This is a genomic window from Sphingomonas sp. P3_C5 (assembly GCF_056402635.1).
Genome location: NZ_JBFUHA010000002.1, coordinates 166,890 through 223,463 on the forward strand (window position 1 = coordinate 166,890; position 56,574 = coordinate 223,463).

54 protein-coding genes (2 of these 54 running past the window's edge) are annotated in these 56,574 nt (G+C 64.0%); 23 read left to right on the forward strand and 31 right to left on the reverse strand.

What is annotated here, in order from left to right; genetic code table 11:
* The 16 genes from trpA to AC1DVS_RS07030 form a co-directional block, all read right to left on the reverse strand.
* Positions 1-554, reverse strand: partial view of a tryptophan synthase subunit alpha gene (gene trpA / locus AC1DVS_RS06955; protein WP_478021561.1) — the 5' portion only. Its footprint begins 259 nt before the window's first position; 554 of the gene's 813 nt are visible here — the first part of the coding sequence; its start codon is at positions 552-554; its stop codon lies beyond the left edge, outside the window.
* Positions 551-745 (reverse strand): hypothetical protein, encoded by a 195-nt coding sequence (locus AC1DVS_RS06960; protein ID WP_478021563.1) that lies wholly within the window; start codon positions 743-745, stop codon positions 551-553. The genes trpA and AC1DVS_RS06960 overlap by 4 nt, the downstream gene beginning before the upstream one ends.
* Positions 742-1,971, reverse strand: a complete 1,230-nt coding sequence (gene trpB, locus AC1DVS_RS06965) for a tryptophan synthase subunit beta (RefSeq protein ID WP_478021564.1) — start codon at positions 1,969-1,971, stop codon at positions 742-744. The genes AC1DVS_RS06960 and trpB overlap by 4 nt, the downstream gene beginning before the upstream one ends.
* 48 nt (positions 1,972-2,019) lie before the next feature.
* Complete coding sequence (locus tag AC1DVS_RS06970) at positions 2,020-2,658, reverse strand: phosphoribosylanthranilate isomerase (RefSeq protein ID WP_478021566.1); 639 nt, start codon at positions 2,656-2,658, stop codon at positions 2,020-2,022.
* 16 nt (positions 2,659-2,674) lie between these two features.
* Positions 2,675-3,172 (reverse strand): GNAT family N-acetyltransferase, encoded by a 498-nt coding sequence (locus AC1DVS_RS06975; protein ID WP_478021567.1) that lies wholly within the window; start codon positions 3,170-3,172, stop codon positions 2,675-2,677.
* Positions 3,173-3,194: 22 nt separating this feature from the next.
* The gene (gene pyrF / locus AC1DVS_RS06980; protein ID WP_478021568.1) at positions 3,195-3,869 is read right to left on the reverse strand and encodes an orotidine-5'-phosphate decarboxylase; all 675 of its coding nucleotides are present in this window, start codon (positions 3,867-3,869) and stop codon (positions 3,195-3,197) included.
* Positions 3,866-4,249: a hypothetical protein gene (locus AC1DVS_RS06985; protein ID WP_478021570.1), complete on the reverse strand. Its 384-nt coding sequence runs from the start codon at positions 4,247-4,249 to the stop codon at positions 3,866-3,868. The genes pyrF and AC1DVS_RS06985 overlap by 4 nt, the downstream gene beginning before the upstream one ends.
* 83 nt (positions 4,250-4,332) lie before the next feature.
* Complete coding sequence (locus AC1DVS_RS06990; protein WP_478021571.1) at positions 4,333-6,627, reverse strand: patatin-like protein; 2,295 nt, start codon at positions 6,625-6,627, stop codon at positions 4,333-4,335.
* 37 nt (positions 6,628-6,664) lie between these two features.
* Entirely contained in the window at positions 6,665-7,360 is a 696-nt protein-coding gene (locus tag AC1DVS_RS06995; protein ID WP_478021572.1) for an endonuclease/exonuclease/phosphatase family protein, read from the reverse strand.
* A 117-nt stretch (positions 7,361-7,477) separates the two neighbouring features.
* A complete protein-coding gene (locus AC1DVS_RS07000; RefSeq protein WP_478021574.1) occupies positions 7,478-8,968 on the reverse strand; it encodes a tryptophan halogenase family protein in 1,491 nt (496 codons plus the stop codon).
* A gap of 19 nt (positions 8,969-8,987) precedes the next feature.
* On the reverse strand, positions 8,988-10,019 hold the full coding sequence (locus AC1DVS_RS07005; protein ID WP_478021576.1) for a cupin-like domain-containing protein: 1,032 nt from the start codon (positions 10,017-10,019) through the stop codon (positions 8,988-8,990).
* A 10-nt stretch (positions 10,020-10,029) separates the two neighbouring features.
* Positions 10,030-10,782: a SapC family protein gene (locus tag AC1DVS_RS07010; RefSeq protein ID WP_478021578.1), complete on the reverse strand. Its 753-nt coding sequence runs from the start codon at positions 10,780-10,782 to the stop codon at positions 10,030-10,032.
* A gap of 213 nt (positions 10,783-10,995) precedes the next feature.
* On the reverse strand, positions 10,996-14,127 hold the full coding sequence (locus tag AC1DVS_RS07015) for a TonB-dependent receptor (RefSeq protein ID WP_478021580.1): 3,132 nt from the start codon (positions 14,125-14,127) through the stop codon (positions 10,996-10,998).
* Between the two features lie 300 nt (positions 14,128-14,427).
* A complete protein-coding gene (locus AC1DVS_RS07020) occupies positions 14,428-15,105 on the reverse strand; it encodes a DJ-1/PfpI family protein (RefSeq protein ID WP_478021582.1) in 678 nt (225 codons plus the stop codon).
* Between the two features lie 115 nt (positions 15,106-15,220).
* A complete protein-coding gene (locus tag AC1DVS_RS07025) occupies positions 15,221-15,493 on the reverse strand; it encodes a hypothetical protein (protein WP_478021584.1) in 273 nt (90 codons plus the stop codon).
* A gap of 149 nt (positions 15,494-15,642) precedes the next feature.
* On the reverse strand, positions 15,643-16,116 hold the full coding sequence (locus tag AC1DVS_RS07030; protein WP_478021585.1) for a low molecular weight protein-tyrosine-phosphatase: 474 nt from the start codon (positions 16,114-16,116) through the stop codon (positions 15,643-15,645).
* Between the two features lie 193 nt (positions 16,117-16,309).
* Between AC1DVS_RS07030 and AC1DVS_RS07035 the strand changes: the two genes are divergently transcribed.
* Positions 16,310-16,711, forward strand: coding sequence for a hypothetical protein (locus AC1DVS_RS07035; protein ID WP_478021586.1), 402 nt, complete (start codon positions 16,310-16,312; stop codon positions 16,709-16,711).
* A 70-nt stretch (positions 16,712-16,781) separates the two neighbouring features.
* Here AC1DVS_RS07035 and astD read toward each other — a convergent pair whose 3' ends face one another.
* Positions 16,782-18,203, reverse strand: coding sequence for a succinylglutamate-semialdehyde dehydrogenase (astD, locus tag AC1DVS_RS07040; protein WP_478021588.1), 1,422 nt, complete (start codon positions 18,201-18,203; stop codon positions 16,782-16,784).
* A 50-nt stretch (positions 18,204-18,253) separates the two neighbouring features.
* Entirely contained in the window at positions 18,254-19,621 is a 1,368-nt protein-coding gene (locus AC1DVS_RS07045) for a protein adenylyltransferase SelO (protein ID WP_478021589.1), read from the reverse strand.
* Positions 19,622-19,658: 37 nt separating this feature from the next.
* Here AC1DVS_RS07045 and AC1DVS_RS07050 point away from each other — a divergent pair, with 37 nt between their 5' ends.
* The 4 genes from AC1DVS_RS07050 to AC1DVS_RS07065 all read left to right on the forward strand — a co-directional run bounded on the left by AC1DVS_RS07050 (position 19,659) and on the right by AC1DVS_RS07065 (position 24,421).
* Positions 19,659-20,534 (forward strand): alpha/beta fold hydrolase, encoded by an 876-nt coding sequence (locus AC1DVS_RS07050; RefSeq protein WP_478021590.1) that lies wholly within the window; start codon positions 19,659-19,661, stop codon positions 20,532-20,534.
* Positions 20,535-20,576: 42 nt separating this feature from the next.
* Positions 20,577-21,692 (forward strand): glycoside hydrolase family 130 protein, encoded by a 1,116-nt coding sequence (locus tag AC1DVS_RS07055; RefSeq protein ID WP_478021592.1) that lies wholly within the window; start codon positions 20,577-20,579, stop codon positions 21,690-21,692.
* A gap of 120 nt (positions 21,693-21,812) precedes the next feature.
* On the forward strand, positions 21,813-22,952 hold the full coding sequence (locus tag AC1DVS_RS07060) for a glycosyltransferase (RefSeq protein WP_478021593.1): 1,140 nt from the start codon (positions 21,813-21,815) through the stop codon (positions 22,950-22,952).
* 65 nt (positions 22,953-23,017) lie between these two features.
* A complete protein-coding gene (locus tag AC1DVS_RS07065; RefSeq protein ID WP_478021595.1) occupies positions 23,018-24,421 on the forward strand; it encodes an NAD(P)H-dependent flavin oxidoreductase in 1,404 nt (467 codons plus the stop codon).
* 136 nt (positions 24,422-24,557) lie between these two features.
* Here the strand turns inward: AC1DVS_RS07065 and ggt are convergent, their stop codons facing one another.
* Positions 24,558-26,240, reverse strand: a complete 1,683-nt coding sequence (ggt, locus tag AC1DVS_RS07070; protein WP_478021597.1) for a gamma-glutamyltransferase — start codon at positions 26,238-26,240, stop codon at positions 24,558-24,560.
* Between the two features lie 218 nt (positions 26,241-26,458).
* Here ggt and AC1DVS_RS07075 point away from each other — a divergent pair, with 218 nt between their 5' ends.
* Complete coding sequence (locus tag AC1DVS_RS07075; protein ID WP_478021598.1) at positions 26,459-27,166, forward strand: glutamine amidotransferase; 708 nt, start codon at positions 26,459-26,461, stop codon at positions 27,164-27,166.
* Positions 27,167-27,415: 249 nt separating this feature from the next.
* Positions 27,416-27,760 carry a hypothetical protein gene (locus tag AC1DVS_RS07080; RefSeq protein WP_478021600.1) on the forward strand — a complete coding sequence of 115 codons (345 nt, stop codon included), beginning with the start codon at positions 27,416-27,418 and terminating at the stop codon, positions 27,758-27,760.
* 39 nt (positions 27,761-27,799) lie between these two features.
* Here the strand turns inward: AC1DVS_RS07080 and AC1DVS_RS07085 are convergent, their stop codons facing one another.
* A complete protein-coding gene (locus AC1DVS_RS07085) occupies positions 27,800-28,798 on the reverse strand; it encodes a 2-hydroxyacid dehydrogenase (protein ID WP_478021602.1) in 999 nt (332 codons plus the stop codon).
* Positions 28,799-28,894: 96 nt separating this feature from the next.
* Here AC1DVS_RS07085 and AC1DVS_RS07090 point away from each other — a divergent pair, with 96 nt between their 5' ends.
* Together AC1DVS_RS07090 and AC1DVS_RS07095 are read left to right on the forward strand one after the other, a co-directional pair.
* Positions 28,895-29,386, forward strand: coding sequence for an SH3 domain-containing protein (locus AC1DVS_RS07090; RefSeq protein WP_478021603.1), 492 nt, complete (start codon positions 28,895-28,897; stop codon positions 29,384-29,386).
* 1 nt (position 29,387) lies between these two features.
* Entirely contained in the window at positions 29,388-29,843 is a 456-nt protein-coding gene (locus AC1DVS_RS07095) for a GNAT family N-acetyltransferase (protein WP_478021604.1), read from the forward strand.
* Here AC1DVS_RS07095 and AC1DVS_RS07100 read toward each other — a convergent pair.
* Positions 29,825-30,322, reverse strand: a complete 498-nt coding sequence (locus AC1DVS_RS07100; RefSeq protein WP_478021606.1) for a hypothetical protein — start codon at positions 30,320-30,322, stop codon at positions 29,825-29,827. The genes AC1DVS_RS07095 and AC1DVS_RS07100 overlap by 19 nt on opposite strands.
* A 77-nt stretch (positions 30,323-30,399) precedes the next feature.
* A complete protein-coding gene (locus AC1DVS_RS07105; protein WP_478021608.1) occupies positions 30,400-31,587 on the reverse strand; it encodes an acetyl-CoA C-acyltransferase in 1,188 nt (395 codons plus the stop codon).
* Positions 31,588-31,729: 142 nt separating this feature from the next.
* On the opposite strand from AC1DVS_RS07105, the gene AC1DVS_RS07110 reads away from it, so the two are divergent.
* The gene (locus AC1DVS_RS07110; protein WP_478021609.1) at positions 31,730-33,505 is read left to right on the forward strand and encodes a hypothetical protein; all 1,776 of its coding nucleotides are present in this window, start codon (positions 31,730-31,732) and stop codon (positions 33,503-33,505) included.
* Positions 33,506-33,512: 7 nt separating this feature from the next.
* Here the strand turns inward: AC1DVS_RS07110 and AC1DVS_RS07115 are convergent, their stop codons facing one another.
* The 3 genes from AC1DVS_RS07115 to AC1DVS_RS07125 all read right to left on the reverse strand — a co-directional run bounded on the left by AC1DVS_RS07115 (position 33,513) and on the right by AC1DVS_RS07125 (position 40,825).
* Positions 33,513-39,038: an AAA domain-containing protein gene (locus AC1DVS_RS07115; protein ID WP_478021610.1), complete on the reverse strand. Its 5,526-nt coding sequence runs from the start codon at positions 39,036-39,038 to the stop codon at positions 33,513-33,515.
* 1 nt (position 39,039) lies between these two features.
* Complete coding sequence (locus AC1DVS_RS07120; RefSeq protein WP_478021612.1) at positions 39,040-40,290, reverse strand: M48 family metalloprotease; 1,251 nt, start codon at positions 40,288-40,290, stop codon at positions 39,040-39,042.
* A gap of 115 nt (positions 40,291-40,405) precedes the next feature.
* The gene (locus tag AC1DVS_RS07125) at positions 40,406-40,825 is read right to left on the reverse strand and encodes an acyl-CoA thioesterase (protein ID WP_478021613.1); all 420 of its coding nucleotides are present in this window, start codon (positions 40,823-40,825) and stop codon (positions 40,406-40,408) included.
* A 116-nt stretch (positions 40,826-40,941) separates the two neighbouring features.
* On the opposite strand from AC1DVS_RS07125, the gene AC1DVS_RS07130 reads away from it, so the two are divergent.
* The 10 genes from AC1DVS_RS07130 (at position 40,942) to AC1DVS_RS07175 (ending at position 48,565) form a co-directional block, all read left to right on the forward strand.
* Entirely contained in the window at positions 40,942-41,196 is a 255-nt protein-coding gene (locus AC1DVS_RS07130; RefSeq protein ID WP_478021614.1) for a hypothetical protein, read from the forward strand.
* Positions 41,189-41,944 (forward strand): prepilin peptidase, encoded by a 756-nt coding sequence (locus AC1DVS_RS07135; protein WP_478021616.1) that lies wholly within the window; start codon positions 41,189-41,191, stop codon positions 41,942-41,944. The genes AC1DVS_RS07130 and AC1DVS_RS07135 overlap by 8 nt, the downstream gene beginning before the upstream one ends.
* Positions 41,914-42,378: a hypothetical protein gene (locus AC1DVS_RS07140; protein WP_478021617.1), complete on the forward strand. Its 465-nt coding sequence runs from the start codon at positions 41,914-41,916 to the stop codon at positions 42,376-42,378. Before AC1DVS_RS07135 ends, AC1DVS_RS07140 begins: the two co-directional genes overlap by 31 nt.
* 21 nt (positions 42,379-42,399) lie before the next feature.
* Positions 42,400-43,824 (forward strand): coniferyl aldehyde dehydrogenase, encoded by a 1,425-nt coding sequence (locus AC1DVS_RS07145; RefSeq protein ID WP_478021618.1) that lies wholly within the window; start codon positions 42,400-42,402, stop codon positions 43,822-43,824.
* A gap of 115 nt (positions 43,825-43,939) precedes the next feature.
* Positions 43,940-44,341, forward strand: coding sequence for a hypothetical protein (locus AC1DVS_RS07150; RefSeq protein WP_478021620.1), 402 nt, complete (start codon positions 43,940-43,942; stop codon positions 44,339-44,341).
* Positions 44,342-44,486: 145 nt separating this feature from the next.
* Positions 44,487-44,615: a hypothetical protein gene (locus AC1DVS_RS07155; protein ID WP_478021622.1), complete on the forward strand. Its 129-nt coding sequence runs from the start codon at positions 44,487-44,489 to the stop codon at positions 44,613-44,615.
* The gene (locus tag AC1DVS_RS07160; RefSeq protein WP_478021624.1) at positions 44,612-45,280 is read left to right on the forward strand and encodes an NAD(P)H-dependent oxidoreductase; all 669 of its coding nucleotides are present in this window, start codon (positions 44,612-44,614) and stop codon (positions 45,278-45,280) included. The genes AC1DVS_RS07155 and AC1DVS_RS07160 overlap by 4 nt, the downstream gene beginning before the upstream one ends.
* A gap of 61 nt (positions 45,281-45,341) precedes the next feature.
* Entirely contained in the window at positions 45,342-46,130 is a 789-nt protein-coding gene (locus AC1DVS_RS07165) for a universal stress protein (RefSeq protein ID WP_478021626.1), read from the forward strand.
* A 103-nt stretch (positions 46,131-46,233) separates the two neighbouring features.
* Entirely contained in the window at positions 46,234-46,821 is a 588-nt protein-coding gene (locus AC1DVS_RS07170; protein ID WP_478021628.1) for a 2OG-Fe(II) oxygenase, read from the forward strand.
* A gap of 55 nt (positions 46,822-46,876) precedes the next feature.
* Positions 46,877-48,565, forward strand: coding sequence for a GH39 family glycosyl hydrolase (locus tag AC1DVS_RS07175; RefSeq protein ID WP_478021630.1), 1,689 nt, complete (start codon positions 46,877-46,879; stop codon positions 48,563-48,565).
* Between the two features lie 681 nt (positions 48,566-49,246).
* On the opposite strand, the gene AC1DVS_RS07180 is transcribed toward AC1DVS_RS07175, so the two are convergent.
* The 3 genes from AC1DVS_RS07180 to AC1DVS_RS07190 are packed head-to-tail and all read right to left on the reverse strand — an operon-like array spanning position 49,247 to position 51,671.
* The gene (locus AC1DVS_RS07180; protein ID WP_478021632.1) at positions 49,247-50,587 is read right to left on the reverse strand and encodes a TadE/TadG family type IV pilus assembly protein; all 1,341 of its coding nucleotides are present in this window, start codon (positions 50,585-50,587) and stop codon (positions 49,247-49,249) included.
* Positions 50,588-50,604: 17 nt separating this feature from the next.
* Positions 50,605-51,129, reverse strand: a complete 525-nt coding sequence (locus AC1DVS_RS07185) for a TadE/TadG family type IV pilus assembly protein (RefSeq protein ID WP_478021634.1) — start codon at positions 51,127-51,129, stop codon at positions 50,605-50,607.
* Entirely contained in the window at positions 51,126-51,671 is a 546-nt protein-coding gene (locus tag AC1DVS_RS07190) for a TadE/TadG family type IV pilus assembly protein (protein ID WP_478021636.1), read from the reverse strand. Before AC1DVS_RS07190 ends, AC1DVS_RS07185 begins: the two co-directional genes overlap by 4 nt.
* Before the next feature lie 115 nt (positions 51,672-51,786).
* Between AC1DVS_RS07190 and AC1DVS_RS07195 the strand changes: the two genes are divergently transcribed.
* The 3 genes from AC1DVS_RS07195 (at position 51,787) to AC1DVS_RS07205 (ending at position 54,343) form a co-directional block, all read left to right on the forward strand.
* On the forward strand, positions 51,787-52,461 hold the full coding sequence (locus tag AC1DVS_RS07195) for a squalene/phytoene synthase family protein (protein ID WP_478021638.1): 675 nt from the start codon (positions 51,787-51,789) through the stop codon (positions 52,459-52,461).
* Between the two features lie 60 nt (positions 52,462-52,521).
* Positions 52,522-52,983 carry an EF-hand domain-containing protein gene (locus AC1DVS_RS07200; RefSeq protein WP_478021640.1) on the forward strand — a complete coding sequence of 154 codons (462 nt, stop codon included), beginning with the start codon at positions 52,522-52,524 and terminating at the stop codon, positions 52,981-52,983.
* Positions 52,984-53,338: 355 nt separating this feature from the next.
* Positions 53,339-54,343 carry a heme-binding protein gene (locus AC1DVS_RS07205; protein WP_478021642.1) on the forward strand — a complete coding sequence of 335 codons (1,005 nt, stop codon included), beginning with the start codon at positions 53,339-53,341 and terminating at the stop codon, positions 54,341-54,343.
* A 44-nt stretch (positions 54,344-54,387) separates the two neighbouring features.
* Here the strand turns inward: AC1DVS_RS07205 and trmFO are convergent, their stop codons facing one another.
* The 3 genes from trmFO to AC1DVS_RS07220 all read right to left on the reverse strand — a co-directional run.
* Positions 54,388-55,704, reverse strand: a complete 1,317-nt coding sequence (gene trmFO, locus AC1DVS_RS07210) for a methylenetetrahydrofolate--tRNA-(uracil(54)-C(5))-methyltransferase (FADH(2)-oxidizing) TrmFO (protein ID WP_478021644.1) — start codon at positions 55,702-55,704, stop codon at positions 54,388-54,390.
* Between the two features lie 65 nt (positions 55,705-55,769).
* Positions 55,770-56,234 carry a hypothetical protein gene (locus tag AC1DVS_RS07215; RefSeq protein ID WP_478021645.1) on the reverse strand — a complete coding sequence of 155 codons (465 nt, stop codon included), beginning with the start codon at positions 56,232-56,234 and terminating at the stop codon, positions 55,770-55,772.
* Between the two features lie 4 nt (positions 56,235-56,238).
* On the reverse strand, positions 56,239-56,574 hold the 3' portion of the coding sequence (locus AC1DVS_RS07220) for a hypothetical protein (protein ID WP_478021646.1). It continues 72 nt past the right edge of the window; the window shows 336 of its 408 coding nt (coding positions 73-408); its start codon lies off the right edge, out of view — the gene reads right to left on this strand; it ends in the stop codon at positions 56,239-56,241.

Genomic DNA, 56,574 nt, shown 5'->3' on the forward strand with positions numbered 1-56,574 from the left:
AGCCCGGTTATGCCGGCGACCGAGACATAATAAAGGAACCCGCTCGCGCCATCGAGCACTGTGGGCAGGCGTACTGCGTCTGTGGTGGGGGTGGCGAGGCGGATCAGGTCGATGCCAGCTTCGCGCAGTTCCGGTCCGAGCGCATCGTCTTCCTCAGGCGGGATATCGACGCAGATCACACCGTCGACGCCGGCTTCGATGGCGGCGTTAGCGAACCAGCCGGCACCGCGGCGGAGCATCGGGTTGGCATAGCCCATGAGAACGATCGGCACGCCTGGGTGACGGGTGCGAAAGGCCTTTGCGATGCCGAGGATGTCGGCGGTCGTGGTGCCCGCGCCGAGGCTGCGCAGGTTCGCAGCCTGGATCGCGGGACCGTCGGCCATCGGATCAGTGAAGGGCATGCCGAGCTCGATCACGTCGGCGCCGCCCTCGACGAGCGCGTCGAGGATCGATGCGGTGGCGCCGGGCGTGGGATCGCCAGCGGTGACGAAGGTTACCAGCGCGGCGCGCTGTTGGGCGCGAGCGCGATCGAAGGCGGCTGAGAGTCGGGTCATCGTGCGGAGCGCCGTTGGCTGGTGAGCTGGGAAAGGGCACCGACCAGGGCGCCGGTTTCGAGAGCTTCGAGACCACGAGGCAGCGGCAGACGCCAATCGGAAAAAACCAGGCCATATTGGGCCAGTTCGCGGACAAGTAGCGCCACGACAGCGCCCAACACGGTTCCGGTCAGCAGGTTGCGGAGGTTCATATCTCCACCCCCAGCGCGGCGGCGACGGTGAAGATGTCCTTGTCTCCCCGTCCGCACAGATTGCAGAGAATGATCTGCTCGCGGTCCATCTCGCGCGCCACACGGGCTACGGCAGCGATGGCATGCGATGGTTCTAGCGCCGGGATGATCCCCTCGGTGCGGCACAGCAGTTGGAACGCGTCGAGTGCTTCGGTGTCGGTCGCGCTGGTATATTGGACGCGGCCGATCGAGTGCAGCCAGCTATGCTCGGGTCCGATGCCCGGATAGTCGAGACCGGCCGAGATCGAATGCGCTTCGGCGATCTGGCCGTCCTCGTCCTGCAGCAGATAGGTCTTGTTGCCGTGGAGTATACCGGGCGATCCGCCGGCGAGGCTCGCGGCATGCTGCTTGTCGAGGCCGTGGCCGGCCGCTTCCACGCCGAGCATCGCGACATCTTCGTCGTCAAGGAACGGATGGAACAGACCGATCGCGTTCGATCCGCCGCCGATCGCCGCGACCAGCAGATCGGGCAGGCGGTTGATGCGGGCGAGCATTTGCGCGCGCGCTTCCTTGCCGATCACGCTCTGGAAATCGCGGACCAGCTCAGGGTACGGGTGCGGTCCAGCCGCAGTGCCGATGATGTAGAAAGTGTCGTGGACGTTCGCGACCCAGTCGCGCAGGCCCTCGTTCATCGCGTCCTTGAGCGTCATCGCGCCCGAGGTGACGGCGCGGACCTCGGCACCGAGCAGCTTCATGCGGAACACATTGGGCTGCTGCCGCTCGATATCGCGCGCGCCCATATAGATGACGCAGGGCAGGCCGAAGCGGGCGCAGACCGTTGCGGTGGCGACGCCGTGCTGGCCTGCGCCGGTCTCGGCGATGATCCGCGTCTTGCCCATCCGCATCGCGAGCAGGATCTGGCCGATGCAATTGTTGATCTTGTGCGCGCCGGTGTGATTCAGCTCGTCGCGCTTGAACCAGACCTCGGCACCTTTGCCCTCAGGAGCGTTCTCGCGGAGCGCCTCGGTCAGTCGCTCGGCATAATAAAGCGGGCTCGGCCGTCCGACATAATGTTCGAGCAGATCCTCGAACTGGGCGGTGAAGGCCGGGTCGACCTTCGCCGCGCGATAGGCGACATCCAGTTCGAGCACGAGGGGCATCAGCGTTTCGGCGACATAGCGGCCGCCGAACTCGCCGAAATGCCCGCGATCGTCGGGCTGGGCGCGGAAGGAATTTGGTAGGTTCATGGCGGGTGCGCTTTAGCACCTCACCCGGGCGTGTCGAGTTGCGTAAAGTCAGAGGCTTTTGACGGTGTCGAGAAACGCCGCGATCTTGCCCGCATCCTTGATGCCGGGCGCTGACTCCACGCCCGATGAAACATCGACCATCGTCGCCCCGGTCGTCGCGACCGCCTCAGCCACATTGAACGGATCGAGTCCGCCCGACAGTGCCCAGGGAAGCGGGTGGCGCACGCCCTGCAACAGGCTCCAGTCGAACCGGACACCCATGCCGCCGGGGATCGCGGCACCGGGCGGTGTCTTCGCATCATAGAGGATGCGGTCGGCGGCGCCTGCGTAACCAGGAACAACGTCGAGATCGGCGCGAGTCTTGACCGCGACGGCAGCCCAGATTTCGAGCCCGGTACGCGCCCTGATCGCGGCGACGCGACCTGGGCTGGTATTGTGGAGCTGGAGGGCCTGCAACTGCCCTGTGCCGATCGAGGCCTCGAGAAGGGCATCGTCAGGATCGACGAATACCCCCACCCGGGTCACATGGCCGGGCACGCGCGCCGCAAGCTGGGCGGCGCGTTCGCGGCTCAAATTACGGGGCGAGGGCGGGAAGAAGACGAAACCGACATGGCTCGCCCCGCCCCTGATTGCGGTGTCGAGGGTCTCAGGCGTCGAAAGGCCGCAAATCTTGGCCGTCACTGGCATCGCGCTGCCATAGGCGTCAGCGAAGGGGTTTGACCAGCACCGTCATGTATAGCGGGGGCGTAACCGCGATCGGAAAATCCCGACGTTCCGGTGTGCGCACATAGCCGCGGCGCTCATAATAAGCGATCAACTCGACCCGACTGTCGATGACTGTCATTTCCATCGCCGACGCGCCGAAGGTATCGCGCGCAAGACTTTCCGCCGCTTCGAGCAGGCGTTTGCCGAGGCCGCCGGTCTGCAGCAAAGGCTCGACGCAGAGCAGGCCGAGATAGCAGAGCCCGTCGCCGCGATTGGTTACCTGGACGCAACCGAGGGGCGAATCGTCATTCAATGCAATCAGCAGCCGTGCATCGGGGTCCGCGAGGATCGCTTCGAGCGTGGCGATGTCGGTTCGCGCGCCCTCGAGAAGATCGCCCTCATGAGTCCAGCCGGCCCGTGCCGCTTCGCCGCGATAGGCGCGTTCGATCACCGCGTGCAGGCGCGGCAGATCGCTGGGCGTGGCAAGGCGGATCATGGGTTGCGACATCGGAATAAGGTTAGAGCGTCGCCTCGATCTCGCGCGCGGCCGCATCGGGATTCTCGGCCTGGGTGATTGGCCTACCCACCACGAGGATCGACGCGCCGGCATCGATCGCCTGGCGCGGCGTGACGACACGTTTCTGGTCGCCGGTGGCGCCATTTGCCGGCCTTACGCCGGGTACGACAAAGAAGCCCTTGGGCCAGAGTGCCTTGGCCGCCTTCACCTCGGCGCCCGAGCAGACGACGCCATCTACCCCGGCCGACATCGCCAGCTCGGTCAGGCGAAGCACCTGGTCATGCGTGTTGTCGGGGCAGCCGATCGAAGCGAGATCGGTGCTGTCGAGGCTGGTCAGCGTCGTCACGGCGACAACCTTGGTCCCGGTGGGTGCCGCAGCCTTGGCATCCTCCAGCATCGCGCGGCCGCCAGCGGCATGGACCGTCAGGATCGCAGGCTCCAGCGGGCGGAGCGCCATGATCGCCTTGGCGACCGTATTGGGGATGTCGTGGAATTTCAGGTCGAGGAAGATCGGCAGGCCGATCTCGGCCATCTCGCGTACGCCTGCGCGTCCATTGGCCATGAAGAATTCCAGGCCGAGCTTTATGCCGCCGACGTGGTGATGGACCCGGTTCGCGATCGCCTTGGCGCGCTCCAGATCGGGCGTGTCGAGCGCGACGAAGATGCGGTTCGTCATGCGTGGCCCGGGGCTGGGGGTGAAGGCGGCGCGAGCGGGAGGGCTGGGGCCGGTTCGACAGGAGTCGGCTCAAGCGGCGGCTCGACACCAGGATCGCCAACGACCACCGGCGCAGGCGCGGGCGACAGCGCACCGCGCAGATCCGTCACTGTGCGCTCGGAGGTCGCGAGGCGATTGCGCAGCCGCCAGCGCACGGCGTTGTAGTAGATCATGGTCGGAACCAGCCCGAGCAGGAAGGTGACGAACAGGAGCAACGGCAGATTCACCTCTGCGATCAGGCCGCCCCATAATTTGATCGGCACCGTCGTCCAGTTGCCGACCGTGAAGACCGCGGCGACGAACGCGAGCAGGCACCAGAACAGGATTTTCAGAAACTGCATCGTGCCTCCGTTGCGACCTTGCAGGGGAAACTACGCCCGGCGCGCCGGTTTGGCCAGTACCCCGTCGCCGCGCGGGATGCGCGTCAGCCGATCTCGCGCCGGAGCGACTTGATCAATGCCGGAATCGCAGTGAGCTTGGGCTCCTCTTCGTCGAGGATCGCGAGAAAGGCGGCGTGCTTGATCGCGGCGACCCTGCCGGGCTTCAGATGCGTATTGCCGGTAAGCGACGAAAGCACGATGTCGATCATCCGCTCGGCGCCGTGGAGCCTGCCCCAGAGATAGTCATTCTCGCGGTAAGCGCGGCTGAAAAAGGCGCCGAAGCTGTTGAACTGGATTCCCTTCAGCGTTGCCTCGGCGCCGCCCGCGCGGATCGAGGTGGCATCGTCCGGTGCGATACGATCGACCTTGATCGGATCGAATTCGTCGAGGCCCTCGCCCTGGAGCAACGGCAGGGTGGCGACGTCGAAATAGGGAAAGCCGAGATAGGTAAGGAGGATCGGGCGCTTCACATCGCGGGCCAGGCCGGTGAATGCCTCCGCAAGCCGCTTTTCGGTTGCAGTGTCGAGCTGCTTCAGATCGAGCGACACCGCGAGCTTGTCGAGCAAGGGCCCAGCATCGCCGCGCAGCAGCCGCACGTCCTTGCGCAAATGCGCGTGCCGGTCAGTGCGCTTGCATTCGAGATAGTCGGCGAGGCTTGCATAGATCGCGTCGCGGATCGGCTCGAGCTCGGATTCGTCATGGTCCATTTCGAGCTCGGTCACGCGGCGGGCCAGCATGCGCAGCCGGCGGATACGGAAGCCGAGATCATAGGAACGCAGGAAGCCGATGGTCGTCTCGCTGGCGCCATCCGAAAAGCTCGGGCGCAGTTCGTCGAAACCGCGCGCACTGACCGCGTCGGCGATATGGCCGCGGATATTCTCCCAGCGTTGCGGCCCAGGCTCGCCGCCGGCGGCGTAGAGCAGAGAGGTGATCGCTTCGATCACGCCGGTGATCTTGAGATGGCCGTAAGCCGCATAGCCATAGCCGGCGCTCTTGGCGGCGGCGCTTTGCGCGCGGGCGCGCCATGTGGCGAGCCGCCCCACCGTCGGCGAATCGAGGAACAGGGTATAGCCGAACAGCGTCTCAACCTGGGCTTCGACCTCTGCCCGGATACTTGAGACGATCGTCCGCATACGCTCGATCCGCCGTGAGCGTTCGGCGATCTCCTCGAGATTGTCGCGGATCGGCTGCTGGCGCGGCAGCTCCGAGATCGAGCCGAGGATCGTCTGGAAAAAGCCGGGCGCCGCAGTTTTGCCGAGCCCGAAATGGATCTTCGTGCCGGGGGTGGGGTCGATATAGACGAAGCGCCGATCGATTTCGCGCCGCGCGGGCCGTTCGCGCAGCGCCTCGATCGCCGGGCGGAAGGGAGCGTTTGCCAGCACCGAACCGTCGATCAGTACTGCGTGATCGGCGGCCTTGGCGGCGAACTGGCGCGGCAGGATGCGTTTCAGGAAATCGTCGCGACCGGGCCATGTTGCCTTTCGCGACTTCACCACAGCGTCGAGTTCGCCGACCATGAAGGGCGGGAAGGCACCGGGAAAGCTAGAGGTCGCGCGGGCGGCGAAGACCAGCTCGGCCGGATCAGCGAGCGTATCGGTCACGGCGCCGTGATCCGTGAAGGGCACGATCAGCCTGTGCTCAGTCTCGACGACTTCGGGCGGCGAATTGAGCATCAGGCGTTCGGGGTGACCGCGAAAATCGGTGACGGTGACGAACAGGTCGAGCGGCTGGCCGGGGGGCAGCAACCGGACGCCGCGGGGCGCGGCGGCCATCGCATCGAGCGCGTCGAAGATCAGGCCGGAAAAAAGCGCCCCGCCAAAGGGCGGCTCGAACCAGCGCGAGCGGACGAAATGGGAGAGCTTGGAGCGAACCTCGTCGCGTGCGCTGGCCTCGACGAGTTCGTCGATCGAGGCGGCGCTACGCCGCGCCGCCATCCAGGCGATCGGCGCAGCCCAGGCTTTCGACCAGCGGCCCGATGGCGCAGCGACGGGATCGATCAGCGCCTCGACATCAGCTGAATCGAGCCAGAGCTTCGTCAGTGGTTCGAGCGACTGGCCGGTGGTGATTGCCTGGGCGAGGAACACGCCATTGATGCCGCCCGCGCTTGCCCCGGCGATGATGTCAACCAGCACGCGCATGCGCAGGCCTGTCTCTTCCTGGATCTCCTGGAGGAGGGCGCGATAGACGCCCTGGCTGCCGCCCGCCGGCGTTTCGTCGCGGTGAAAGGCCTGGCTCGCCCGCGCGATCCGCCAGATCTCCTTGGTGATGCCGTGCATGTATACGGCGAGGCTGATCCCGCCATAGCAGACCAAAGCGAGACGGATCTCCTTTTCGCGCATTATGCTCCCTCAGCCCGCATCGAGTGGGAAGCTACGCTCACAGAACTTCCAGCGTCGCCCAGATCGGCAGATGATCCGAGGCCTTGCGCGCGGCGGCGCTGTGATGGACGCCGCATTCGGCAATGCGGAGGCCGGATGAAACCATGATCCGATCGAGCTTTGCCACCGGACGGCGGACATGGAAGCTCGGGCCGGTATCGGCAAAGCTGTAGGCGCGGCCGAAATCGCGCAGGCACCCGCCGTGCGCGCTCCATTCGTTGAGATCGCCCATCAGCACGGTCGGCCGGGAAATGCTGCACGAATCGACATGGGCAAGGATGGCATGCGCCTGGCGGCGGCGCCACAGGCCCGACAGATCGAGATGCATGCCGACCACCCGGATCGGCACGCCGCCGCTTCGCACATCGGCCATCACCGCGCCGCGCGGCTCGAGCGTCGGCAAATGGATCGCCTCGCAATCCATCACCGAGGATTCCTTGCGGATCAGCAGCACATTGCCGTGCCACCCCATGCTCCCCGCGCGCAGCCCGAAGGGGATCGCCTTCCACGGGCTATGCTCTTCGAGAAAATGGAGCGGGATGACGCACTCCTTCGTGCCGAAGCGGCGATCCGCCTCCTGCAAGGCGATCACATCGGCATCGATCTCGCGCAATACCTCGAGGATCCGGGCCGGATCGCGGCGGCGGTCGAGGCCGATCCCCTTGTGGATATTATAACTGGCGACCTTGATCATTCAGGTCGGCAAACGCCGCAGGGGCATTCGGATATCCCTCATCCAGCCGGTTGGCTTCGAAAGAGGCGATAGCCGAGTAACGAGAGAAGGGCGAGGCCCCGCAATCACGATGTCGCTTCAGGCGGCCGGCGCGGCGCAATAATGGTCGAGGAATTCCTGATGGCTCGGCATCTTCGCGACGGTGCCGGCGATGCCGGTCTTCAGATCGGTCAGTGCCTGACGCAACTGGCCCGGCGGCATCATGCGCGCAATCTGATGATAGCCGCGCGGCTGAAGGCCTTGCCCAAGCAGGACCTGCACCCAGGAATCGATCCGGAACAGCTCGTCTGGTGCCTGATAAGCCTGGGCGTTGTCGCGGAACAGCGCCATGCGCTTCGCCAGCGAGTCGGGGATCTCCATGTCGCGGCATCGCGCCCAGAAGGCGGAATCGTCGCGCTGGGTGAGGTGATAGTGGAGGATGATGAAGTCTCGCACGCCCTCCAGCTCCTTGCGCGACATGGCGTTGAAGCGTTCGATCATCGGCTCGTCGAAACCGTTGAACGGGAAGGACTGCATCAGCCGCGTCACTGCGACCATGATCAGATGGATGCTGGTGGATTCGAGCGGCTCGATGAAGCCGCTGGCCAATCCGAGCGCCAGGCAATTCTTGTTCCACACCTTGCGCCGCGCGCCGGTCTTGTAGCGGATCAGCCTTGGGTCGAACAAAGGCTCGCCTTCGATCTCGCGCAGCAGCAACGCGCGCGCGTCCTCGTCGGACATGAAGTCGCTGCAGAACACCAGGCCATTGCCGACGCGGTGCTGGAGCGGGATGCGCCACCGCCAGCCGGCTTCGTGCGCGATCGCCTTGGTATAGGGAACCGCTGGGCCAGTGGAGGTGGTCTGCACTGCATAAGCGCTGTTGGTCGGCAGCCATTGGCTCCAGTCGTCATAGCCGGTCTCGAGTGTCTGCTCGATCAACAGGCCGCGAAAGCCTGTGCAGTCGATGAACAGATCGCCCTCGATCCGTTGCCCGGAATCGAGAACCAAAGCCTGGATGAAGCCGGTCTCGGGGTCCTGCTCGACCTTGGTGATCTTCCCTTCGACCCGCTTCACCCCATCGGGCTCGCTCATGTCGCGCAGGAAGCGCGCATAGGCCGTAGCGTCGAGATGATAGGCATAGTTGATCGGCGCGTTCTCGCCGGTCGCGAACTTGTTGGCCTCTGCCGCCTGCAGTTCGAAGCAATAATCGCCAAGCGGGCCGGCAAAGCCTTCGGCCCTCGCCTGCAGCCAGAAATGATGGAAATCGGCCATCCAGGTCGATTTGCCGATCGTGCCGAACGAGTGGACATAACGGTCGCCGATCGCACCCCAGTTCTCGAAGGCGATGCCGAGTTTGAAGCTCGACTGAGTCGCCCGCATGAACTCCCGCTCATCGATGCCGAGCAGCGAGTGAAAGGTGCGCACCGTGGGGATGGTGGATTCGCCGACGCCGATGGTCCCGATCTCGTCGGATTCGATCAGGGTGATGTCGAGCAGCTTGCCAAGCTGCTTCACCAGCGCAGCCGCCGCGATCCAGCCCGCGGTGCCGCCGCCGGCGATGACGACCTTCTTTACGATCTGCGGGTCCAAGCCGGCTCTCCTGTGTCGATCAGCGGTTGAGACGATTGAGCAAATTGGCACGCAGGCGGCGCGCCTTCATCTCATCGAGCGGGGCCAGATTGCCGCGCGCGGCTTCGGGCAGATGGGCACCGGCAGTGTCGGCCGGGCCAAAGATGTAATAGTCGAACAGTTCGCGCCAGGCGCGCTTCTCGGGCTCGGGGCGATCACGCAGGCTCAGCAGCGCATGAAGCAGTGTGTTCTGCGGCGTGTCCATGAAAGCGGGGGAAGTGTTCCACCAATAGTTGATCATGGCGTTGAAGCTGTCGAGCGCCTCCACATGGTGCCACCAAAGAGCCGGGTAGAAGAGGATATCGCCCGGCTCCAGTTCAGCGACCTCGCCTGCTTCGCAGGCCTCGGCGAAGCGCGGGTAGCGATCGAGATCAGGTGCGCTGAAATCGACCATGCTGACCACTTGGCCACCAGGGGTCGGCTCAAGCGGGCCGGGGTAGAGATTGCGCACCTGTTCCGGCGGAAACAGGGTGAAGCGGCGGCGCCCCACCATGCAACAGGCGATGTTGTGCGACATGTCGTAATGCGCCGAAGCGGTCGTGCGATTGCCGATCCAGATGCTGACGATCGGCGGATTGGCCTCGAACATCGGGTTGTTCAGGACGAGGTCGTTTTCGGCGCGCAGGCCGGGCAAATAGATGTCGAGGTCAGTGGAGCCGATATAGAAGGAGGGCGCCCCCGGATCATCGAGATGCGCTTCGATGCGGCCCAGAATCGCGGCCAGGGCCTCCCGGGACGTGTCGAAATTCATCGCGCTGACATCGTCGTTATAGAAGAACCGGCCCTTGATCTCGGGCTTGCCGGTATAGGCCGTCACCTGCCTGCCGCTGTCGAACGACAGGAGATAGGCCATCGCCTCTGCTGCGGATGAGCCGCCTGCTCGCACCAGCGGCCATTCGGCCGCGACACCCTTCAGGATGGCCGGCTGTTGCGACTCCATCAGCGCGTCGAACGGTATCTGATCGGGTGCAACTCCGGATATGACACGTGTCTTGCGTGTGATGGCGGCCATTCTCAGCTTCCTATGCCGCGCCGGCGGGCACGCCTTCATCGGCACGCCGCTTCGCATTTTTGAGGTCGATCAGGCGCCTGACATTACTCATCGAGGAAGCGACCAGGAACGCGACCCCGAGGAAGCCCGCCCGGTTCAATGTCTCCAGGCGAGCGCCGTCCAACGCCGCGAGCTTCGCGCGGCCGATGGTGAAAAAGTCGGACAGCAGATATTTTCGGGCCTCGTCGAGCTCAACCTCGATCGAGACGGGTTCGATCAGGCCAGCTTCTTCGAACGCGGCGAACATCGGCGCGGTTGCATCAATGCCGGCATAGATGGCGCGCAAAACGCCCATGATATGTTCGAGATAGGGCGCGTTGCCGCCATGCGGCAGGAACAGGGGCAGGCCTTCGGTCTTGCTGACGCGCGGATGATCGAGATCGATATGGACCGTCGGTTCCCGGCGCGCCTCGCCATCCGTCTCGCGTTCCTGAAGGCCGATCAGGAAGGGGCCGCGCTGCAGCACCGCCGGCACATAACGGCCCCGCCAGCCCTGCTCGTCGAGAAACAGATTCTCGTCCCGGTCGAGCCCGAGAAGAGCGACCGCTTGCAACGCACCATTGGGATCACGCCGGAAGAAGATCGGATACTCGCGCTGGATGTCGTCGAACTCGGTGGGGAAGACAAGCACCTGATTGACGCTGTCGCCGAACTCAGCCGCGTGGCGTACGATCACCCGCAGATCAGCGTGATCGACGTTATTCAGCAGCACCTTGTTGGTCATGTGCGGTTTTCCAGCCCGAATATTTCTTTTTTTTCCGCCGTGGGTGGCGGCCTCTCCACTCGCCGGACGCAAGCGCCTTGCGATCATGATGGAGCAAAGCCGCGACGTGCTCAACCCGATCTGGGATATGCCGACATCGATGTAGCGGTGGCGGAAAAAAGGCCGCTGCGAACAGCGGCCTTTCCCCCTTTATCACGGATCGAATGTCCAGGCTTAGAACTTGTAGCGTGCTCCAAGCATGAAGCGGCGCTGCTGCTCCTGTGCGAAGAACAGCTGGACCGGGGTACGGCCATATTGGCGGATACCCTTTTCGGTGATGTTGATGGCTTCGAACGACACCGCGATGTGCGGCGTGATATCGTAGGCCAGGTTCAGGTCGAACTGACCATGTGGCTCGGTGTAGAGCGGGCTCTTGAAGCTGTCGTTGTTCAGCCTCGCAAGGAACTTCGCCCGCCAGTTATAGGCGAGGCGCGCCGAAATCCCGTGCTTGTCGTAGATCAGCGTGACGTTCGCCGTATCGCTCAGCCCGGCCAGCGCGAACTGGTCGATGCTGGGATTGGCACCATTGTCGAACTTGGCGTTCGAGCGGACGTAGGTGTAGGCCGCCGCGACGCCGAGACCGGTATTGCCGAGGAAGTAGGAACCGGCGACTTCGAAGCCCCACACTTCGACCTCGCGATTGTTGATCGGCCTGCTGAGCGCGAACTGATAGTCCGGGTCGGCTGCGTTTCCGGTGATATTGTACGCCGTGAGGATCGTGTCGACATAGGACTGCTCGAGCGAGCGGGTCGCCGTATTATAGTGCGCTGCGAACTGGGCTGTAGCCGCAGCGGTCGAGCCGGTCTGGTCGATCAGCGCCGTCATCGTGAACAGATTCACGTCGGTGATGTCAGCCCCAAGCCCGGTCAACGCGGTCTTGGCGTTCCCGGAGCGAGATCCAGCCGCGCCCGAACTCGGATCCTTCAGCCCGAACAGCGGCGTAGTGCTGATGCCCGTGCCGACGAAATTCTTGACGCGCTTGTCGAAGACACCAAACGACAGATAGCTGCCGGGCTTGATGTAATATTCAAGCGACGCATCGATATTGTCGGACACCAGTGGGATCAGCGACGGGTTCCCCGAGTTCGCTGACGGGATGCCCCCGATTGCAATCGGTCGGCTGGGCCCGCCCACGGTCGTGGCGGAGAACAGGTTGCTATAGTCAGTGCGGGCGATCGTCCGGCCGAACGAAAGGCGGCCGACCAGCCTGTCAGTGAATTCAAGCCGGAAATCCATCGACGGCATCACGTTGCTGTATTCCGACCTCTGAGTGAGCGATTGCAGCACGCTCGAGGCAAGCACCGTGAAATCATTGTCCGCGTCCCAGCGGATCGAAAGCGGGACCGGCTGGATTGACGTCGATGTCGACTTGGTATGCTCCCACCGGAGGCCGGCAACGAGGCTCGCGTTCATGTTGGCAAGCTTGCCGGACCAGGTGAGCTGCCCATAAGCGGCCCAGATATTCTCCTGGACCCGATTGTCCTGGCTGTTGACGCTCGGTGCCGCGAAGTGCGTGGTCAGCGTGCTGTAGAGCTTCGCCGCATCCTCGGTGCGGAACGCCTTCAGCGCGTTCCCGGTAGCCTGCAGATTGAGGTCGTGGAATTTGCAGGGAAGGCAGAATTCGAACACCTGGCCGGGCGCGAGCGACTGGACGTCGCCCGGATTGGCGACACCCCAGTCACCCAGAGGCTGATAGGTCGAAACCTGAGTTGAGCGCACCTTGGAGGTGCGATAGTCGCCACCGAAATCGAAGCGGCTGCCGCCGCCGAGATCCCAGCCGGCATCGAGGCGAATTTCCTTGAGGCGCTGGGTCTGGGTGGACGTGTAGGTGCGGCCGACCTGGGTACCGAGATCGCCGACGTCAAGCGTGCCGTTGCGGTTGCCCTGCCGGGTGCTTCCGGCCACTGCTGCGGTGTCCTGGAAATCGAAGATCTGCACCGGCACGCCGCTGCTGTAATCGACCGAGTGATCGTGGACACCATAGCCGGCCATCGCGACCAGCGTCGACGTGGCACCGTTCGGATTGTCAGGCAGCGTGTCGGCAAGGCTGATATGGCCATCGAGCTTGACATGGAAAGTGTCGCTGACGTCCCATGCGAGGTTCAGGCCGTAATCCTGGAGCGTTGCCTTGGTGGCACGATACTGATTTTCCGATCCAGGGCCGTCCTTGGTCGGGCTCAGCACCTCGTGCAGGTAGGTCGCGCTATTGATGACCGAGTTGCCGTCGAATTTGACGACATCGAACGGCCGGTTGAACCAGTTGCCCGAGTCGCTGCGCCGCTCGCTCTGCCGGTTCCGCGCATACAAGGCGTCCGCGGTAATGGTGAACGAGTCGCTCGGCTTGAACTGAACGACCGCCTGGCCATTGATGCGCTCGCGGCTATCCTCGGAAAAGTCCGAACGGCTGTCGTTCGGCACCGCAACCAATGTGTTGGGGTTGGTCGGCGCCCCGGTGATCTGGGTCGTCGGTGTCGTGTAGCCGAGGAAGGTCGAGTAGGGGATGATGTTCCAGTCATTGCCGCCCGTGCTGGCCACCGAGAAGTTGCGCTTCTGGTAGCCGCCGAACAGCGTCACGCCGAAGGTTTCGGAATCATCCGCCCAGCTGAGCAGGCCGGTCACTTCCGGGGTCACATGGCTGCCGCAGCTGATGCAGTCGCTGCTGCTCGAATCATATACCGCCTTGGCGCCGATGCTGCCCGAAAGGCCGCTATGGCCGCTGTCCAGCGGCCGCCGTGTGACGACGTTGATCGTCGCACCGATTCCGCCCGACGGCACCGCCGCGCGAGCCGTTTTGTACACTTCGAGCGTGCGCACGGACTCTGATGCGAGATTGTCGAAGTTGAAGGAGCGGCTGGTGCCGGTCGCACCGTCGGCACCGCCATCGCCGCCGACCACGCCGATGTCGGTCGCCGCGAGCGTGCGGCCGTTCAGCGTGACGAGGTTGTAGCCTGGGCCAAAGCCGCGAACGGTGACCTGCGAGCCTTCACCGTTGACGCGGTTGATCGACACGCCGGTGACGCGCTGAAGCGACTCGGCGAGGTTGGTGTCAGGGAACTTGCCGATGTCTTCGGACGAGATCGCATCGACAACACCGGTGGAGTTGCGCTTGATATCGATCGAGCGCTCAAGGCTGGCGCGAATGCCGGTGACGACAATATCCGGGCCGGCGGTCTCGTCCTGGCTTGCCGCTGCTGCCGGAGTGGCTGCTGCCTGCGCCAGCGCCGCGCCGGGCAGCATCATGCATACCGCGACCGCGATCGCGGACGTTGAGCGGGCGAGCGTCGACGAACGTGAAAAGCTTTTCATAAGTCCCCTCTCCTGGGCCAGTGCGTATGACCGCGACTGATCACCTTTTTGATTTTTGCCGAGCAGGTTTGGTCCGGCTCGATGTTATCGGTATCAAAAAGTCCGACGTTGTCAACGCGGCTTCATGAACTTTCTGACATAACTATCACCACCTTGGATCGAATAACCTGGAACGTGACAAAAAGGGCACGCTCTGCGCCCGCCTTGGTGTTGCGGAGCGGTCTGTCGGCGATGCGAAGCGGCTCTATAGGACCACGAAACGGCATGTCGCGGCCCTGCGAGCAGCTTTCCGCGCGCCCGTTATGGGGCGTCCTTGCAGGGAGGTGTGACCATGCCCGCGTCGTCAAGCGGACACGAGTCGCTGGGCGGGATGATGCCGCTGACCGGGGGGCAGGGGAAATATTGAGTGGAGAGCTGGACCGCCTTGGCGGCGTCGGTTCCCTGCAGGATTTCGATCAGCTTCAGCGTTTCGTCGAGCCCGGAGGAAATGCCGCCGCCGGTCAGCCGGTCGCGATCGAGATGATAGCGGGGATGGCCCTCGACGACCTTCACCTTTTGATAGCGCTTGAGGCAGGGGATGAACGCCCAGTGGGTCGTCGCCTCATAGCCGTCGAGCAGGCCGGCGGCCGCCAGCAACATCGCGCCCTCGCATACTGAGGCAACCAGCGGCGTCTCCGCTGCCTTGGCGCGAAGGAAGCGGAGGAACTTCTTGTCCTTCATCAGCAGGTTCAGCGCGGCGGGATCGCCGCCGGGCACCCACAGCACGTCATAGCGGCTGGCCTTGGCGAAGCTTTTGGTCACCTCGAAGCGGAAGCCATTGCGAAAGCAGTACATGCCCTTCTTCGCCGCGACCAACTCGACGTCGATGCCGGCCCAGCTAAGCATCTCATAAGGGCCGGTGACATCCAGCATGTCGACCGCCTCGTAAACGGGCATGCCGACGAGCAGCTTGCGCGCTGTTGTGGCTTTGGCCTTCATCCCGGACTCTCCCCGACCGTCCATTTCCAATCCGGCTTTCATACCGGATCGGCAAAATGCCCACAGGGGCACTTGCAACCAGAACGGCTATTCCGAAGCGAGCCGGCCCAGGAGGTTATTCCAGGTCGTTTTCGCTGATGACGATCAGGGCCTGGTCGCTGTTGCGCGCGAGCGCGGCAAGGCCAGCCTCGGCAATCGTGTCGCTGAACCGGTTGAACATGTCGACCGCATCATCCTCGGGTGCGTCGCCGCTGAGAGCCTCGAGAACCGCATATTGAACGGCGAACTCATATTCGTCGCCATCGACCTCGCCGGTAAATTCGACGAGTTGCTCATCAACATTGTCGAGGATGGTGGAGAGATCGATGTCCATTCGGTCTGCGGGCATTGCTGGCTTCCTGCTGTGATTCGGCGTGATCCTAGCGCGGTAACGCCCGATATCCAGCAGGGCTACCGATCTGTGATCGGCGGCCGAATTCGTAGAACGCGCCCTTGGGTCTATCGTTCATGAATCCTGGCGGGCAATGAGCGCAGGGCTCACGCTTTCAACTCCGCGACCAGCGCACGTGCCGCCGCGCTGACATCGGACCAGGTCGTCTCGAATCCCTCCTCGCCGCCATAATAGGGATCCTTCACGGCCTGCCCCTGGCGGCCCGGAACCACGTCCATGAGCAGACCGACTTTGGCCGTCGCATCGGCGGGAGCAATCGCCCGGAGGTTGCGCAGATTGTCGGCGTCCAGCGCAAAGATATGGGTAAAGCGCCGGAAGTCCTGGGGCTCGACCTGCCGCGCCTGATAATGCCCGATCTCCATGCCGTGGCGGCGCGCGGTTGCCTCGGCGCGCCGGTCAGGCGGGTGGCCGATATGCCAGTCGCCGGTCCCGGCGGAATCGATCTCGATCGCGAAGCCGGCCTTTTCAGCCTCGGCGCGCAGGGCCGCCTCGGCAAGCGGTGAACGGCAGATATTGCCCAGGCATACGAACAGGATCGCGGGTTTGGTCTGGTCAGGCATGACCGGCGCATAGCTGGTTGAGGATCGCCCGGCTATTCCGGCGCACAACCATCCTCATGCATCATCCAGTGGGAGCCGACGGGTTCGCCTGAGCGGATTACGGGGCCTCCGCCGTGGGTGCCGCAGACGCGTTATCACCGCCCGGGCTTTTCGCTCGATTCAAACTTATCCGGGGTCATGTCAGTTCTCTCCGATGATGAAGAACCGCATAAAAGCCGATTTCACGCCGCTGTTGAATCAAGCCACCCTGTTCGGTGAAGGCCGCTCCCTGTTAATTCCAACAGGCCTCCCTGTTATCTCCAACACGTCTCCCTGTTATCGAATAACAGGGAGAATGGCATTCAAGCCACTGATCAGAAAGGAGAATATATCCAACAAATTGGGCAAAAACGGCCCGAAAAGTTTTTTCTTCCCTGTTCTTTCCCTGTTCCGTGGCGATAACAGGGAGAAACTGCCATTTTCTGCGTCGTCGAAATCGTTCGAAACTCGGGTCTCGCTTCTGGGGGAGCGAAGAGTTGGTTCGCGCGAAGGCGCAAAGAGGGCCTCCGTGCGGATACATCCTGCGCAGCCAAGGGTGTCGAGCGATGCGCGATGAAGAAGAATATCCCTCTCGCGTAACCACTTCGTGCCTTTGCGCGAACATCAAATCGGCAGCCGCGCAGCCGTCAATCGACCTTATATTCCGTCAGCCCGACGCCGATCGAAGCTCTGGCCTGTTCGGACTCGGACGAGACCACCGGATAGGCGCAATAATCCGCCGCATAATAGGCGCTTGGCCGATGATTGCCCGACCAGCCGATGCCGCCGAACGGCGCGCCCGACGACGCGCCGTTGGTCGGCTTGTTCCAGTTGATGATGCCGGCACGCGCATTGGCCCAGAACTGGTCGTAGAGCGCCGGGTCCTGGCTCAGCAGCGAGGCCGAAAGCCCGTAGCGCGTATTGTTCGCCTCGGCGATGGCATCCTCGAACGTCTTGGCGCGTATCACCTGCAGGATCGGGCCGAACAATTCGATATCGGGCCGCTCGGCCACGTCCGTTGTATCGATCAGGGCCGGCTTCAGGAACGGCAGATTCTCGAACGGCCGTTCGAGATGCCGGATCACATGGCCGCCGCGTGTCATCAGTTCGACAAAGCTCTCCGTCAGCATGTCGGCGGATTGATTGTCGATTACCGGCCCCATGAAAGGCTGCGGCTTCGCATGCGGCTCGTCGACGATGATCCGGGCGACCAGTTTGTTCACTTCGGCGATCAGCGGATCGTAAATCCGCTCGTCGACGATCAGCCGGCGCGCGGCGGTGCAGCGCTGCCCTGCGCTGGTAAAGGCGGATTGCACGATGATCGTCGCGGTAGCCTGGAGGTCGGGCGAATCCCACACGACGATCGGGTTGTTGCCGCCCATTTCGAGCGCAAGGATCTTCTCCGGCCGATTGGCGAAAGCGCGATTGAGCGCCACGCCGGTATGCGCCGATCCGGTGAACAGCAGCCCGTCGATCCCGTCATGCGCGGCGAGCGCCTTGCCCTCGGCCGGGCCGCCGATCAGCACGCGGATGCAGCCTTCGTGCACGCCGGCGGCATGAAAGCAGTCGACCAGGAATTTGCCCACCGCCGGGGTCTTTTCCGACGGCTTGAACACCACCGCATTGCCGGCGAGCAGCGCGGGGACGATGTGCCCGTTCGGCAAATGCGCCGGGAAATTATAGGGCCCGAGCACCGCAAGCACGCCGTGCGGCTTGTGCCGGACCGCCATGCTCGATCCCATCGGTGAATCGAGCTTCCGCTGCGAGGTGCGCTCGGCATAAGCGTTGACCGAGATATTGACCTTGGCGATCACTGAATCGACTTCGGTCCGCGCTTCCCAGAGCGGTTTGCCGGTCTCGCGCGCGATCAGGTCGGCAAAGTCATCGGTGCGCGCGCGCACCACATTGGTGAAACGACGCAATGCCTCGATGCGATAGGTCAGCGAGCGCGATGCCCAATCGGCCCAGCTGGCGCGGGCCATCGCGACCTCCGCATCGACATCGCCGATCGGGTGCCGCCAGAGGATCGCGCCGGTTGCGGGTTCAGTCGAAATGATCTCGGACGACATCGATGGGCTCTTGCCTTAGTTTTTTGAAGAATTCCACTGGGACGCGGAAATCAGGAGATTAATGCCGTACCCATTTCGCGAATCTTCGCGATCTTGGCCTCGAATGGGGACCAGTCGTCCCGCTGGTCGATCGCCGACCAGATCGCTTCGACCTCGTCGATCAGCATCGAACAGGGTTCGCCCTGCCAATAAACATGGTCACGCGTCGCCCGCGGCTGATAGCCGGCGAGGATCGCCCGCGCCTCGTCGAAACCGGCGCCATAGGTTTCCGGCAGCACACCGCCGAAACCGTCGAAGAAGAAGCGGTCGATCGACGCTTCCTCAGTCCGCAACCCGCCCTCGATCGCCTGCACCAGCTTGCGGTCGCTTTGGGCGTCGAGTGGCTGCACCCCGAGCCGCCACAGGATCGCACCCGAAACCGCCGGCTGATAGCGCTCGCCGAATGTCTCCAGCACCGCGATCAGCGGCGGCGCGTCGACCACCGTCCTCAGCGCCACTGCGAGCTGCATCGCATCCCAGTGGATCGCCTCGGGCTGGCGGCCAAAGGCGTAGAGCCCGGCATGATCGAAATAAGCGGCGGTGAAGCCCGGATCCCAGGTCGGGGCGAAGCGCCAGGGGCCATAATCGAAGCTCTCGCCGGTCACGTTGATATTGTCGCTGTTGAGCACGCCGTGCACGAAGCCGGCCGCCATATAGCTTGCGGCGAGCTTCGCGGTGCGGGCGACGACATGCTGCAACAGCCGCACCGCGCCGTCTTCCCCTGCCTCCTCGCCATAATAATGGCGCAGCACATAGGCTATCAGCCGCCGCATCCCCTCTTCATCGCGCTCATAAGCGAGGCGTTGGAAGGTGCCGATCCGGATATGGCCGTGGCTCAGCCGCACCAGCACGGCTGAGCGGGTAGGGGAGGGCTCGTCGCCGCGCTCCAGCGCCTCGCCAGTCTCGATCAGCGAGAAGGTTCGCGAGGTCTCGACGCCGAGCGCCTCGAGCATTTCGGTCGCCAGCACTTCGCGCGCGCCGCCCTTCAGCGTCAGACGGCCGTCGCCGAAGCGGCTCCACGGCGTTTGGCCCGATCCCTTGGTGCCGAGGTCCATCAGCCGGTCGCGATCATCGCGCATCTGCGCGAACAGGAAGCCGCGGCCGTCGCCGATCTCGGGATTGTACACGCGGAACTGATGGCCGTGATAACGCAGCGCCAGCGGCTGGGGGAGACTGCCCTCCATCGGCACGAACCGCCCGAAATGGGAGATCCACTCAGCCTCGCTCAGGCCCTCAAGGCCGACGCTCGCTGCGGCCCGGTCGTTGCGGAAGCGCAGCCGGGTTTCCGGGAAGTCGGCGGCCATGACGGGATCATAGAAACGCTCCCCCAGTTCCAGGATCGCGGTTTCGGGCCGATATGCTTGCGGGCGCTTGATCATCCAGCGATATGGGAGTTGCCAACCGCAGGACGCAACCATGCCCGCATATGAAAATCGTTATTGGGTATCGGAAGACGGGCTGAAGCTGCATTATCGCGACTATCCGGGGCGCGAAGACCGCCCCCCGATCCTCTGCATGCCCGGCCTGACCCGCAATGCGCGCGATTTCGAGGATCTGGCCGTGCGGCTGTCCCCCGAATGGCGGGTGATCGCGGTCAGCTTCCGCGGCCGCGGCAAGAGCGAATATGCCAAGGACCCGATGAGCTATATCCCGCCGACTTATGTGCGGGACGTTCAGGCCCTGCTCGACGAGCTCGCGCTGCCCAAGGTCATCGCCTTCGGCACGTCGCTTGGCGGCATCGTCACCATGCTGCTTGCTGCGGCGGCACCGGGCCGTATTGCCGGGGCATTGCTAAACGACGTCGGGCCCGAGATCGAGCCTGCCGGGCTTGGGCGCATTCGCGGCTATGTCGGCAAGTCGAACACCTGGCCGACCTGGATGCACGCCGCCCGCGCGGTCGCCGACGCCAATAGCGAAGTCTATCCCGGCTATGAGATCGAGGACTGGCTGGCGATGGCCAAGCGGATCTACCGCCTCAACAGTTCGGGCCGGATCGTGCTCGATTACGACATGAAGATCGCCGAGCCCTTCCGGGTGCCGGGCAACGAGGCCGGGCCTGACATGTGGCACGCGCTGGAGCAGTTGAAGACCGTGCCCGTTCTCATCCTGCGCGGCCAGCGTTCGGACGTGCTCGGCGTGGCTACCGCGGATCGCATGGTGAAGGCGCTCGATCACGCCGAGCTGGTGACGGTCCCCGGCGTCGGCCACACACCGACGCTCGGCGAGCCAGATGCAGTCAGCGCTATCGACCGGCTGCTGGCCCGCATCGTGACGGAACCCGCCATCGCCTGAATGCGTCTCTCCCGCTCACTGTCCCTGCATTGAGGCCAAGGCATGAGTTTTCCTTTCGATCGCCTCGTTTTCGATCCGCGCGACGTTGATCTGTCGCGCTCGCCGCTCGCCGGAAAGATCGACGCCGAGACCTATGTGCTCGGCGCCTTCAACCCCGGCATGACGCGGTTGCCCAATGGCAATCTGCTGCTGATGGTCCGCATCGCCGAGGCACTGCGGACGCCGATCTCGGACGGACATATCCGCGCGATCCGCTGGGATGACGGCGACTACACGCTCGACGCCTGGCCGCTCGAATTCGTCGATACCTCGGATCCGCGCAAGTTTATGATGCGCCCCGCCGGCTGGAAGGTGATGGCGCTGACCTCCCTGTCCTGGCTGCTGCCGGTCGAGCTCTCGGCCGACGGGCGCGGCGTGGTCGCGGTGCATTATGATCGCGCCATCGCCCCGCGCGCGCCCTATCAATGCTATGGTGTCGAGGATGCGCGGATCAGCAAGGTCGGCGATCGCTATCTGATGACGACCTGCTCGGTCAGCCCCGAACGCCATTCGACTACGCTCTACACCTCTGACGACGCGATGGAGTGGACGCTCGAAGGCATCGTGCTCGATCATCAAAACAAGGACATGCTGATCTTCGAAGGGCTGATTGGCGGCAAATACTGGGCGCAGACCCGGCCGCTCGGCGATCTCTATTTCGCCTATCCGCCCGGCAGCGAGTGGCGCGCCGGCCCGTCGATCAACCTCGCCAGCTCGCCCGACGCGCTACATTGGAAGCCCTATGACAAGCCCGGTATCCGGCCGCACTCAGCCACCGTCGCGACCGCACGGATGGGCGGCGGCACACCGCCGATCCTCACGGACGATGGCTGGCTCAGCCTGTGGCACGGCGTCGAGCCGCTGGGGGTGGTCGGCATCTACCGCACCTATTGGTCGCTGATGGACCGCGACGATCCGTCGAAGGTCCTGCGCACCAGTCACGATCCCCTGATCGAAGCCGCACCCGCGCTGACGGAGCCGCTAAAGGCGCTGATGTATCTCGACAATGTGGTCTTCACGACCGGGATAGCCGATGGCGGCGATCATTATGTCGTGGCCAGTGGAGAGGCAGATCTCGCGTGCCGGATCACGCACGTGCCGAAGGGAGTGTTCTCCTAGGCACTCGCGCTTCCTTCTAGCTCCCCTCCCGCTTGCGGGAGGGGGACAAGAAGCAGAAGGGGAGGGGAGGAAGAAGAGCGTAATGACGCCCGCTACATTTCCCGCTAACGCGCACCCATAATGCCACCCCCCGTCAACATCCTGCACCTCCATTCGAGCTTCAGCCTTGGCGGCAAGGAGGCGCGGGCGGTTCGGTTGATGAATAGTTTTGGCGATCGCGCCCGCCACACCATCGTCTCCGGCGTGCCCGATCAGCTCAGCGCGCGCGATGCGATCGCGCCGGGCATCACCTACGAGATCGCGCAGAATCCGCCCCCGCTGACCGGCCGGCCCTCGGTCGGCCGCTATGAGGCGATCGCCCGCTATATGCGCCGCTTCGATCTCGTGCTGACCTATAATTGGGGCGCGATCGACGGGGTGATGGCGCGGCGTGCCTTCCCCAAGGGTTCGCCGCCGGTCATCCACCATGAGGACGGCTTCAACGCCGACGAAGCCGATGGACTGAAGATCGAGCGCAACATCTATCGCCGCGTCGCGCTCCCCGCAGCGCATGCGCTGGTGGTCCCATCCGAAACCCTCGAGACGATCGCCTTGCAGACCTGGAAACAGCCGCGCGCCCGCGTCCGCCGCATCGCCAACGGCATCGCCACCAGCCTGTACCAGGCCAAACCCGATCCCAAGGCGATCCCGGGATTCCGCCGCCGACCCGGCGAGGTGGTGATCGGCGCCGTCGCTGGCTTACGCGCGGTCAAGGACCTGCCGGCGCTGGTCCGGGCTGCCGGCGGCGTCTCGGCGCGGGTCCGGCTGGTGATCGTCGGCGAAGGGCCGGAACGCCAGCACATTCTCGATGCCGCCGAGGCGATGGGCATGGAGGACCGCGTTCACCTCCCCGGCTTCCTGCCCGATCCGCATCGCTATATCGGCCTGTTCGATATCCTCGCGCTCTCTTCGAAGAGCGAGCAGTTCCCGATCTCGGTGGTGGAAGGCATGGCGGCCGGGCTGCCGATCGTGGCGCCGCAAGTGGGCGATATCCTGCAGATGGTTTCCGAGGAGAACCGTCCCTTCATCATCGTCAAGGCGAACGAAGTGGCCCTCAGAGATTCGCTCCAGGCGGTCGCTGGCTGCAAACCTTCCCAACGCGTCTATGTCGGCGTGCAAAACCGTGCCAAGGCAGTCGCCGAATATGACGAATCTGTCATGATCGACCAGTATGTGACGCTATACGAAGAAGCGATGGCCAGGCCGGGGAGCCTGCGCTGAGTCGCAATTTTCTCGCTAAGCGGGACCCAAACGCTATATCAAACGTAAGTTAAGTTGGAGGTCGTGTGTTCAAAGGTCTGAAGCCCATCATCTATAACGGCCAGGAAGTCTGGCCGCTGGTGGAGGGCGGTAAAGGCGTCGCCGCGACGAACCACGCGTCGGCCGGCGCCTGGGCTGCGGCCGGCGGTATCGGCACGGTTTCCGCAGTCAATGCAGACAGCTATGATCCCGACGGCAAGATCATCCCGCAGATCTACAAGGCGCTCAATCGCCGCGAGCGCCATGAGGAACTGATCACCTTCGCCATCGAGGGCGCTGTCCAGCAGGTCGAGCGTGCCTATGATATTTCGGGCGGCAAGGGCGCGATCAACATCAACGTGCTGTGGGAAATGGGCGGCGCCCAGCGCATCCTTCACGGCGTGCTCGAGCGGACCCGCGGCAAGGTCGCCGGCGTCACGTGCGGTGCCGGCATGCCCTACAAGCTTTCCGAGATCGCGGCCTCGTACAACGTCCATTACCTGCCGATCATCAGCTCCGGCCGCGCCTTCCGCGCGCTGTGGAAGCGGGCTTATTCAAAAGCGGCCGAATGGCTCGCGGCCGTGGTTTATGAGGATCCCTGGCTCGCCGGCGGCCATAACGGCCTCTCCAACGCCGAAGACCCGTTGAAGCCCGAGGATCCCTATCCCCGCGTGAAAGCGCTACGCGAGACGATGCGCGAGGGTGGCATCCCGGACAGTGTGCCGATCATCATGGCCGGCGGCGTCTGGTACTTACGCGACTGGAGCAACTGGATCGACAATCCCGAGCTCGGCCAGATCGCCTTCCAGTTCGGCACCCGCCCGCTCCTCACGCAGGAAAGCCCGATTCCCGAAGGCTGGAAAGCCAAGCTGACCAATATCGACGAAGGCGAGGTCCTCCTCCACCGCTTCTCCCCAACGGGCTTTTATTCCAGCGCGGTCCGCAATCCCTTCCTCCGAGCACTCGAAGCCCGCTCCGAGCGGCAGATCGCCTTCTCGACCCAGTCGGCCGGCGACCATGTCTTCCAGCTCGACGTCGGCGTGAAGGGCAAGAATTTCTGGGTGACGCGCAACGACCTGCTCCGCGCGCGGCAATGGTTCGGCGAGGGCTTCACCGACGCGCTGAAGACGCCCGACAACACGCTGGTGTTCGTCACACCCGAGGAAAAGGGCGTTATCCGCAAGGATCAGGCGGATTGCATGGGCTGCCTCAGCCAATGCGCCTTCTCCTCCTGGGCCGATAGCGAGACCAACTCCACCGGCCGCCTCGCCGATCCGCGCAGCTTCTGCATCCAGAAGACCCTGCAGGACATCGCCCATGGCGGACCGATCGACCAGAACCTGATGTTCGCAGGCCATGGCGCCTATAATTTCAAGCGCGATCCCTTTTATTCGAACGGGTTCGTGCCGACGGTGAAGCAGCTGGTGGATCGGATCCTGACCGGGGATTGAGCGTGCGACTTAATCCCCCTCCCGCTTGCGGGAGGGGTTAGGGGAGGGCATGTCCGCACCTGCGGTGGCCGTTGAGACAAGCCCTCCCCCGACCCCTCCCGCAAGCGGGAGGGGAGAAGAAGACTCGCCCTGACCGCTAGGGCACTGTCAGCGCTACGCCCCGCGCGCGCGGATCGGCCGCTGCCACGGGCACCCGCCCCTCGATCTTGATCGCCGCAATATCGCCCGAAAAGGCCTGTGTCTCGACCCGGTAGCCCATGCCCGGCAGCGCACTCACCAGCGCTGGCGGCAAGGGCAGCGCCGGTTCGGCATAGATCAGGTTGTCGGGCAACAGCTGATGGTGGAAGCGCGGCGTCGCCAGTGCGGCGGCCAGCGGCAGGTGAAAATCATAGACGTTAGTCAGCACCTGGAACACCGAGGTGAAGATGCGCGATCCGCCCGGGGTTCCGATCACCATCGCCACCTTGCCATGCCTGGTCAGGATCGTCGGCGACATGGAGGAAAGCGGGCGCTTGCCGGGCGCGATTGCATTGGCGTCGCCGCCCACCACGCCGAACTGATTGGGCACGCCCGGCTTTGCCGAGAAATCGTCCATTTCGTCGTTGAGCAGGAAGCCCGCACCCTCCACGACCACGCCGGCGCCGAATGATCCGTTCAGCGTATAGGTATTGGAGACCGCGCCGCCCCATTTGTCGACGATCGAGAAATGGGTAGTTTGCGGTTTTTCCAGACCGGGCTTCACGGCGACGAGGCGCGAGGGGTGGACAGGATCGATCTCGGCCGCTCGTCGCGCCAGATAGGCGGGGTCGGTCAGCCGAGCGACCGGCACCTTCACGAAGTCGGGATCGCCGAAATACTCGGCCCGATCGGCAAAAACCCGCTTCTCGATCTCGGCGACGAGATGCACATAATGGGGGGAATTCAGTGCCACGTCCTTGAACAGCGGCGCTGCATCCTCCTTCATGTCGAGCAGCTGGAGCAGCCCGACGCCCCCTGAACTCGGCGGCGGCGCGGTGATCACGTCGAACCCGTGCCAGCGGCCCTGCACAGGCTCGCGCCAACGCGCCTCATAGCCTGCGAGATCGGCGTGCGTGATGAGGCCTTTCCGCGCGCCGCGCGCCATCTGCGCTACGATAAGGTCCGCGGTGTGGCCGCTATAGAATTCCCGCGCCCCGTTCCGGGCGATCCGGTCAAGGGTATTGGCCAGCTCCGGCTGGCGAAAAATCCGCCCGGCAGCGACAGTGCCGAAATAGCGGCTGAAATTGGTTGAGCCGAAACCAACCTTCGCGCCCCTATATTCAGCGGTGAGGCCTGCGGGCACCACGAAACCGCGCCGCGCAAGCCGGATCGCCGGAGCAAGGTCTCGCGTCCAGGGCAATCGACCGAAACGACGATGCGCCTCTGCCATGCCACGCACCGTCCCCGGCACGCCGACGGCGATATTGCCGACGAGGCTTAGGTCGCTGATCGCCTGGCCATCCGGATCGAGATACATGGTGGCGCTGGCGGCGGCGGGCGCCGTCTCGCGATAATCGAGGAAATAGGGTTTGCCGTCGATGTAGAGAGTCATGAACCCGCCACCACCGAGATTACCGGCCTCGGGATACGTCACGGCAAGGGCAAAGGCAGTCGCGACGGCGGCATCCACGGCATTGCCGCCGGCCTGCAATATCTCTCGGGCCGCCTGTGCGCCGTAGCGATCGGCGGCTGCCACGGCGCCCGCCTTCAGCTGCGGCTCGGGCGCAGCCTCGACCGGGGTGGGGAGAAAAGCGGCTCCGAGCAGGAACCAAAGGGCAACGCGGAGCACGGCACGAGACATGGATAGCGCCTTTCGGGTGATCGGCCGAGCGTGACCGATTTTCCCTGGTCAGCGACTGTGTCGCATAACGATGCGGTCAGCCACCATTTTTGGCTGGACGATCGAAGGTCCATTCACCGGAACGGCTGGTGGACGGTACGAGGTTGAGCAGGTGCATATTTACGGTGACGAAGAAACCCTTGGGTTGCGACCGCGCGCCCGTCCTCTAGCGTGGCGCCATGAAACGCGCGCTCGTCATCCGTCACGTCGTCCATGAAGGCCTTGCCGGCTACCGCGCTCCGATCGAGCGGGCGGGTTATGAAATCCAGCGCGTCGCCGCCTGTCAGACCGACTTCGATGCACTCAACCTCGTCTCGCCCGATCTGCTCGTCGTGATGGGCGGGCCGATGGGAGTGTATGAGACTGACGCCCATCCCTGGATCCCCGACGAGATCGCGGCGATTGCCGCACGACTAGAGACCGATCGGCCGACGCTCGGCGTATGCCTGGGCAGCCAGATATTGGCGGCGGCGCTGGGGGCGAGGGTTTACGCAGGGCCCGTGCGAGAGGTCGGTTTCGCTCCCATCACCCTGAGCGAGGCGGCGCTGGAGTCGCCCTTGCGGCATGTCGCGGATGTGGACGTGCTGCACTGGCACGGCGATACGTTCGACCTGCCGGAAGGCACCGAGTTGCTCGCCTCGACGCCGGCCTATCCTAATCAGGCATTCCGGCGCGGCGACAGCATCTTGGCGCTCCAGTTCCACGCCGAGATGGGCGAAGATCCGCGCTTCCACGACTGGATGGCTGACGAGCCCTATATCCGGGGCGCCGGTGTCGATCCGGCCACGTTGCAGGCGGATCATGACCGGCTCGGCCCGCCAGCGGTGCGCGCGGGGGAGCGGATGATCGCGGATTGGCTGACGCGCCTCGAGGCGATTCAACCCTGACGATGCTGTGGTAATAGGCAGTATCGGGTTTCCCGATCCGCTCTTTCACATCGTTGATTCCGTCGAGGCGTCCCTGCCATGCCGAACGAGTAGAAACGGGGCCGGCAACGGACGACCAGAGGCGCCCCAGTTGCGGACATCAGCCGGAGGGGGCAAGCTACGGCGGTGAACAGCAGTGCTGACAGCCAAACGGTTCCAGTGACGTGCCCATGTTGCGGGCAGGCAGGACATGCCATTTTCGGTCAGTCAGTGCCCGACGGTAAATTGCGCTGGTACCGTTCCGTCCGCTGCCCCACCGTTGGCTACTTCGAGGAGGATGGGGATGGGATCGGTGATGCCCCTTCCGATCTTCGAAGAGAACTGCTTACGGCAAAAGGCACTTGGTCAGTCCGTGCCGATGAGGGCGAGAAACTGAAGGCCATTGCGACGACAAAGCGCCTGCTTTCCCTTCCGCTCGCGGACATGACCACTTTGCTGCAATCGTTCCCAACGCTGTTCGTAGGGACCAAAGCCGAAGCCGATTGGCTGGTGGAAAAGCTGGCTGAGGAGGGCGTCGATGGAGATGTGAGGCAAGTCGATTTTGCCGGCAACTAACCACCAGTCCAAGTCATTCGCGATTTATGAGTTCACGACCTAAACCCAGCCCTCGAGCACCTGGTCCGGCGGACGGTGGCCGTCGGCCCACATCCGGATATTGGCAATCACCTTCTCGCCCATCGCCAGCCGGCCCTCATAAGTGGCCGATCCCATATGCGGCAGCATCACGACGTTGGGCAGCGCGAGCAGGCGCGGATCGATGTGCGGCTCGTGCTTCCAGACGTCCAGGCCCGCGCCCGCGAGCCGGCCGGCTTCGAGCGCGTCGATCAACGCGTCCTCGTCGACAATGCCGCCGCGCGCCGCGTTGATCAGAAAGGCGTGCGGACCCATCAGGCCGATCCGGCGCGCGTCGATCAGATTCTCGCTATCGGCGTTGCGCGGCGTGTGGATGGTCAGGATGTCGATCTGACCCAGCATGCTGTCCAGCGTATCGTGCCAGGTCGCGCCGAACTCGGCCTCGACTGAAGCCGGCAGGCGGTGACGGTTATGATAATGGATCGAAAGCCCGAACGCCCGAGCCCGCGTCGCGACCGCGCGGCCGATCCGCCCCATGCCGACAATACCCAGCGCCTTGCCGCCGATGCGGTGACCGAGCATGCCGCCCGGCGACCAGCCTTTCCATTGCCCGGAGCGCACCAGCTTCTCGCCCTCGGCCAGGCGGCGCGGCACCGAGAGGATCAGCGCCATCGTCATGTCGGCTGTGTCTTCGGTCAATACGCCGGGCGTGTTAGTGACGATGATGCCACGCGCCCGCGCTGCCTTGAGGTCGATATGGTTTACGCCCGCGCCGTAATTGGCGATCAGCTTCAGCCGCTCGCCGGCGCCCTCGATCAGGCCCGCATTGATGTCGTCGGTCACGGTCGGCACGAACACATCGGTATCGGCCATGGCCGCCGCGAGCTGCGTCTGGTCCATCGGCGCGTCGCCGCGATTGTTCGTCGTATCGAACAATTGCTCCATGCGCCCCATCACCACATCCGCGAGCTCGCGGGTGACGATGACCTTGGGGTTTGGCACGCGTCTCATTTCGGGCATGAATCCGGCTTGGCGAAGCGTTTTGCCCTCGTCAACGGTAGTTGAAGCGGCCAGCGCAAACAGGGTAAAGAATTCGGGATCAGGGGATGAGCAAGTATGCGTTTCACGGCGAAAATCTCGCTTGCGATGGTTATCGTCGGTTTGGCGGCACCGGCGATCGCCTCGCTCGTCCAGAAGAAGACGCCCTATTTCGCGTCGATTTCAGCGGGCAAGGCACGGATGCGGACCGGGCCCGCCAAGACCTATCCCGCTAGCTGGCTGTACCAGCGCGCCGACCTGCMGGTGAAGGTGCTCGACATTTACGATCGCGGCGCCTGGATAAAGGTCGAGGACCCGAGCGGCACCCAGGGCTGGATGATGGGCACGTTGATCTCGGAAACCCGCACCGGCCTGGTGATGGGGACGATCGCCGAGCTGCGCGATGCGCCGCGTTATGGCGGCAAGATCCTGTGGCGCGCTGCGCCCGGTGTGGTCGGGCGCTTGAGCAAATGCGCACGGGGCTGGTGCTATTTCGATGTGCGCGGGCGGGGCGGTTATGTCGAGGCGAACCATCTCTGGGGTGTGGCCGCCGATGAGACGCTGAACTGAGATGCTCATCGTTCGCGACGACCTGACTCACCCCGATGTGATCGCGCTGCTCGACCTTCATCTGCGCAGTGCCTTCGAGAACTCCCCGCCGGGCGCGGTGTTCGCGCTCGATCTGAGTGGCTTGCGTCATCCGGCGGTGACGCTCTGGTCAGCATGGGACGGGGACGATCTGCTCGGGCTCGGTGCGCTCAAGGAGCTGGACGCCGGGCATGGCGAACTGAAGTCGATGCGAACCGCGCCCGCGCATCTGCGCCGCGGCGTGGCGGCGGCGATGCTCGATCATCTCGTCGCCGAGGGGAGAGCGCGTGGCTATGCGCGGTTGAGTTTGGAGACAGGTTCGAACGAACCCTTCGCGCCGGCGCGGGCGCTGTACGAACGGGCGGGGTTCGAGCCCTGCGGTCCATTCGCGGACTACACCGACCAGATTTTCAGCCGCTATTACGCTTTGGAGCTCTGACTGCGCTCGATCCGGACGACATGCGGTGCCTGTGCGTCCATGAACATATAGCATCGGCCGAACAGGGCTTTTTTCCCGAAATCGTCGAATTTGTTGGGGCCGAGCGGGGTGATCAGGACTTCATCGGGAGTCAGCGCCTGCTGATGATGAGCGTCGATCTCGGACCAGTGAGCAGCGGCGACATCGGACAGAACCACGTTGAAGGCGGGGTGATTATAGCGAACCATGATGTTGCCGTCGTCCATGTCCGCCGGGTTCATATCGGGGTGGAAGCCGAATATCTCGGCCAGGATCCCGGTCGCCGACGCAGCTGCCGCCGTCTCCGGAAGACCATTGTCGACGATCGCGCAGGTGCCGTTTCTGAACACTGCGAAATCATTCTTGCCGTCGGTGTAATAGCGAAAGCGATCGATGATCCGGTCCAGCGGCTGCTGGAAGGACGGGCGCCATAACGGCACCGGCGGTAAGTCTTTCGGCATCGCGACGATCCCCCGAGGCGTGGCGACGAGAGCGCAGAGACCCGCTCCGAGCACTGCCCTCCTGTCTATTGCCTGGCTCAGTTCATCATCTCCACCGCCATCGCGGTCGCTTCGCCGCCGCCGATGCAGAGCGAAGCCATGCCACGTTTCGCGCCCGAGGTCTGCAGCGCCGACAGCAGGGTCGCGAGGATGCGCGCACCCGAGGCGCCGATCGGATGGCCTAGCGCGCAGGCACCGCCATGCACGTTGAGCCGATCATGGCTGAGCCCGAGATCGCGCATCGCGATCATCGCGACGACGGCGAAGGCCTCATTGACCTCGTAGAGATCGACCTCGTCAGCCGACCAGCCGGCCTTTTCCAGAACCTTGCGCATCGCAAAGACCGGGGCGGTGGTGAACAGCGCCGGCGCATGGGCATGGGCGCCGTGCGCCACGATCCGCGCGATCGGATCGAGCCCGAGCTTGTCGGCGATCGAAGCGCGGGTCAGCACCAGTGCGGCGGCACCGTCCGAGATCGACGAGGCATTGGCGGCGGTGATCGTGCCGTCCTTGGAAAAGGCGGGCCTGAGCGTCGGGATTTTCGAGGCATCGCCCTTTTGCGGCTGCTCGTCGAGGCTGACGGTGGTCGGCCCTTTGCGGCCGGCGATCTCGATCGGCACGATCTCGCGGTCGAAAGCGCCTGAAGTCTGCGCCTTTTGCGCACGCTCGAGCGAGGCGATCGCGAAATCGTCCATCTGGCCGCGGGTGAACTGATATTCCGCTGCGGTATCCTCGGCGAAATTGCCCATCAGCTTGCCGGCCTCATAGGCATCTTCGAGGCCGTCGAGATACATGTGATCATAAAGCCGGTCATGGCCGATCCGCGCACCGCCGCGATGCTTCATCGTGAGGTACGGCGCGTTGGTCATGCTCTCCATGCCGCCTGCGACGATCATATCGACCGAGCCGGCCGCCAACGCGTCGGCGGCGAGCATCGAGGCCTGCATGCCGGATCCGCACATCTTGTTGACGGTGGTCGCCTCGACATGGGTCGGCAGGCCGGCCTTGATCGCCGCCTGGCGCGCCGGCGCCTGGCCGAGCCCGGCAGGCAGCACGCAGCCCATATAGATGCGCTCGATCGCCTCGCCCGAAACCCCGGCCCGCTCGACAGCGCCGCCGACCGCTGCTGCGCCCAGCTCAGTCGCCGTCGCGCCCGCAAGCGAGCCCTGGAAGCTGCCCATGGGCGTACGGGCATAAGATAGGATGACGATCGGATCGGTGGCCATGAGGAGCTCCGGCTGAAAGGATTGGCCGCGATCTAGGGGGCGGATGCACTTCCCGCAATGGCAGGGAAGGTGGCGGGCCGTTCCCGATTAACCGTCCCGTTACAGTCATCGCCTTAAGCCATGACCTGTATCGGGGGATGTCATGATGTTTCAGCGAAGGGTGTTCGGGCGCAAACCGGTCTCGGGAGTGCCGGCCTATCAGCCGCAATATGAGCCGCTGCCGCAAGAGCGCGGGCGACTGAGCTACGATATGCTCGCTGAACGCGTGTCGCTCAGCCTGGTCGGGAAGGAGATCCACAGTTACACCTGGACTCAGGCTTTGCTTGTCCGGCTCGCGGAACTGACGCGGGCCGAGCGGGGCGAAGTGTTCTTGTCGCTGTTGCCTTATGCCGCCGAGATCGACAGCAACCCTTCGCGCGACGAACCCGATCAGGACGCGGAGCGCAAGCGACGGTGCTTCACCGAATGCTGCAGCAAGGCCTATGATATCGCCCCGGAGGATTTGCGGGACTATATTGCGCTGATCGCCGGGGTGCGGCGCTACATGCGTCACGAATATGCCGCCCAGGACTTCATCACGCGAGTGAAGGGAGCGATCGCGGCGGGCGCTTTCCTGACCAGTAACGAATGCACTCTGCTTGCCGCTTATGCCCAGGAGCTGCGGACCGAGCCCACTTCCCTGCGCGGCTCGAAGAGGGCCTGTGCCGAGATGGCGGCTGTGATCGACAAGATTGCCGGAGTCGAGATTTCGACGGCCTCGATCCTGCTCGATCGCTGCGAAGATGCCGAAACCGGCGAGGCGCTCGGCGATCTGCCCGAAAATTACGATTTCTGGTGCGCGCTGCTCGCCGCCGCCGCGCGCGCGATGAACGATCTGCGCGATGATCTGCGCGGCAAGAAGCCGCCGGTCTGGATGACCGATCGCGCCGCTTTCGACGCTGCATTCCCGCCGGTCGGGCCTTTTGTTCCACGCTTTGGTCAGTGGGAAGCGAAGGAAGGCGAGCCAGTACGCGACTTCGCGTTCCTCCGTAACCTCAAGCGCAACGAGGCGCTTGTGGAGCCGGAGCGCTACCTGGCGTTGCGCGACAAGCGCGATGTCGTTGCGCCGATGATCCGCTATGGCTGGAACACGCCCGCCATTCCGGGACTCGAGCGACTCGGCGATCTCGAATCGCCCGCGGTGACTGAACTGCTGGAGTTGTTCGTGACGACGAAGAGCGGCCCGCGGCCAACTGCGGCATGGACGAAAAATGCGCTGAAGCTCGCCGCCGCGGTGGGAATCGACGAAGTGCAGGCCCGGTTGCACGATTGGCTGGCATTCTTCCACACCCCCGTTGCCACGCCCGAAACGCTCGCCGATGCCACCAATTGCCACCGCATGGACCGGTTTGTCGGCGAGCTGAACGCTCTGCACCCCGATTGGCCGGCGCTGATCACGGCCGACAATCTCGACCAATTTGGCCGCGCGCTGGCGCTGAACCTTGCGACTGGCAATCCGCAGGGACTGAGACATCTCTGGTCGGTGAACCTCTTCCAGTTTGCCGATGCCTACAAGGGCCGCAGCACCACCACGGGTGAGCTCAGCCTGCCCTCGATAGGCAGCCGGGAATGGTACGTCACCAGGACGCAGCCGGTGTCGATGGAGAACGAGCAGTTGCTTCGTGCCGCTGTCTGGCTGCTGCCATCGCTGCCCGATAAGGTCGCGGCCGCCAACACGCTGGAAAAGACTGCCCTTGCCGCCGCCTGTCGGATGGGCGGTGGCAGCGACGCGATTCGCAGCAAGACGACCGCCAACGCAGCGATCGCCGCTCTGGTCGAACTCGACAGCGATGTCGCCCGGCTCGCGCTCCTGCGTCTGTCGACCCAGATCGAAGACCGTACGATCAACGCGCCCATTCTCGCTGCGCTTAACGGTTAAACAGGCACTAGCTCACTTCCTCATAGCCCTTGCGGGTCTTCTCGAGCGTAAGCTTGACCTCTTCGCTCCGGGCGCGCTCGGGGCTGCTGAAGGTCTTGATGACGCGCTGGCCCTTGGTGCCGACACGGCCGAATTCGACGATCAGATCGCAATCGGTCACGCCGACGCGCCAGAATTTGTTCGACGTCCCCTGCACGAGCCGAAATTCGATCAGGCCGCTCGCCTCGGCCGAAGCCGGGGCGGACGGCGGGGCTGCATCGGCGGCATCGTCTTCCATGTCCGCAAAATTGCCGACTGAGGGAGGCGCGGGCGGCACCAGGCCTGCATCGAGCTCAGGCGGAAGGACAACGCCGCTGAAGGGATCGGCGTCGGCCAGTCCCCAGCTGTCGCGATTGAGCTCTGCCTCGATGCGCTCGATCATTGCGCCTTGCGCTCGGAACCACGCCGCCACCGGCACGTCGAGGATGCGCCAGCCGAACGCGCGCAGGATCGTCGGGCGGAACAGGAAGCGCTCCTCCACGCCGATCGCCTGGTCCGCATCGCGGTCCAGCAGGATGCCGACCCGATAGCCGCTGTCCTCCGCCCCCGCGATCGCGAGATCGCAGCGGAAGCTTGCGCCGCCGACATGTTCGTCGACCCGGTGGCCTCGGGCGCGCAGCGCTTTTGCAATCGCGCCACGTACCGGGTCAGGCGGCATCGCGCCGCCGAATGTCCGCGCCGCATCGGGGTTCAGCGTGGCCAGCACTGCCTGCGCGTGATCCTGGGCGCCACTCGATTGCGCCTCCGCAAAGGCGAGGAAGCTGCGCAGCGCCCGTGCGCCGTCATTGTGGATGTTGGTGATCGCTTCAGGCGCGATCGTCGATACGATCGCCATGTGGCGGCGCGCTCGGCTGAAGATCACGTTCAGCCGCTTCTCGCCGCCGCGCTGGTTGATCGGGCCGAAATTCATCACCATCCGCCCATCGCGGCCCGGGGCGTAGCACACGCTCATCAGGATGATGTCGCGCTCGTCGCCCTGCACATTTTCGAGATTCTTCACGAACAGGCCATTGAACTGATCGTCGTCCTCGCGGCTGATCTCGCGTTCGAGCGCCGTGGCAAAGGCCGAATCTTCAGCAGCGAGCGCGTCGAGGGCGGTCTCGATCTCGCCCTGCTGCGCCTGGGAGAAGGCGACGATGCCGATGCTCTGGCCCGTTTCCCGCAACAGCAGTTCGCGCACCAGCCCGGAGATATAGCGCGCTTCGGGCGGATTGATCCGCCGATCGTAAAGGCCATCGGCGATGCGGTGGGTGGTAATCGGCAGCCGCAGCAGGCGATCGGTTCCGTCAGCCCATGCTTGCCGGTCGCTCGAACCGACCGGCGCGGCTGTCTCGCTCACCTGGCCCGGCACGCGATCCGGAATCGTTACAAGATTGCCGTTGTAAAAGGCTGCGTTGGAAAAGCTGATCAGCGATTCCGATCGGCTGCGATAATGCCATGCCAGCATCGTCGCCGGCAGGTTGCGGGCTGACTGGTTGAGCAGGCTGTCGGCATCGAGCAGGATCGCGATCGTCTGGCCGTCTTCCTCAGCCATGATCTGTTGGTCGTCCTCCTCGAAGGCGGTCGAGAAGAAGCTCGTCGGCGGCAGCTGCATCTCGTCGCCAACGATGATCACCTGGCGCGAGCGGGAGAGGGCGGGAACAGCTTCCTCGGTCGGTATCTGGCTTGCTTCGTCGAAGATCACCACGTCGAACAAACTGTTCTGAAGCGGCAACGTGTCTGATACCGACAGCGGACTCATCAGCCAGATCGGCTTCAGGTCATTCACCACCGCGCCGGTTTCGTCGTCGGAAAGATCGCGGATCGAGCGATACCGCATCGTCTTGCCGAACTCATGCTCCAGCTCGCGCCGCCCCGTGGCATACATCTTCTTGAACGCACGGCCGGCGGTGTCGAGAAGGGTCACCGACATTTCGGACTGTTTCACATGGTCGCGGAACTTGCGGTGCAGCGTGGCCCGGATCACGCTTGAGTTCTGCTCACGCATCAGTGTCCGTGCTGCCGCTGCCCGCCGCGACAGACTCATCAGCCGTTCGACGTCGAAGCGCCGGATATCGGGACTGGCACGCTCGATTCGCGCGATCGCCTCGTCGGTGATCAGCGCCTCGAGTACGGGCAGGCGCAGCGGCAGCCCTCGCAATGCGTCCGCGACCGCAGGGTCCGCCCGATGGATTTCGCCGAGAAGCGGGAGCAGGTCGGGCAGGTCGTCCAGCGCCTCGCGGAGATCGCGCAGCAATTCCGCGAGCGCTTCGAGAGTCATTTCTCCGGTGCCGGCAAGCACGCGGCCGACCGAAGCGGCGAGCGCCGCGACTGGTTCCGCTGCTGCGGCCTCGGCTGCGATCAGCCGCTCGGAATCGGGTGCCATGCGCACTGCGGCGAGCATCCGCGCAACGACCGGATCGGGCGCGGCACTGTCGGACAGGCGCTGGCGCAGTGTGAGCAAGGCGGGCAGATCGGTGGTTCCGATCTCAACGCCGATCTCGCGCCTCGCCTGAGCGAGGGCGCGATCCGCTTCGTGCTTCGCGTTCAAATGTTCGAGCACCGCCGTCACACTGGGAGTGACCGCGTGCGCGCTGAAATCATAGCGCTCCGCCACCGTCCGTTTGAGCTTGCGCCACGATCCGCTGAAGAAACGGAAGATCGATCGTTCACCACGCCTGGCCTGTTCGAGTGCCGCAGCGGCATCGTCAGGATCGAGCGGCTCCCTCCAATGGCGTGCGGCCAGCGCGGCGGTATCGGCCGCCGCCTCGAGGTCAGTGATCCGCCCAAGCGCTTGTTGCAGCCTGAGCGACGACGCCGAGGTCGGATCGAGCAATGCGATCGTATGGCTGAGCCCCGTCGCCTGCATCGCCGCGGCCACTGAGCTCACCTGCCTGGCATCGTCCAGCCGCATTGAGGGCCCCGCGACGACGCTGCCGCCGTCGATCCACCGGTCGAGCCGATCCAGAAGCGCCTCCGCTTCGGACGCCATCGACTCCACTGCCGCATAGGGCCGCTCGCCGGTGACCGTCGCGGTGTTCAGCCGCGCGAACGGATGCACGGCGATGGCGTCGATGCCGAGTAACTCGCTGACCGTCCGCCCGACCCGTTCGATCATGGCGCGGTGGCGGTCCCAGGTCGCGAGGTCCGGCAGGCGCTCGCGCACCCGCGCGTCGAACTCAGCCGTCACGGGCGGCAGTGCTGCCGCCCGTCGCACCAGCGTGCGCAGGCTTTGGCCGCCCGCCATATCCAATCCAGCGCCGACACTCGCGTCGAACGCGGCGATCGCTTCCAGATGCTGGCTCAGCGCTGCGACTGTCCGCTTTCGCACCGCGCGGACATGGTCGAGCTGGTCGTCGCCCTTTCCCCAGCGCTCATATTGTTCCTTGAGGTCGAGGATGAACGCCTTCTTGTCCTCTTGCGAATCGTGGATGATGCACGACAGCCCCGCCAGCCCGGCCTGACCGAGCCGGTGGAACACGACGTCCAGCGCGGCGCGCTTCTCGCATACGAAGAGCACGCGTTTTCCGCGCGCCGCATAGTCGGCGATCAGGTTGGTGATGGTCTGCGATTTGCCGGTTCCCGGCGGACCCTGGACGATGAAGCTTCGCCCGGTCCGCGCCAGCGCGACGGCGGCGTCCTGCGTTGCGTCGGCGGGCACCACGCCCCACTGATCGTCGGCCGAGATCGGCGGCGGGACATCCTGGATGAAGGGACGCGGCTCGATCGAGAATAGTTGGTCGAACGCGGGTTGCTCGTCGCGCTGTTCGATAAGATCGGCATAGTCGCGGACGAGGGTCATTTTCTTGTAGTTGAAATTGGCCAGCGTCACTTGCGTCAGGTCGACTTCCCACGCGTAGCGGTGCCCTTCATCAGCGCCGAGCGCGAAAGTCTGGGCGCCATCGGGATCGGCCATAAAGGCGTTCGATGGCCGGTTCGACCCGCCCGCCGCGAGCCGCTGCGGCAATCGAGAAGGCTTCACGAACTTCTCGAACAGCGCAAAACCGAGCGGCCGGTAATCGTCGCGCTCATAGCTGAAATCCGCGGTCGCCACGACCTTCTGTCGGCTCTGCCCGCGCCGCCGGTTGAAGCTGTTGACCCGCTGCACCGCCTTTTGGAAGATCATCCGGATCTGCGGCTTCTCCTGCAGGTCGAGCCGCACACCCGGCTCGGTCCGATGGATCTGCGCCATCACATCGGCATGCAGCGCGGCTATGTCGGTCGTCGTCAGATCGACCTGGTCGGGAAGCACGATGTCGTACAATTGCCGCAGCATCTGCCGCAGCGCCGGATTGAACTCGGCGATTGGTTCGGGGCAGCTGAGCACATATTGGTCGCGCACCCCCTTCGCCTTGCTCACCTCGACCGGCAGCCACAGCAGCGGAGAGACGATCCGTTCGTTCGGCGAATCCTTCAGATTGTGCCAGCGCAGAAAGGCGACCACGAGCCGCAGGTTGCTGAAGCCATATTCAGCCCGATCCCGCCGTGTTTCCTGGATCATCCGGTCGAACGCGGAGGGGAGATGCGGCTGATCCTCGAACCGCAGCCATTTGTTGAGCGGCACGGCTTTGCCCGACAGCACGGTCGACACGAAGGTTCCGCCCCAGGTGCACAGCTGATCGGGCCGGATCGATTCGAGCCGCGCGACGATCGGCACGCTGGCCTCGGTCAGGTTGACGCTCGCCAGCGTCGAGCGGAAATGGACCAGACGGTTCCGCCGCGACAGATCGAACAGCCGGTCGCGCAGATGCGAGAGTACCGCGACACGTCGGCCCGGCACGCCGCTCGCACCGGCGAGCACGCGCTCGACCTCGAGTCCGACCGGTTGGTCGCGATAATTCTCCAGCCGCTGCGCCAGCCCCGCCAGATCAGTCGCGCGCTCGCCGCGATTGAGGGCGGTCGCCTCGACGATGAGCGTCGCGATCACCGGGTGCAGCCGATTGTTCAGCGCGAACAAATTGCTTCGATTGAGCGAGAAGCGCTCGACATCCTCGGCCTCGGCCGGATCCAGTCCGCAGGCAAGCGACGCGAGGATCAGCCCGATCTGCAGTACATCCGTGATCTCGTCGTGATGACCGAGTTCATCCTCCCATGTGCGCAGGTCAGTAAGATATATCGGCTTGGTGATCGCTTCGGCCCCGTCGCCGCTCGCGCGCAAATCCTGGACCCTGGTACCGCGCCCTTCTTCGTTGACGACGCGATATTCCCCGACCACCTTCAGTGCCGACGGCGCATTGGCCTGGACCCGACGCACCGCGACAAGATTGACCTGCGGCGCACGGCCCTCGGGGTGCGCCAGCCCCAGCTGCCGCTGCTCGTTCACGGTCACCGCGTTGATCCCGAGATCGGCAACCAGCCCGCGCTCGTGCAACGCGGCCACTTCGCGCATCAGCGGCAGCATCGTGTACAGCACATCCTCGGTCGGCAAGGGCCCCGGGTCGGCTGCGAAATATGCGGCAAGCGTGCGCGGTTCGCTCGACACGCCGGGCTCTGCGTCCATGTGCGGCTCGTCCATCTCAGTTCGCCGCCGCTCTGGCGATCAGTTTATCGGCGGCCGTTTTGGTCCAGCGCAGGTCGCGCTTCAGGGCCGCACCGAGCAGCTGCTCTGCGCCGATCGAGCGCGCGATCTTGGCCGCCGCAAGCAGGACTTCGTCGCGGGTATCGGGATCGGCCATCGCGCAATCGAACATCAGCGCTATGAAATAACCGCGGGTCGAATCGTCGATCCGCTCAGGTCCGATCGCCTCCAGATCAAGCGCCTCACCCTCTTCGTTGAGATCGGGGAAATAGCGCTTCACCTGCGTCGTCACTGCCTCGCTGTGCAGCTCGATCTCCTTCAGCAGCCGCACGAAAAAGGCACGCGTCATCCGCGCCAGCTCCTGCTGCCGGAGGAGGTCGAGCGCCTCGAGCGAGATCGGCCCGCGCAGCCGCATGTCGACCCACTGGTCGAGATCGTCAGCGCGCCGCCACCAGCGATCGAGCGCGCGCGCACGCAGGAATGTCTCGGGATGCGACTGTGCTTCCGATCGCCCGGCACCCGCCTCCAGCTCCTCCGCCTGGCGCAGATAGGCGGCGGGGTCGACTGACGTGATGCCCGTCATCGTCTTGACCAGAACCGATACCGCCGGGCCGACCGCATCGGCAACGATCGCAGCCCCTCGGTCCGCATAGAGCTCGGTATAGAGGCTCAGCAGCCGCGCGCTCTCGCGCTGCGACGGGCTTGCATCGGGATAGGAAAGCGCGTGGTCGAGGATTCGGCTCGCGTTATAATAATTGCCGCCGGCAGCCATCCACAGCCGGTAATGGGCCAGCTCATGGCCCATCAGTGCAAGCAGTTCGGCGCTCGCCATCCGCTCGAGGATGGGGCCGTAGAAAACGAGGTGGATTTCGCCCGGGATGAAGCAAAGCGAGGCGTTCATCATCCCGTCCGCAGCCTGGTAGAGCGTCGCCGGCGCATCGATGCCGAGCTTCGTCATCGCCGACTGGCATGCCGCATAGACGTCAGGATGGGCTTCGGGCTCGAGCCGGTACGTCTGGCGCAGCATCGCCTCGCGCATTTCATCGGCCTGATGACGGCGGACATCATCCGACTTGGACCAATCCCACACTGCGCGTTCGTGCTCGCTCAGATAGGTTACGAGCTCTTCATGATAGCTGAGCGGGACAAGCCTGTCCTCTTCGCCGATCTGGTCGCCATGCATCTGATCGACACGCCCCCCGGAGATTACGCCTTTGCCCGCGCCCGTGAGCGCCCGACCCTCTTCCACTAAGTTTGTCCGCACCGCAACGCGTTGCAGCCAATAGGGGTGAAATTGGCGACGGCTCGCCTGCAAGCAGATCCGGTGCTGAAGCGAGCCGGATCTTCCCCCGATTATCCAGCGTTTAACCCGCGGGCTGTTCAACCTTGAAGAAGCGCTCGATCACGCTCTGCGCTATCCGCGCCGGGCGCAGGGTTTCGGCGTCCAGATAGCACCAGCTCGATTTCACCTCGGCCAGCACATCCTCGCCGCGCCGGATGATGGTCTCGTAAAAGGCACGGGCGCCCTGGACCTTTTCGAGCAGGACGGTGGCGATCACCTCGTCATTGAGAAAAGTCGGGCGGCGATAGGTGATCTCGTGCTTGAGCGCGACCCAGAGGTGCGAGGCAACCGCGTCGGCGGGCGCGAAGCGCTGCCAGTGGTTGATCACCGCTTCCTGCACCCACTTCAGATAGCTCGCATTGTTCACATGGCCCATGAAATCGATATCGGCGGCGTCGATCGAGATGGGAAAACTGTGCGAGGCGAATTCGGGGTGCGACATGACTAACCTATATCGTATTCCGCCAGGACTAGCGAGCGCGAACGGCGCTATCCGCCGCCTTTTATCGCGACAAAAGTCCGGATGACGTGGAGGAAGCCGGAGCGTATCCGACAGGCATGGATATTCTCATCAACGTGCTCAAATGGTTCGCGTCCGGCAGCGGCATGATCGCTGCGGCAATGGTGTCGTTCGATGCCGGGCGCAAGGTCACCGGCTGGGGATTCGTCCTCTTCGTCGCCTCGGCCATCGCCTGGATCGCAGGATCGGTGCTGACCCGTGATTGGGCGCTCGGCACTCAGAATGTCGTCCTGTTCGCGATCGATATATTCGGGGTCTATCGCTATCTGATCCGCAAGAAACCGAATGGTTGATGTCTGGCTGTGGCCGGTCGGGCTGGGCGTGCTCGGCGCTGTGCTCGGCAGCTTCATCGCGACTCTGGTGATCCGCTGGCCGCAGGAGCGATCGGTCCTGGAAGGCCGGTCGCACTGCGATACCTGCGATGCGGTGCTGGGGCCGCGCGACCTGATCCCGTTGCTCAGCTTTTTTCTGTCGCGAGGCCGGTGCCGCCACTGCAAGGCTGCGATCGATCCACGCCACTGGCAGATCGAACTCGCCGCACTGGGGATCGGCGCGATCGCCGGGCTGGTCGTGCCAGGACCAGAGGCGCTGGCAGGTGCTGTGTTCGGCTGGCTGCTGCTCGGACTGGCCGCACTCGACATCAGCGATTTCTGGCTGCCCGACCCATTGACGTTGGCGCTCGCGCTTGCCGGCCTGGCAGCGGGGCTGGCAGGGGTCGAACCGCCGCTGGCCGACCGGCTGATCGGCGGGATCGCCGGCTTTGCAGCGCTCTGGCTGGTCGGCTTCACCTATAAACGCCTGCGTGGCCGCGACGGGCTCGGCGGCGGCGACCCCAAATTGCTCGGTGCGATCGGGCTGTGGCTCGGCTGGCGGATGCTGCCGGCGGTGCTACTGCTCGCCGCGCTCACCGGGCTTGCGCTCGTCCTGCTCGGCATGCTGCGCGGCCGGACGGCCAAGCTCGACGATAGCGTGCCGTTCGGCGCGCTGCTTGCGATCGCAGCTTACCCGGCATGGTTGTTCCTGTTAGGCTTGCCGGTATGAAGGCGCTCGCGATCCTGTCGATGCTCGTCGCGACCGCGCAGGCCGCGCCGCCGGTGCCCCTCGAAGGCCTCCCGCTTGCGGAATTGCCGAAGCAGGAGCTTCCGCCCAAGGGGTGCGCTGCCTTTTTGTGGACCACGAGCGGCACAAGGACGCTGGTCGCGATGGCGACCGCTGATCCGGCGCAGCTCCGCCTGTCGCTTGGCGGCACGATCACCGATCTGGCGCGCGCCTCGCAACAGGGCGATGCCGGCTTCGGCTTTGCGAACAGCGCTGATTACGGATCGGACGACGTGACCGCGACGCTCGACATGACGGTCGTGGCACGCGGCGACATCAAGGACGGCGCGCAGGTGTCTGGCGGAACGTTGCGGCTTGACCGCAAGGGTCAGGACGGCGTCGTGCTGCCGATCGTGGGATTGATCGGCTGCACCTGAACGCGGCTGACAGGGGAGAGAATGACGATGGCGACGATGCAGGAAATCCTGGCCGAACAGCGCGGCGCCTTCATGGCCGAGCTCCCCGTGTCGATTGCTGTGCGCAAGGATCGGCTGAAGCGCGCCGCCGCGATGATCGCCGACAATGCGGAGCGGTTCTGCGACGCGCTGAGCGAGGATTTCGGCCATCGCAGCCGCGAGCAATCGATGCTGACCGATGTCGCCAGCTCGATCGCGCCGATCAGCCACGCGATCAAATCCGTCGATAAATGGGCGAGGGTGGAGAAGCGCCCGGTCCAGTTCCCGCTCGGCCTGCTCGGCGCGAAGGCGTGGATCGAATATCAGCCCAAGGGCGTGGTCGGCGTAATCGCGCCGTGGAATTTCCCGGTCAACCTCGTGATGTCGCCGCTCGCTGGCGTGTTCGCCGCCGGCAATCGGGCGATGGTGAAAACCTCCGAATACACCCCGCGGGTCGCGGCGTTGTTCGAGGAGATCGTCGGCAAATATTTCGCACGCGACGAGCTCGCCTTCGTCTCGGGCGGACCTGACGTCGGCAAGGCCTTTGCCGAGCTGCCCTTCGATCACCTGATCTTCACCGGCGCCACCGCAGTCGGCAAGCACATCCTCCATGCCGCGGCCGACAATCTGACGCCGGTGACGCTCGAACTCGGCGGCAAATCGCCCGTCATCATCGGCAAGGGCGTGAACATTGCCCGCGCGACCGAGCGGGTCGCGATCGGCAAGATGATGAACGCCGGACAGATCTGCCTCGCACCCGATTACATGCTGGTCACCGCCGAGCAGGAGGCGGAAATCGTCACTGGCCTGAAGGCGGCGGCGACTGCCATGTATCCGAGCCTGCTGGCCAATCCGGACTATACAGCGATCATCAACGACCGGCATTTCGCCCGGTTGAACGGCCTCCTCGACGATGCCCGCGCCAAGGGTGCCAAGGTCGAGATGGTCAATCCCGCGAACGAGGATTTCGGCGCCTCCAATGCCCGCAAGATGCCGCTGCACATCGTCACCGATGTCACTGACGACATGGCGGTGATGCAGGAGGAGATTTTCGGTCCGATCCTGCCGGTACGCCGCTACACCGGCATCAGCGACGCGATCGAACAGGTGAACCGGCGCGACCGCCCGCTCGGCCTTTATTATTTCGGCGGCGACGAGGGCGAGCGGCGGACGGTGCTCGACCGGACGATCGCCGGCGGCGTGACGCTCGACGATGTGATCTTCCATATCAGCATGGAGGATCTGCCGTTCGGCGGGGTCGGTCCGTCCGGGATGGGCGCCTATCACGGCCTCGACGGATTCAGGACGTTCAGCCACGCCAAGAGCGTCTACAAACAGGCAAAGCTTGACGTGGCCAAGCTTGCCGGGCTCAAACCACCTTATGGCAAGGCGACGATGGCGTCCGTCAAACGCCAGATGAAGGGATAAGCCGCAGGGGCTTTGCGGGATTGCCGATGATGGTCGCGATGCGCTGGACTCCCGCAAAGTGGAGGCGGCGCCCAAACACGAACCAGGGGTACCCATGCCACAAACCAGCAAATGTATGTCGTTCAGCTGTCGCGAAACCGTCGATGGCACAGTCGAGAAATGCCCGAAATGCGGCACGAAGATGCGCACGCCAAAGATGGTGCGGCGGCTGGGTTGGGTCCTGCTGCTGCTAGGCCTGTTCCTGGTCGGACTCATGGGCACCGTCACGCTGAACATGGCCCCCGCGCTGCTCCACCCCTATTCGCCCGACAGCAATTATACAGGCACAGCGGAACAGGCTCAGATGATCCTGCGCCTCTTCGCGGCGGTGATTGCCTTCGGGATCGCGACCATGGTCAACGGGACATACCAGATCGTCACCGGGCAGCAGAACGGATGGATCAAGGCTGCGAGCCTTGGGCTGGCGCTTGTGCTCTTCGCGGTCACATGGGTAGCCTATCGCGGGTTGGGCGGCTGATCGCCTGACCGTCCGCTTCAGCGGCGACAGCGACCAGCATCGAGGGGCCGACGGCAGCGCCGTGCGGCCACTCGTTTGACCGCGATCAAAGCGTTCGCGGATGATCGGTCCATCATGGTCACTCCTGCAGAACGGGAGTGTCCCAATGGCCGATCTCATGCACAACTGGTTTCTCTATCTCGTCGTCGGTGCGAATGTCGCCTTCATGCTGGTGGTGATGTCCGTGACCGCCTCGGAAGCCTTCGGCTCCGCGGCTCGTCGAGACAAGCCATGACCGATCAGCCAGCCCGACCCGACGCGGCGGGCAGGCGACCGACTCATCTTGTCGTGTGCGCCAATCCGTCGCCGACCAGCTTCGATCACGCGATCGTCGCTGCCTATGTCGAGGCAGCGGCCGAGTGCCATCAGGAGGTCGTCGTCCGCGACCTCTACGCGCTTGGTTTCGATCCGGTGCTCAAGGCCGCCGAACGGCCGCTGCACAATGACTGGTCGCCTGCGCCCGATGTCGCGGTCGAGCTCGATCATCTCGCCAATTGCGACATCCTCGTGCTGGTCTACCCGATCTGGTTTGCCCTGCCGCCCGCCATCCTCATCGGCTATGTCGATCGCGTCCTGGGCGCCGGCTATTCCTTCCGGGACCTTCACGATCAGGTCGGGCAAGCGGCGTTGCGCGGCAAGCCCTTATTGTCTTTCTCGACGTCCGGCAGCTCTCAGGCGTGGCTGAACGAACAGGGCCAGGCGCTGTCGTTGCGCGAGATATTCGACGTCTATCTGTGGCGCGGCTTCGGCATGAAGCAGAGCGAGCACATTACAATCGACTCGATTGTGCCGAATCTGAGCCAAACCTATGCCGCGGAACAGCTTGAGCGCGTCCGCGCCACCGCCGTGCGCGCCTGTTCGATGATCGCGAGCGTCGGCCACCGATCGACGGTGGCTTGACCCGGGTCAAAGCGCCGAGCCGCTAAGCGGTGAAGATCGGCCCTGGAAGATGGAGGCGGTAATGAAGAATATTCTGCTGCTCGTTCACGGCGATACCGGCCTGGAATCGCGCGTGCGGGTGGCGCTGGATCTCACCCGGTCCCTCAACGCGCATCTCACCTGCGTCGACCTGACAATTCCAACCCTCTCGCCGGGCGCCGACCCGCTCTTTGGCGCGATGCTGCTCGAGCCCGAAACAAGGGGCGAGGCGCAGACCGCTGCGCGGGAGCGGGTCGAGTGCAGCGGCCTGCCATTCCAATGGGTCGAGCGCCACGGCGATCTTGGTACTGAGCTCGCCCGTTTTGCCTCCTTTGCCGATATGGTCGTGCTGAGCTCGCCGAAGGATGTGCCGTTCCCGGATATGCACCGGGCCATCGGCGACTTTCTTCTGAAAGCGAAGAAGCCTGTCCTTGTGGTTCCTGCCTCCACCACCGGCATAGCGGTGAACGGGCAAGCGCTGCTCCTGTGGGACGGCTCGGACCAGGCAAGTGCCGCGATGCGCGCTGCCATGCCGCTTTTCCGCCGTGCGGCGAGCGTCACCATTTTGGAAATCGACGATGGTTCGCTCGAGATCCCGGCAACCGTCGCCGCTACGCATCTGTCGCAGCATGGCATTACCAGCAGCGTGCGCCGTGACGGGGCGTTTGGCGAAAAGACCGGGCGGGTGATCCTAGAACAGATCGAATTGCTCAAGCCGGCCTATGCGGTGATGGGTGGCTTCGGGCGTTCGCGGCTTGTCGAAAGCCTGTTCGGCGGCGTGACCGAGCGGCTGCTGACGGACTCTCCGGTCCCGCTGTTCCTCAAACATTGAGCGGAGATTCCGCCCCTCCCGTGGTGACATTTCAGTAGCTTGTGCATAACGGGCGCGCCGAGGCATGCCGCCTGCGGCCGACATGAGCGAGTCTGGAACAAGGATGGGTACCGCCAATTGGATCGCGCAGAGTGTCTGCACGATCGACGATTTCCTTTCGGCATCCGAATGTGCGGCGCTGATCGCGCGGAGCGAAACGGAAAGCTATGACGTCGCCACGGTGACGACGCGGGTCGGTGCGGTCAGGATGCTTGACCTTCGCAACAATGATCGCGTGATCCTCGACGATCCCGATTATGCGGATATGCTCTGGCATCGGCTGAAGCCCATGATCCCGCCGACCTTCCACAATGTGTGGCGCGCGTCCGGCCTCAACGAGCGGCTGCGCTTCTATCGCTATGATGTCGGCCAGCAGTTCGACTGGCATTGCGACGGCAATTTCTGGCGATCCCAGCAGGAGGAGAGCCACTTCACCTTCATGATCTATCTGAATGAGGAGTTCGAAGGCGGTGAAACCGCGTTCCGGGAACTGCCCGAGTTCCGATCCGAAGACCTTGTCGTGAAACCGAAGACGGGCACGGCGCTCATCTTCCATCACCCCGTCTGCCATCGGGGTGCTCCGGTGCTCGCTGGCCGGAAATATGTGCTGCGATCCGACGTGATGTACCGGCTGGGTGACGAGTTCAGCTAGTCCGGCCCCGGCTTTCTGGTATCAACGTGCTCGGAGAACGTTGCGGGGAAGCAAGATGCTGGGTGGCCTGACCGCGAAGCACTATGGGTTCATCGCCGCTGCGGCGCTGCTGAGCCCGGGCACGGCCATGGCGGCGGATCTGCCAGTTTCGGTCTCGGTGGATGCCGGTCACACAGTTGCGCCGCTCCCGCCGATCTGGCGCTTCTTCGGCGCGGACGAGCCCAATTATGCGACGGCGAAAGACGGCGCCAAACTCCTGTTCGAGCTCGGCGGCCTGCGCCCGGGTGAGGTCCATTTCCGCGCCCATAATCTGCTGACTACCGGCGACGGCAAAGCTGATTTCAAATGGGGCAGCACCAACATCTACAGCGAGGATAAGGACGGTCGGCCGGTCTATGACTGGACGATTATCGACGGGATCATCGACACCTACCGCGCGCGCGGCATCCATCCCTATCTTGAGATCGGCTTCATGCCGCAGGCGATGAGCAGCGCGCCCGCCGGCGTGCCCTATCGTCACGTCTGGCGGGCTGGCGCCGACTACAAAACGAATTCGGGCTGGACCTACCCGCCCGCCGACTACGCGAAATGGGCTGAGCTGGTCTATCGCTGGACGCTTCACAACGTCGAGCGTTACGGGCGGGCCGAGGTCGAGCGCTGGTATTTCGAGGTGTGGAACGAGCCCAATCTCGATTTCTACTGGCATGGCACTCCGGCCGAATTCTACCGGCTGCACGATTACGGCATCGACGCAGTCCGCCGCGCCCTGCCGACCGCACGGGTCGGCGGCCCCGACGTCGCCGGTTCGGGCGGCGCCTTCATGGATGGCTTCCTCGCGCACGTTACCACCGGCACCAATTACGCCACCGGCAGGATCGGCACGCCGACCGACTTCGTCTCCTTCCATGCCAAGGGCCAGCCCTCGATCGTCGACGGCCATGTGCGGATGGGTATATCCAACCAGCTCAGGACTGCGGACGAAGGCTTCGCCAAGATCGCTGCGGTTCCCGCGCTTGCGGCCAGGCCGATCATCATCGGCGAGAATGATCCCGAGGGCTGCGCCGCCTGCCCGGGGCCGCAGAATGCCTATCGCAACGGCACCATGTATTCGAGCTACACCGCTGCCAGCTATGCGCGGCTATGGGAGCTGGCGCGGCGCCGGCAGGTGAAGCTGGAAGGAGCGCTGTCCTGGTCCTACACCTTTGTCGGCCAGCCATGGTTCGCAGGCTACCGCCAGCTCGCCACCAACGGCGTCGATCTGCCGGTGCTCAACATCTTCCGCCTGATGGCGCGGCTCGGGCCCGATCAGATCGCCGCGTCGAGCGACGCGCAAACGCCACTCGACCGGATCGTCGCCGAGGGCGTGCGCGGCGCGCCAGATATCGGCGCGCTCGCGACCCGCACAGGGCAGGGCAAGATCGCCGTCCTGCTCTGGTATTATCATGATGACGATCTGCCCGGCCCCGACGCCGCACTCCAGGTCCGTCTCAGCGGCCTGCGTGCAGGGGCGCATCCGGCCCGTGTGTGGCGGGTGGACGGGACTCACGGCAATTCCTTTGCCGCCTGGCAGGCCGAAGGCGCTCCCGCCAAGCCCACACCAGCCCAGATCGCGCGCCTGACCGGGGCCGCTCACCTGGCGCCCGAGGCGAGCGGCCCGGTCCGCGTGACACGCGATGGCTCGGCGATCGTGAACCTGCGCCTGCCGCGTCAGGGCGTGGCGTTGCTCGAAATCGATAGCCGTTAGAGTCCTGAGTCGGAAGTTCGTTCTTCTCCCTCTCCCAGGGGGCTACGAAATTCACACTTAGCATTGCGCGTCTTCTCCCTCTCCCAGCGGGAGAGGGAAGGGGCCCATCGCAGAGCGATGGGAAGGGTGAGGGTGACGACAGTGAGCGTCTCGCACTCAACCTCACCCCGCGCTGCTGCGCAGCTTGCCCCTCTCCTGAAAGGAGAGGGGAAGAAGAACTCCACAACATTTGAAGCGGCGATTCAACTGCAGCCCTTGACCAGCCATAAGATGCGAACGGGACGTCTCAGAAGCCCGGACCGCTCTTTCTTATCGTTCGGATATCTAGTCGTACGCGCCGCGCTGCGGACGTCGTCTGCGCGGCCCAATTTCCCTGTTAATTCCCTGTTATTTCCCTGTTCCGGCGTGGGGAGATCGATCGGACGTCGTCTAAGCTTTTGTAGAATTGAGGAATTATGACAACTCAACCGGGAATGGCGTCGAGAAAAAATAAAAAATTCCCTGTTCCGGCGGAATAACAGGGAATTCCATCGCTGCGACAAAGCACGCGCGAGCTGGCGGTCAGCCGTGGCTCGCGTTGCCAATCGCTATCGATGAGTGGATCGGGTCAGCCATCTGCCCGACAAGCAATCAGCCCCTCCCGTGAGGGAGAGGCTGATCACTGATCGAGTTGTCGGCGCCTTACTGGATCAGATGGGCGGTCGCGACGGCTCTCTGGAACAGCGCGGCGAGCGCTGCGGTAATGTCGCTGTCGGTCGTCACCTGATAATAAAGGCCGGGTGACGCGCAGCTGATCAGAGCCGGGCTGATATTGTCGGTCGGCGAGAGATAGGGGGTCCGCACATTGCTGATCGACCAGGAGTCGGACGCCGACGCCGCCAGATATTCCGTGTGCAGGACCGCGATCCGGATGCCGCGTGCCTTGATCGTGTCGCATTGCGCGGTCGGGATCGGCCCCATGAAGCGGCTGCCGCCATTCAGTTCGTCACGCATGCCGTCCGTGACGATGAACAGCAAAGCCATGGGCGTATCGCCGGTGACATTGGTGCCCTGGCCCGGCGCCGTCGGCATCGAGCCGAGCGCGCCGGTGAAGGCGGCGGTGAAATTGGTGCCGGTATCATTGTCGCCGGTGCCACAGACGCGTTGGTTGTTGACGCAATAGGTCAGCACCGCCGCGTCGGTCACATGCGTCTTCACCGTGGAAAGGCTTGCGTCCACATTGGCGCTCGTGGTCGGCCAGACTTTCTGATAGCGATAGTCGAACTGATACAGCCCCATGCGGTAATGCGCGCCATTGCTGGTGGCGGTGCTGGTGGCGACATCAGTCAGATTCTGTACGGCTTCGGTCACGAGATCGGTGCGCAGCGTCAGGCTGTTGTTCCGGGCGACCTGATAATAATCGAGGTAACGGCCCGAAACCTGGGTCGTATGGCCCGGATCGCTCGACGTCGTGTTCGTCTGGTGGCAGGCGAAGGCGCAGCCGCTGGTCGCCGTCGTCATCGTCGCGAGGCCGGCCGTCGTCGCCGGCAGCAGCATCGAGGGCGACGTATCGAGCATCACGTAGAAATCGATGTTCGGCGCCTGCGAGGAGGTGGCGGTGGACGTGCCGCCGATCTCGACCGAGCTCATGCCGAGGACGCCGCTAAAGGCGTTTTGCGAGCGCGCGGTATAGGTCACGACCGCGGTGCGCGTATTGCTCGCGCCGACGCCGCCGGTGATGACCACGTTGGGATTGCTCGCCGACGTAGTATAGATCAGCCCCGGAAGATTCGTGGTCTGCGAATTGAAAAAGGCGACCGCCGTGTCGTGAGCGGTCTGGTTGGTCTGCAGCATCATCTGCTTGCTCACCGCCTGGAGCGCGGCTGCGTCGGCGGCTGCGTTCAGCTTGGTCTGCAGGCGCGCGGCACGGGCGTAGTCGACCGCCATGCCTGTCGCGAGCGTGAGCGGGATGATCGAGAAGCCGAGGATCATCAGGACGTTGCCGCGCCGGTCGTCCCGGAGCCGGCGCCAAAAGGCCGACATGGCGGGGAAGAGCGAATTCAGCTGCATGTGCGGCAATCCACTTGGACAGAAGAGCGGGGCCCCATGATGATCTGGTCCTGAAACGGGATCGTGCCGATCATTCCGGATGCCGCGACCGGCGTGTAGGTGTAGTTGATCGACGCCACGATCACATAGCTGCTGGGCGTCCTGACCGACGACGGCAGCGTGAATGCCGTGCCCCGGGTGAGGCCGCTGATATTCTTGCCGAAGCTCCAGTCGACGGTCGCAACACCGGCTGAATCGATCTTGATCTGCGAAACCGTGATCTTGGCAGCGCTGACCTTGTACGGGGCCAGAACCTGGGAGCTGGCATCCAGGATCTCGTTGACGTCGTCATTGCTGACGGACGTAAATTGCGAGGTAAGATCGGCGACGGTGCGCGTCGCCACCGCCACCTTGCGGTAAGCGGAGATCGCGTCGCTCAGCTGATAGCCGCCTATATAGAGCAGCACCAGGAACGGCAGCGACATCGCGAATTCGGACGCGGCCACGCCGCGCCGATCTTTCAGGAGACGCCTCATGATATATATGGCTCCACTCGGAAGACGGAGGTGGTCATCAGCAACCGCTTCCCGCTCGACATGGTCGAGAGGTCGAAGCCGAGCGGCCCCTTCTGTTCGTCCCAGATATACATGATCTTGACGATATTGACCGTGCCGCCGATCCCGGGCGTATAAGCCCCCTGGACCGGGTTCCCGCTGCCATCATAGGTAATCGTTGGAACTGCCGTGGAGACGGTCGAGAAGCTCGATGCCTGGCGAACGTCGATAATGACCTTGCCGCATTGCATGAAGGTCGGGATCTTGGTGCACACCAGCGTCTTGAACTGGGCCTGGGTCATGGAGGCCCGCTGGGCCTGGCCGGTCATCAGCTGGCGCACCGATTTCTCGGCGGCCGTTTCGAGATTCTGCTGTGCGAAGAAGGTAAGGCTGGTCTGCAGGATGGCGACCATCAGGGCTGCGAAGGGCGTGATGACGAAGCCGAATTCGACAAGCGTCGCTCCCCGAACGTCCGAGCCTAACGCGCGGATGCTTTTGGGAGCGCGTCGCGCTAGCTTGCTCATCAAGGCTTTTCGAGTGATCACGATTTTGTTGCGACTGCCCCCCATGCCACAGGTCGTTTTCGCATGAGAGTTGTTAAGAAATGTTTATCTTTTGACCTTTCGAAAGTGTGATGAGGTGGCCGAGCAGGGCGAAGATCCGGAGCGGGAACTTGCCTTCTCCTATGCCCACGCCAGGTCCCGCGCCGGGTTGGCGGCGTTATTCGCGCTCGATGCGGCGCTCGCCAATATCCTGCGGACCACCCGCGAGCCGATTGTCGGCCAGATGCGGCTCACCTGGTGGCATGAGGCGCTGACCCGGCTCGACAGCGCTGCGCCACCGGCTGAGCCGGTCCTGCAGGCGCTGGTGCGCGATGTCGTGCCGCAGGGCACTACGGGCGCCCGTCTTGCCGGAATGATCGACGGTTGGGAGGAGCTTCTCGACGCCGACACGCTGAATGATGCCGCGCTCGGCCGGCATGCCGAGGCGCGGGGCGGCGCCCTTTTTGCCATGGCCGGCGAAGTGCTCGGCGCCCGTCACACGGATCCGGTGGAGCTGGCCGGCAAGGGCTGGGCGCTCGCCGATCTCGGGCGGCATCTGAGTGACCGCTCGACCGCTGAGCGCGCGCTCCGCCTCGCGGCCGCTCCGCTGGCTCAGGCAGGGCGTACGCGTTGGAGCCGCGCCGCCCGGCCGCTCGGTGCGCTGGCGCATATCGCGCGAATGAACCTCGCCATATCGCTCGACCACCCCTTGCCGATCGGGGCTCCGCGCCGTGTCGGGCGGCTGTTGTTGCATCGACTCTGGGGACGATAGATTTTGTAGCGTCGGCAAAAGGCGTTAGCGTCAGCCCTTCGACACGGAAGGGGATGCGGGATGTGGCGTTATATTGCGGGCGGGCTTGCGGCTTTGCTTTTGGTCGTGGCGGGGATCATCGTTTTCAAGGGTCGCGCAAGCGCGCCGTCGCTGATTGCGGCACGTGCGGCAGCTGGCCCGGCGGCGCAGGCGGCGCCTTTGCCTGACACCGTGCCGGCCGCGAGCGACCGCACCCGCGAGCAGAAGCGCTTCGATCGCTACGACAAGGATCGCAATGGCAATGTGACGCGAGAGGAGTTCCTCGCCCAGCGCCGCAAGGCCTATGCGAAGCTCGACGTGAACCATGATGGTGTGCTGTCGTTCGACGAATGGGCGGTGAAGGCAGAGACCAAGTTCGCCGATGCCGACAAGGACAAATCGGGTGCAATGAGCACAGCTGAATTCGCGACCACCGCAGTCAAGCGCAAGGTGCGGATCGGGTGCCCGCCGGCTGCCCCCGCATCGCATGATGATGACAGTTAGGCGGTGATCATTTTCCTGAATGAGCTGAAATTGCCAGCCTTAGTTAAGGGATTGGGCGCGATATCGTAAATAAACGACATCTCGGGTTTTATTAAACATTTTTGATTTGTAGTAAATTGCAGCCATATCCGCGCAATATTGCGAATGGGCCTGTTTATCAGGCGTTTGGAATGTTCGGACTGATTTGACCCGGCCCAAAGCTGTTCTTATTGTTGGCGAAGCCCCGCTACCCGACGGGACGCTAAACCTCAGGTCGCACCTTATTGGCAGAGTCGGTCGCTTTCAGCGGCTGGCGCCGAACCATCGCGCGCAAAGTCATCGGCCTTGCGCGGCGATTCATGAAAGGTACGACATCGTGGATCTGAAGCCTGATTTCTCCTTCCGGCCATTGCCGGAAATCCTCAACCCCGTGCATCTGCCCTTTCCGACTATCCTCAACCCGCTCGGCCCTCTCGCATCGCTGCCGGGGACCTGGACCGGCTCGGGCTTCAACACGATATGGCGGCCATTCCATCAACCCGGGCAGGATCGCTTCCTCGAACTGAACCTGACCCAGGAAACGCTTGAGTTCACCGCCATCAGCGGCCCAATTCCCAATCGCGGGTTCCTTCAGGCCGATATCAACATGTTCGGCCTCACCTATCTGCAGCAGATCAAGGACAAGAATGTCGGCGCCGGCCTGCATATCGAGCCCGGCATCTGGGCGGTGGTGCCCAAAACGACGAACCCCGCCGAGGATCCGACCGTCGTGCGCATGGGCTCCATCCCCCACGGCACAGTGATCCTGGCGCAGGGCAAATCGTCGACCAAGGCCGGACCGCCGGTGATCCCCGTCACCAACATCAAGCCTTTCCCGATCGGCAATCCGGGTGCGCCGTTCAACTTTCCCGAGGCCAATCTCGGCCTGCCGACCCCGTTCCGCTCACCGCCGGCGGATATCGTCGGGATCACGCAGGCAATGGTAGACAACCCCAATTCGGTGTTGGCGGCCGCGATCGCTGGCCAAACGATCCTGAGCACCACGAAACTGGACGTGACGACCCACGCCGTCGCGCCACTGACTGGCGGCGGCACCGCCAACACCGCCTTCCTGAAAGGCGGCGCCGGAGGGCCCAATGCCAACTCCACCACGGTTTTCTCGACCTTCTGGATCGAGACAGTGAAGGGCACGCCCAATTTTCTGCAGCTGCAATATAGCCAGACTGTGATGCTCGATTTCAACGGCCTGTCCTGGCCCCACATCACGGTCGGTACACTGCGCAAGAAGGCGGCGATCTCGGTTCCGATTCAGTGGATCGATCCGCATATTCCGCTCAATATCCTGCAAAAGGCGCAGGAAGCTCTAATCAAAATCGATTGACAGACGTGTCGCCCCTTGCCCTCGTGGGAGGGCGAGGGGCGCCATCAGGCCGCCATCCAGGCCTCGAGCGCAGTCCGGGCGCGGTCAGTGTACATCTTCTTCCGGTCCGCCTTCTTGGTGCGGCCGGGGATCGGCGGCATCAGGCCGAAATTGACGTTCATCGGCTGATAGGTCTCGGCCACTGCGGCGCCGGTGATGTGATGCAGCAGCGCGCCCAGTGCTGTCTCGACCGGTGGCGGGGCGAGCACGGTGCCCGCCAGTTCAGCCGCGGCGAACCGGCCGGCGAGCAATCCGACCGCAGCGCTCTCGACATAGCCCTCACAGCCGGTGATCTGCCCGGCAAAGCGGATATTGGGCCGGCTCTTCAACCTGAGCGTCGTGTCGAGCAATTCGGGCGATCGGATGAAGGTGTTGCGGTGCAGGCCGCCAAGCCTTGCGAACTCGGCATTCTCCAGCCCCGGGATGGTCCGGAACAGCCGGACCTGCTCGGCATGTTTCAGCTTGGTCTGGAAACCGACGATGTTCCACAGCGTGCCCTGGGCATTGTCCTGGCGGAGCTGGACGACGGCGTGCGGCCAGCGCCCGGTCCGCGGATCGTCGAGCCCGACCGGCTTCATCGGCCCGAAGCGCAGCGTATCGAGCCCACGCTCGGCCGCGACTTCGATCGGCATGCAGCCCTCGAAATAGGGCGTGTCCTTCTCCCATTCCTTGAACTCGGTCTTCTCGCCCGCGATCAGCCCGGCGTGGAAGGCGAGATACTGCTCCTTGTCGAGCGCGCAGTTGATATAGTCCTTGCCCTCGCCCTTGTTCCAGCGCGACTGGAACCAGGCGACATCCATATCGATCGACTCGAAATGGACGATCGGCGCGATCGCGTCAAAAAAAGCGAGCGCCTCAGCGCCTGTCGCAGAGCCGATGCTCGACGCGAGGCCGGCGGCGGTAAGCGGCCCCGTTGCGATGATCGCCAGGCCCTCGTCCGGCAGAGCATCGACCCGTTCACGTACGATCGTGATGTTGGGATGCGCCGTCAGCGCGGCGGTGACCCCAGCGGAAAATCCGTCCCGATCGACCGCAAGCGCCGATCCCGCCGGCACCTTGTGGACATCGCCCTCCCGCAGGATCAGCGAGCCGAGCGCGCGCATCTCGGCGTGGAGCAGCCCGACCGCATTGCTGGTCGCGTCATCCGATCGGAAGCTGTTCGAGCATACGAGTTCGGCAAGCCCGTCGGTCTGGTGCGCCGGTGTCATTTCGCCCGAGCCGCGCATCTCAGAGAGCTTCACGCGGAAACCAGCCTCGGCAAGCTGCCACGCGGCCTCGGAACCGGCGAGCCCGCCGCCGATGATGTGGATGTCATGAGTCATGGATGGGCAGATAGCGGCTGTGCGAGCTTCGGCAAGGGCGCCTTGCCGGCGCGCGCTGTGAACCGTCAAATCGGCTGCCAGTGCGTGAACAGCCGGCAAGTCCCAGCACAAGCTGCGCCCATCAGCACGCTCAGAAGATAATCGTCGTGCGGCGCCGTCCGACCATCCAGCAGGAACAGGGCGAGCAGGGCGAGACCGCCTCCGGCGATCGGCCAGACCGGCCAAAGCCTCACCTCGGGCAGGATGGTGCCGAGCATTCCGAGCGTGATGCTGCCGATCGTATTGGGAATGATCGTCAGTATGAAGCAGGCGAGCCAGCAGGGCAGGTATGGGAAATTGTACCAGATATAAAACACTTCGCTCCAGGAAAGATGGCCGTGACGCAAATCCTGGGCGGTGAAGTCGAGGCACGACAGGAGACTGAAAATCGGCCCGGCTGCCAGCGACGCCGCCATGCTACCCTTCAGCGGATTGCTGTCGAGCCGCATGCGCGAACGGGATTCTCCCTCGAGATATGAAAGCCGCTCCATCGTTTTACTCCTCATCGTCCGGCCACACCGCAGTGCGGCGGCAGATCAGCGCGCAGACGACGCCCGGCACCATCGCTGCCATCGCGAGAGGGACATCGGGCGTTTCCTCGCGGAATAAGCCCATGCTGACCGCCACGGCGATCGCGATGGCGAGCGCGCCACCCGTCGCAGCCCAGAGGAAAGGCGCCCGGATTTCGGGTTCGTATCGGCCCATCCGGGTCATCACCAATGCGCTCAGGGAGATCGGCACTATCGAGACGATGAAGCCCAGCGGCGCCGCAGCGACGGTAAGCGCTGTCGCAATCCAGAACACCGACGCCGGCGTGCTTGACGGCGGCGG

Bases quoted from the DNA above. Each gene is read 5' to 3' on its own strand.
- AC1DVS_RS06960 (WP_478021563.1), bottom strand. From the start codon at position 745: ATGAACCTCCGCAACCTGCTGACCGGAACCGTGTTGGGCGCTGTCGTG.
- AC1DVS_RS07150 (WP_478021620.1), top strand. From the start codon at position 43,940: ATGTCGTTCAGCTGTCGCGAAACCGTCGATGGCACAGTCGAGAAATGC.
- AC1DVS_RS06975 (WP_478021567.1), bottom strand. From the start codon at position 3,172: ATGATCCGCCTTGCCACGCCCAGCGATCTGCCGCGCCTGCACGCGGTG.
- AC1DVS_RS07170 (WP_478021628.1), top strand. From the start codon at position 46,234: ATGGGTACCGCCAATTGGATCGCGCAGAGTGTCTGCACGATCGACGAT.
- AC1DVS_RS07045 (WP_478021589.1), bottom strand. From the start codon at position 19,621: ATGATCAAGCGCCCGCAAGCATATCGGCCCGAAACCGCGATCCTGGAA.
- AC1DVS_RS06990 (WP_478021571.1), bottom strand. From the start codon at position 6,627: ATGCGCGAAAAGGAGATCCGTCTCGCTTTGGTCTGCTATGGCGGGATC.
- AC1DVS_RS07030 (WP_478021585.1), bottom strand. From the start codon at position 16,116: ATGCCTGACCAGACCAAACCCGCGATCCTGTTCGTATGCCTGGGCAAT.
- AC1DVS_RS07015 (WP_478021580.1), bottom strand. From the start codon at position 14,127: ATGAAAAGCTTTTCACGTTCGTCGACGCTCGCCCGCTCAACGTCCGCG.
- AC1DVS_RS07110 (WP_478021609.1), top strand. From the start codon at position 31,730: ATGATGTTTCAGCGAAGGGTGTTCGGGCGCAAACCGGTCTCGGGAGTG.
- AC1DVS_RS07035 (WP_478021586.1), top strand. From the start codon at position 16,310: ATGATGAAGAACCGCATAAAAGCCGATTTCACGCCGCTGTTGAATCAA.
- AC1DVS_RS07175 (WP_478021630.1), top strand. From the start codon at position 46,877: ATGCTGGGTGGCCTGACCGCGAAGCACTATGGGTTCATCGCCGCTGCG.
- AC1DVS_RS07160 (WP_478021624.1), top strand. From the start codon at position 44,612: ATGACCGATCAGCCAGCCCGACCCGACGCGGCGGGCAGGCGACCGACT.
- AC1DVS_RS06985 (WP_478021570.1), bottom strand. From the start codon at position 4,249: ATGCAGTTTCTGAAAATCCTGTTCTGGTGCCTGCTCGCGTTCGTCGCC.
- AC1DVS_RS07055 (WP_478021592.1), top strand. From the start codon at position 20,577: ATGAGTTTTCCTTTCGATCGCCTCGTTTTCGATCCGCGCGACGTTGAT.
- AC1DVS_RS07130 (WP_478021614.1), top strand. From the start codon at position 40,942: ATGGATATTCTCATCAACGTGCTCAAATGGTTCGCGTCCGGCAGCGGC.
- AC1DVS_RS07200 (WP_478021640.1), top strand. From the start codon at position 52,522: ATGTGGCGTTATATTGCGGGCGGGCTTGCGGCTTTGCTTTTGGTCGTG.
- AC1DVS_RS07125 (WP_478021613.1), bottom strand. From the start codon at position 40,825: ATGTCGCACCCCGAATTCGCCTCGCACAGTTTTCCCATCTCGATCGAC.
- AC1DVS_RS07215 (WP_478021645.1), bottom strand. From the start codon at position 56,234: ATGGAGCGGCTTTCATATCTCGAGGGAGAATCCCGTTCGCGCATGCGG.
- trmFO (WP_478021644.1), bottom strand. From the start codon at position 55,704: ATGACTCATGACATCCACATCATCGGCGGCGGGCTCGCCGGTTCCGAG.
- AC1DVS_RS07060 (WP_478021593.1), top strand. From the start codon at position 21,813: ATGCCACCCCCCGTCAACATCCTGCACCTCCATTCGAGCTTCAGCCTT.
- AC1DVS_RS06995 (WP_478021572.1), bottom strand. From the start codon at position 7,360: ATGATCAAGGTCGCCAGTTATAATATCCACAAGGGGATCGGCCTCGAC.
- AC1DVS_RS07165 (WP_478021626.1), top strand. From the start codon at position 45,342: ATGAAGAATATTCTGCTGCTCGTTCACGGCGATACCGGCCTGGAATCG.
- AC1DVS_RS07020 (WP_478021582.1), bottom strand. From the start codon at position 15,105: ATGAAGGCCAAAGCCACAACAGCGCGCAAGCTGCTCGTCGGCATGCCC.
- ggt (WP_478021597.1), bottom strand. From the start codon at position 26,240: ATGTCTCGTGCCGTGCTCCGCGTTGCCCTTTGGTTCCTGCTCGGAGCC.
- AC1DVS_RS07050 (WP_478021590.1), top strand. From the start codon at position 19,659: ATGCCCGCATATGAAAATCGTTATTGGGTATCGGAAGACGGGCTGAAG.
- AC1DVS_RS07135 (WP_478021616.1), top strand. From the start codon at position 41,189: ATGGTTGATGTCTGGCTGTGGCCGGTCGGGCTGGGCGTGCTCGGCGCT.
- trpB (WP_478021564.1), bottom strand. From the start codon at position 1,971: ATGAACCTACCAAATTCCTTCCGCGCCCAGCCCGACGATCGCGGGCAT.
- AC1DVS_RS07180 (WP_478021632.1), bottom strand. From the start codon at position 50,587: ATGTCGGCCTTTTGGCGCCGGCTCCGGGACGACCGGCGCGGCAACGTC.
- AC1DVS_RS07145 (WP_478021618.1), top strand. From the start codon at position 42,400: ATGACGATGGCGACGATGCAGGAAATCCTGGCCGAACAGCGCGGCGCC.
- AC1DVS_RS07025 (WP_478021584.1), bottom strand. From the start codon at position 15,493: ATGCCCGCAGACCGAATGGACATCGATCTCTCCACCATCCTCGACAAT.
- AC1DVS_RS07100 (WP_478021606.1), bottom strand. From the start codon at position 30,322: ATGCCGAAAGACTTACCGCCGGTGCCGTTATGGCGCCCGTCCTTCCAG.
- AC1DVS_RS07085 (WP_478021602.1), bottom strand. From the start codon at position 28,798: ATGCCCGAAATGAGACGCGTGCCAAACCCCAAGGTCATCGTCACCCGC.
- AC1DVS_RS07095 (WP_478021604.1), top strand. From the start codon at position 29,388: ATGCTCATCGTTCGCGACGACCTGACTCACCCCGATGTGATCGCGCTG.
- AC1DVS_RS07185 (WP_478021634.1), bottom strand. From the start codon at position 51,129: ATGAGGCGTCTCCTGAAAGATCGGCGCGGCGTGGCCGCGTCCGAATTC.
- AC1DVS_RS07005 (WP_478021576.1), bottom strand. From the start codon at position 10,019: ATGGCCGCCATCACACGCAAGACACGTGTCATATCCGGAGTTGCACCC.
- AC1DVS_RS07010 (WP_478021578.1), bottom strand. From the start codon at position 10,782: ATGACCAACAAGGTGCTGCTGAATAACGTCGATCACGCTGATCTGCGG.
- AC1DVS_RS07155 (WP_478021622.1), top strand. From the start codon at position 44,487: ATGGCCGATCTCATGCACAACTGGTTTCTCTATCTCGTCGTCGGTGCG.
- pyrF (WP_478021568.1), bottom strand. From the start codon at position 3,869: ATGACGAACCGCATCTTCGTCGCGCTCGACACGCCCGATCTGGAGCGC.
- AC1DVS_RS07075 (WP_478021598.1), top strand. From the start codon at position 26,459: ATGAAACGCGCGCTCGTCATCCGTCACGTCGTCCATGAAGGCCTTGCC.
- AC1DVS_RS07140 (WP_478021617.1), top strand. From the start codon at position 41,914: ATGGTTGTTCCTGTTAGGCTTGCCGGTATGAAGGCGCTCGCGATCCTG.
- AC1DVS_RS07105 (WP_478021608.1), bottom strand. From the start codon at position 31,587: ATGGCCACCGATCCGATCGTCATCCTATCTTATGCCCGTACGCCCATG.
- astD (WP_478021588.1), bottom strand. From the start codon at position 18,203: ATGTCGTCCGAGATCATTTCGACTGAACCCGCAACCGGCGCGATCCTC.
- AC1DVS_RS06970 (WP_478021566.1), bottom strand. From the start codon at position 2,658: ATGCCAGTGACGGCCAAGATTTGCGGCCTTTCGACGCCTGAGACCCTC.
- AC1DVS_RS07190 (WP_478021636.1), bottom strand. From the start codon at position 51,671: ATGAGCAAGCTAGCGCGACGCGCTCCCAAAAGCATCCGCGCGTTAGGC.
- AC1DVS_RS07115 (WP_478021610.1), bottom strand. From the start codon at position 39,038: ATGGACGAGCCGCACATGGACGCAGAGCCCGGCGTGTCGAGCGAACCG.